This window comes from Streptomyces sp. NPDC001515 (assembly GCF_053597115.1).
In genome coordinates, this window is the sequence record NZ_JBSFHN010000017.1 from 1 (window position 1) to 56,272 (window position 56,272).

At 72.5% G+C, this 56,272-nt stretch carries 54 protein-coding genes (1 of these 54 cut by a window edge); 28 read left to right on the top strand and 26 right to left on the bottom strand.

The features are described from left to right. The first annotated feature begins 122 nt into the window (after positions 1-122). The 8 genes from ACWCXC_RS18995 to ACWCXC_RS19030 all read left to right on the top strand — a co-directional run bounded on the left by ACWCXC_RS18995 (position 123) and on the right by ACWCXC_RS19030 (position 6,923). On the top strand, positions 123-767 hold the full coding sequence (locus ACWCXC_RS18995) for an HAD family hydrolase (protein ID WP_450685662.1): 645 nt from the start codon (positions 123-125) through the stop codon (positions 765-767). Between the two features lie 42 nt (positions 768-809). Continuing rightward, positions 810-2,021: an MFS transporter gene (locus tag ACWCXC_RS19000; RefSeq protein ID WP_450889994.1), complete on the top strand. Its 1,212-nt coding sequence runs from the start codon at positions 810-812 to the stop codon at positions 2,019-2,021. After that, the gene (locus tag ACWCXC_RS19005; RefSeq protein WP_450889996.1) at positions 1,990-3,162 is read left to right on the top strand and encodes an acetoin utilization protein AcuC; all 1,173 of its coding nucleotides are present in this window, start codon (positions 1,990-1,992) and stop codon (positions 3,160-3,162) included. Before ACWCXC_RS19000 ends, ACWCXC_RS19005 begins: the two co-directional genes overlap by 32 nt. Positions 3,163-3,271: 109 nt before the next feature. After that, positions 3,272-4,087 (top strand): phosphatase, encoded by an 816-nt coding sequence (locus tag ACWCXC_RS19010; RefSeq protein WP_450685665.1) that lies wholly within the window; start codon positions 3,272-3,274, stop codon positions 4,085-4,087. A gap of 128 nt (positions 4,088-4,215) precedes the next feature. Next, positions 4,216-4,428: a helix-turn-helix domain-containing protein gene (locus ACWCXC_RS19015; RefSeq protein ID WP_018525026.1), complete on the top strand. Its 213-nt coding sequence runs from the start codon at positions 4,216-4,218 to the stop codon at positions 4,426-4,428. A 111-nt stretch (positions 4,429-4,539) separates the two neighbouring features. Beyond that, complete coding sequence (locus ACWCXC_RS19020; protein WP_003948845.1) at positions 4,540-4,638, top strand: 30S ribosomal protein bS22; 99 nt, start codon at positions 4,540-4,542, stop codon at positions 4,636-4,638. A gap of 147 nt (positions 4,639-4,785) precedes the next feature. Continuing rightward, entirely contained in the window at positions 4,786-5,886 is a 1,101-nt protein-coding gene (locus tag ACWCXC_RS19025) for an NAD-dependent epimerase/dehydratase family protein (protein WP_450889999.1), read from the top strand. A 14-nt stretch (positions 5,887-5,900) separates the two neighbouring features. After that, entirely contained in the window at positions 5,901-6,923 is a 1,023-nt protein-coding gene (locus ACWCXC_RS19030; RefSeq protein WP_450890001.1) for a lysophospholipid acyltransferase family protein, read from the top strand. A gap of 54 nt (positions 6,924-6,977) precedes the next feature. On the opposite strand, the gene ACWCXC_RS19035 is transcribed toward ACWCXC_RS19030, so the two are convergent. From ACWCXC_RS19035 to ACWCXC_RS19045, 3 genes are all read right to left on the bottom strand, one after another. Next, a complete protein-coding gene (locus tag ACWCXC_RS19035; protein ID WP_450685667.1) occupies positions 6,978-8,177 on the bottom strand; it encodes a DUF5667 domain-containing protein in 1,200 nt (399 codons plus the stop codon). A gap of 249 nt (positions 8,178-8,426) precedes the next feature. Beyond that, the gene (locus ACWCXC_RS19040; protein ID WP_450890004.1) at positions 8,427-9,218 is read right to left on the bottom strand and encodes an ECF subfamily RNA polymerase sigma factor, BldN family; all 792 of its coding nucleotides are present in this window, start codon (positions 9,216-9,218) and stop codon (positions 8,427-8,429) included. 343 nt (positions 9,219-9,561) lie between these two features. Then, on the bottom strand, positions 9,562-10,497 hold the full coding sequence (locus tag ACWCXC_RS19045) for an HAD family hydrolase (RefSeq protein WP_450685669.1): 936 nt from the start codon (positions 10,495-10,497) through the stop codon (positions 9,562-9,564). Positions 10,498-10,645: 148 nt separating this feature from the next. Here ACWCXC_RS19045 and ACWCXC_RS19050 point away from each other — a divergent pair, with 148 nt between their 5' ends. From ACWCXC_RS19050 to hemB, 6 genes are all read left to right on the top strand, one after another. Further along, positions 10,646-10,921, top strand: coding sequence for a glutaredoxin family protein (locus ACWCXC_RS19050; RefSeq protein ID WP_385112693.1), 276 nt, complete (start codon positions 10,646-10,648; stop codon positions 10,919-10,921). Between the two features lie 272 nt (positions 10,922-11,193). Continuing rightward, the gene (locus ACWCXC_RS19055) at positions 11,194-11,961 is read left to right on the top strand and encodes a redox-sensing transcriptional repressor Rex (RefSeq protein WP_450685670.1); all 768 of its coding nucleotides are present in this window, start codon (positions 11,194-11,196) and stop codon (positions 11,959-11,961) included. Then, on the top strand, positions 11,958-13,466 hold the full coding sequence (locus tag ACWCXC_RS19060) for a glutamyl-tRNA reductase (RefSeq protein ID WP_450890007.1): 1,509 nt from the start codon (positions 11,958-11,960) through the stop codon (positions 13,464-13,466). The genes ACWCXC_RS19055 and ACWCXC_RS19060 overlap by 4 nt, the downstream gene beginning before the upstream one ends. Next, positions 13,463-14,449, top strand: a complete 987-nt coding sequence (gene hemC / locus ACWCXC_RS19065) for a hydroxymethylbilane synthase (protein WP_450685672.1) — start codon at positions 13,463-13,465, stop codon at positions 14,447-14,449. Before ACWCXC_RS19060 ends, hemC begins: the two co-directional genes overlap by 4 nt. Beyond that, on the top strand, positions 14,446-16,113 hold the full coding sequence (locus ACWCXC_RS19070; protein WP_450685673.1) for a uroporphyrinogen-III synthase: 1,668 nt from the start codon (positions 14,446-14,448) through the stop codon (positions 16,111-16,113). Before hemC ends, ACWCXC_RS19070 begins: the two co-directional genes overlap by 4 nt. 128 nt (positions 16,114-16,241) lie before the next feature. Then, on the top strand, positions 16,242-17,237 hold the full coding sequence (gene hemB, locus ACWCXC_RS19075) for a porphobilinogen synthase (RefSeq protein WP_450685674.1): 996 nt from the start codon (positions 16,242-16,244) through the stop codon (positions 17,235-17,237). A 158-nt stretch (positions 17,238-17,395) separates the two neighbouring features. Here the strand turns inward: hemB and ACWCXC_RS19080 are convergent, their stop codons facing one another. After that, on the bottom strand, positions 17,396-18,226 hold the full coding sequence (locus tag ACWCXC_RS19080) for a HEAT repeat domain-containing protein (RefSeq protein WP_450890009.1): 831 nt from the start codon (positions 18,224-18,226) through the stop codon (positions 17,396-17,398). 81 nt (positions 18,227-18,307) lie between these two features. Here ACWCXC_RS19080 and ACWCXC_RS19085 point away from each other — a divergent pair, with 81 nt between their 5' ends. After that, positions 18,308-18,712, top strand: a complete 405-nt coding sequence (locus ACWCXC_RS19085) for a DUF3224 domain-containing protein (RefSeq protein ID WP_450890010.1) — start codon at positions 18,308-18,310, stop codon at positions 18,710-18,712. Between the two features lie 38 nt (positions 18,713-18,750). Here ACWCXC_RS19085 and ACWCXC_RS19090 read toward each other — a convergent pair whose 3' ends face one another. Beyond that, positions 18,751-19,467 carry a DUF4232 domain-containing protein gene (locus ACWCXC_RS19090; RefSeq protein ID WP_450682526.1) on the bottom strand — a complete coding sequence of 239 codons (717 nt, stop codon included), beginning with the start codon at positions 19,465-19,467 and terminating at the stop codon, positions 18,751-18,753. Positions 19,468-19,556: 89 nt separating this feature from the next. Further along, on the bottom strand, positions 19,557-20,312 hold the full coding sequence (locus tag ACWCXC_RS19095) for a DUF4232 domain-containing protein (RefSeq protein ID WP_450890011.1): 756 nt from the start codon (positions 20,310-20,312) through the stop codon (positions 19,557-19,559). A 417-nt stretch (positions 20,313-20,729) separates the two neighbouring features. On the opposite strand from ACWCXC_RS19095, the gene ACWCXC_RS19100 reads away from it, so the two are divergent. Next, positions 20,730-22,211, top strand: coding sequence for a helix-turn-helix domain-containing protein (locus tag ACWCXC_RS19100; RefSeq protein WP_450890012.1), 1,482 nt, complete (start codon positions 20,730-20,732; stop codon positions 22,209-22,211). Positions 22,212-22,263: 52 nt separating this feature from the next. Here the strand turns inward: ACWCXC_RS19100 and ACWCXC_RS19105 are convergent, their stop codons facing one another. Together ACWCXC_RS19105 and ACWCXC_RS19110 are read right to left on the bottom strand one after the other, a co-directional pair. Further along, positions 22,264-22,812 carry an alkyl sulfatase C-terminal domain-containing protein gene (locus ACWCXC_RS19105; RefSeq protein ID WP_450890013.1) on the bottom strand — a complete coding sequence of 183 codons (549 nt, stop codon included), beginning with the start codon at positions 22,810-22,812 and terminating at the stop codon, positions 22,264-22,266. Then, positions 22,809-23,036, bottom strand: coding sequence for a hypothetical protein (locus ACWCXC_RS19110; RefSeq protein WP_450890014.1), 228 nt, complete (start codon positions 23,034-23,036; stop codon positions 22,809-22,811). The genes ACWCXC_RS19105 and ACWCXC_RS19110 overlap by 4 nt, the downstream gene beginning before the upstream one ends. Before the next feature lie 445 nt (positions 23,037-23,481). Between ACWCXC_RS19110 and ACWCXC_RS19115 the strand changes: the two genes are divergently transcribed. Next, entirely contained in the window at positions 23,482-24,465 is a 984-nt protein-coding gene (locus ACWCXC_RS19115; RefSeq protein ID WP_450890015.1) for a MarR family transcriptional regulator, read from the top strand. Between the two features lie 12 nt (positions 24,466-24,477). Here the strand turns inward: ACWCXC_RS19115 and ACWCXC_RS19120 are convergent, their stop codons facing one another. After that, positions 24,478-24,909: an ester cyclase gene (locus ACWCXC_RS19120; RefSeq protein ID WP_450682532.1), complete on the bottom strand. Its 432-nt coding sequence runs from the start codon at positions 24,907-24,909 to the stop codon at positions 24,478-24,480. 326 nt (positions 24,910-25,235) lie between these two features. Here ACWCXC_RS19120 and ACWCXC_RS19125 point away from each other — a divergent pair, with 326 nt between their 5' ends. Beyond that, the gene (locus ACWCXC_RS19125; protein WP_450890016.1) at positions 25,236-26,081 is read left to right on the top strand and encodes a class I SAM-dependent methyltransferase; all 846 of its coding nucleotides are present in this window, start codon (positions 25,236-25,238) and stop codon (positions 26,079-26,081) included. On the opposite strand, the gene ACWCXC_RS19130 is transcribed toward ACWCXC_RS19125, so the two are convergent. From ACWCXC_RS19130 to argS, 14 genes are all read right to left on the bottom strand, one after another. Next, positions 25,976-26,518, bottom strand: coding sequence for a flavoprotein (locus tag ACWCXC_RS19130; RefSeq protein WP_450890017.1), 543 nt, complete (start codon positions 26,516-26,518; stop codon positions 25,976-25,978). The two genes, ACWCXC_RS19125 and ACWCXC_RS19130, sit on opposite strands and share 106 nt — an antisense overlap. Positions 26,519-26,766: 248 nt before the next feature. Then, complete coding sequence (locus tag ACWCXC_RS19135; protein WP_450890018.1) at positions 26,767-27,321, bottom strand: DUF6368 family protein; 555 nt, start codon at positions 27,319-27,321, stop codon at positions 26,767-26,769. Positions 27,322-27,393: 72 nt separating this feature from the next. Beyond that, positions 27,394-29,280: an ABC transporter ATP-binding protein gene (locus ACWCXC_RS19140; protein ID WP_450890019.1), complete on the bottom strand. Its 1,887-nt coding sequence runs from the start codon at positions 29,278-29,280 to the stop codon at positions 27,394-27,396. A 184-nt stretch (positions 29,281-29,464) separates the two neighbouring features. Then, positions 29,465-29,872, bottom strand: a complete 408-nt coding sequence (locus ACWCXC_RS19145; RefSeq protein ID WP_450890098.1) for a lasso peptide biosynthesis B2 protein — start codon at positions 29,870-29,872, stop codon at positions 29,465-29,467. A 5-nt stretch (positions 29,873-29,877) separates the two neighbouring features. Continuing rightward, positions 29,878-30,174 (bottom strand): PqqD family peptide modification chaperone, encoded by a 297-nt coding sequence (locus tag ACWCXC_RS19150; protein WP_450890020.1) that lies wholly within the window; start codon positions 30,172-30,174, stop codon positions 29,878-29,880. Continuing rightward, a complete protein-coding gene (locus ACWCXC_RS19155) occupies positions 30,168-31,910 on the bottom strand; it encodes an asparagine synthase-related protein (RefSeq protein ID WP_450890021.1) in 1,743 nt (580 codons plus the stop codon). The genes ACWCXC_RS19150 and ACWCXC_RS19155 overlap by 7 nt, the downstream gene beginning before the upstream one ends. An 83-nt stretch (positions 31,911-31,993) precedes the next feature. Then, a complete protein-coding gene (locus ACWCXC_RS19160; RefSeq protein WP_450890022.1) occupies positions 31,994-32,164 on the bottom strand; it encodes a hypothetical protein in 171 nt (56 codons plus the stop codon). Positions 32,165-32,302: 138 nt separating this feature from the next. Continuing rightward, positions 32,303-33,493: a M20 family metallopeptidase gene (locus tag ACWCXC_RS19165; protein ID WP_450890023.1), complete on the bottom strand. Its 1,191-nt coding sequence runs from the start codon at positions 33,491-33,493 to the stop codon at positions 32,303-32,305. Positions 33,494-33,508: 15 nt separating this feature from the next. Beyond that, positions 33,509-34,282 (bottom strand): XRE family transcriptional regulator, encoded by a 774-nt coding sequence (locus ACWCXC_RS19170; RefSeq protein ID WP_450890024.1) that lies wholly within the window; start codon positions 34,280-34,282, stop codon positions 33,509-33,511. Between the two features lie 242 nt (positions 34,283-34,524). Beyond that, positions 34,525-34,995 (bottom strand): DinB family protein, encoded by a 471-nt coding sequence (locus ACWCXC_RS19175; protein ID WP_450682535.1) that lies wholly within the window; start codon positions 34,993-34,995, stop codon positions 34,525-34,527. 399 nt (positions 34,996-35,394) lie between these two features. Further along, positions 35,395-36,657, bottom strand: a complete 1,263-nt coding sequence (locus ACWCXC_RS19180) for a choice-of-anchor A family protein (protein WP_450682536.1) — start codon at positions 36,655-36,657, stop codon at positions 35,395-35,397. A 142-nt stretch (positions 36,658-36,799) separates the two neighbouring features. Then, on the bottom strand, positions 36,800-37,600 hold the full coding sequence (locus tag ACWCXC_RS19185) for a DUF4253 domain-containing protein (RefSeq protein ID WP_450890025.1): 801 nt from the start codon (positions 37,598-37,600) through the stop codon (positions 36,800-36,802). 110 nt (positions 37,601-37,710) lie between these two features. Beyond that, on the bottom strand, positions 37,711-39,393 hold the full coding sequence (locus ACWCXC_RS19190; protein WP_450890026.1) for a hypothetical protein: 1,683 nt from the start codon (positions 39,391-39,393) through the stop codon (positions 37,711-37,713). Positions 39,394-39,572: 179 nt separating this feature from the next. Next, positions 39,573-41,357 carry an arginine--tRNA ligase gene (gene argS, locus ACWCXC_RS19195; RefSeq protein WP_450682539.1) on the bottom strand — a complete coding sequence of 595 codons (1,785 nt, stop codon included), beginning with the start codon at positions 41,355-41,357 and terminating at the stop codon, positions 39,573-39,575. Between the two features lie 162 nt (positions 41,358-41,519). On the opposite strand from argS, the gene lysS reads away from it, so the two are divergent. After that, entirely contained in the window at positions 41,520-43,283 is a 1,764-nt protein-coding gene (gene lysS, locus ACWCXC_RS19200; protein ID WP_450890027.1) for a lysine--tRNA ligase, read from the top strand. Positions 43,284-43,548: 265 nt separating this feature from the next. Here lysS and ACWCXC_RS19205 read toward each other — a convergent pair whose 3' ends face one another. Next, on the bottom strand, positions 43,549-44,487 hold the full coding sequence (locus ACWCXC_RS19205; protein WP_450682541.1) for an ACP S-malonyltransferase: 939 nt from the start codon (positions 44,485-44,487) through the stop codon (positions 43,549-43,551). Between the two features lie 289 nt (positions 44,488-44,776). Then, the gene (locus ACWCXC_RS19210; protein ID WP_450890028.1) at positions 44,777-45,607 is read right to left on the bottom strand and encodes a UbiA family prenyltransferase; all 831 of its coding nucleotides are present in this window, start codon (positions 45,605-45,607) and stop codon (positions 44,777-44,779) included. A gap of 467 nt (positions 45,608-46,074) precedes the next feature. On the opposite strand from ACWCXC_RS19210, the gene ACWCXC_RS19215 reads away from it, so the two are divergent. The 3 genes from ACWCXC_RS19215 to ACWCXC_RS19225 all read left to right on the top strand — a co-directional run bounded on the left by ACWCXC_RS19215 (position 46,075) and on the right by ACWCXC_RS19225 (position 48,646). Beyond that, positions 46,075-46,776 carry a hypothetical protein gene (locus ACWCXC_RS19215; RefSeq protein WP_450682543.1) on the top strand — a complete coding sequence of 234 codons (702 nt, stop codon included), beginning with the start codon at positions 46,075-46,077 and terminating at the stop codon, positions 46,774-46,776. Between the two features lie 90 nt (positions 46,777-46,866). Next, positions 46,867-47,988, top strand: a complete 1,122-nt coding sequence (locus tag ACWCXC_RS19220) for a sensor histidine kinase (protein WP_450682544.1) — start codon at positions 46,867-46,869, stop codon at positions 47,986-47,988. Next, the gene (locus tag ACWCXC_RS19225) at positions 47,963-48,646 is read left to right on the top strand and encodes a response regulator (protein WP_383650692.1); all 684 of its coding nucleotides are present in this window, start codon (positions 47,963-47,965) and stop codon (positions 48,644-48,646) included. The genes ACWCXC_RS19220 and ACWCXC_RS19225 overlap by 26 nt, the downstream gene beginning before the upstream one ends. A gap of 132 nt (positions 48,647-48,778) precedes the next feature. On the opposite strand, the gene pdxR is transcribed toward ACWCXC_RS19225, so the two are convergent. After that, on the bottom strand, positions 48,779-50,179 hold the full coding sequence (pdxR, locus tag ACWCXC_RS19230) for a MocR-like pyridoxine biosynthesis transcription factor PdxR (protein ID WP_450682545.1): 1,401 nt from the start codon (positions 50,177-50,179) through the stop codon (positions 48,779-48,781). Positions 50,180-50,286: 107 nt separating this feature from the next. On the opposite strand from pdxR, the gene ACWCXC_RS19235 reads away from it, so the two are divergent. The 6 genes in view from ACWCXC_RS19235 to ACWCXC_RS19260 are tightly spaced (each overlapping or abutting the next) and all read left to right on the top strand, a layout consistent with a single transcriptional unit that may run on beyond the window. Continuing rightward, positions 50,287-51,627 (top strand): nucleotide sugar dehydrogenase, encoded by a 1,341-nt coding sequence (locus ACWCXC_RS19235; RefSeq protein ID WP_450890029.1) that lies wholly within the window; start codon positions 50,287-50,289, stop codon positions 51,625-51,627. Beyond that, the gene (gene trpD, locus ACWCXC_RS19240) at positions 51,627-52,676 is read left to right on the top strand and encodes an anthranilate phosphoribosyltransferase (protein ID WP_450682547.1); all 1,050 of its coding nucleotides are present in this window, start codon (positions 51,627-51,629) and stop codon (positions 52,674-52,676) included. The genes ACWCXC_RS19235 and trpD overlap by 1 nt, the downstream gene beginning before the upstream one ends. Beyond that, positions 52,673-53,470 (top strand): indole-3-glycerol phosphate synthase TrpC, encoded by a 798-nt coding sequence (locus tag ACWCXC_RS19245; RefSeq protein ID WP_450890030.1) that lies wholly within the window; start codon positions 52,673-52,675, stop codon positions 53,468-53,470. The genes trpD and ACWCXC_RS19245 overlap by 4 nt, the downstream gene beginning before the upstream one ends. Continuing rightward, on the top strand, positions 53,467-54,654 hold the full coding sequence (gene trpB, locus ACWCXC_RS19250; RefSeq protein ID WP_450890031.1) for a tryptophan synthase subunit beta: 1,188 nt from the start codon (positions 53,467-53,469) through the stop codon (positions 54,652-54,654). Before ACWCXC_RS19245 ends, trpB begins: the two co-directional genes overlap by 4 nt. Continuing rightward, complete coding sequence (gene trpA, locus ACWCXC_RS19255; protein ID WP_450682550.1) at positions 54,651-55,448, top strand: tryptophan synthase subunit alpha; 798 nt, start codon at positions 54,651-54,653, stop codon at positions 55,446-55,448. The genes trpB and trpA overlap by 4 nt, the downstream gene beginning before the upstream one ends. Then, positions 55,445-56,272 carry the 5' portion of a DegT/DnrJ/EryC1/StrS family aminotransferase gene (locus tag ACWCXC_RS19260; protein WP_450682551.1) on the top strand. Its footprint extends 333 nt past the window's final position, so 828 of the gene's 1,161 nt are visible here — the first part of the coding sequence; its start codon is at positions 55,445-55,447; its stop codon lies beyond the right edge, outside the window. The genes trpA and ACWCXC_RS19260 overlap by 4 nt, the downstream gene beginning before the upstream one ends.

Genomic DNA, 56,272 nt, shown 5'->3' on the forward strand with positions numbered 1-56,272 from the left:
CCGATGGTACTGCAGGGGGGACCCTGTGGGAGAGTAGGACGCCGCCGAACAATCATTGTGAATGAGCCCCGTGCCCTTGTGGCACGGGGCTCATTTGCGTTTTGAGCGCTTAAGGTCGTGCCATGCGCTACGACTTGGTCATCTTCGACAACGACGGTGTGCTCGTGGACAGCGAGCCGATCTCCAACACCATCCTCGCCGCCTACCTCACGGAGCTGGGGCACCCGACCACGTACCAGCAGTCCCTCCGCGACTACATGGGGGCTGCCATGCACCGGGTGCACGACCTCGTGGCGGAACGCGGTGGTGAGAAACTGCCGCCCGACTTCGACGACGCCTTCCACGCCCGGGTCTTCGCGGCGTTCCGGGAGGAGCTGGAGCCCGTTCCCGGGGTCGACGAGCTGCTGGGGAAGCTCGTCGCCGACGGGGTCCGGTACTGCGTCGCGTCCTCCGGAAGCCACGAGCGCATCCGCGTCGGACACCGCAAGACGGGACTCGACCAGTGGTTCGAGGACGACTGGATCTTCAGCTCCGAGGACGTCGGCCGGGGGAAGCCCGCGCCCGACCTGTTCCTGTACGCCGCCGAGCGGATGGGGGTGAGCCCCGAGCGCTGTGTCGTCATCGAGGACAGCCCGCTCGGGGTGGAGGCCGCCAAGGCCGCGGGCATGGACGTGTACGGGTTCACCTCGATGATGCCGGCGGACCGGCTGGCCGGGGTGAACGGGCATTTCTCCGACATGGGACAGCTCCGGGAATTGCTCGCCTGACGCGTCTACCCACGGGTAGAAACTGGCCCTACGCTCGCGCCCATGACAGATGCACGTATGCGGCACGGCAGAGCCTCCCTCGCGTGGAGCTTCTTCGTGCAGGGCGTCACCTTCGCGCTCCTCGTGACGCGGATACCCGCCATCCAGGACCGCTACGGGATATCCGACGGGCTGCTGCCCGTCTTCCTGGCCGCCGTCCCGATCCTGGCCGGGGTGGGCAGTGTGGTCACCGAGAAGGTGGTCGCACGGGTGGAGCCCCGGATCGTCCTGCGGTGGGCGCAGCCCGTCGTCCTGCTCGCCCTGCTCGGCGTCGGGGCCGGGAACCGGGTGTGGGAGGCCGCGCTGGCGCTCGGGGTGTTCGGGCTGTCCGTCGGTGCCCTGGACGCCTCGATGAACATGATGGGCGTCAGCCTCCAGCGGGCGTACGGCCGTTCCATCATGCTGGGCTTCCACGCCGCGTACAGCCTCGGCGGGATCGTCGGGGCCTCCCTGGCGTGGGCCGGCGCCCACTGGGATCTGTCGCTGCTGGTCTCGTACCTCCCCGTGGTCGTCCTGCTGCTGCCCGCCGCGTTCGTCGGGAGCCGGTGGTACGCGGACGGGAACGAGGGGACGCGGGACGGGGCCGGGGAGGAGCGGGGGACGGCCGGGGCCGCGTCCGTCTCCTTCACGCTGCTGATGCCGCTCTGCCTGGTGATGTGCTTCGCGTACATCGGGGACTCGACGGTCTCCAACTGGAGTGCCAAGTACCTCCAGGACGTGCTGGGCAGCTCGGAGCAGATGTCGACCGTCCCGTACAACGTCTACATGGTGACGACGCTGCTCGGGCGGGCCGTGGGGGACTTCGGGGTGCGGCGGTTCGGGGCCGTGGCCGTGGTGCGGGCCGGGAGCGTGCTGGCGGCCGCCGGGTTCGCGGTGGTGGCCATGGCCGGCGGGGCCTGGGTGGGGATGCTCGGGTTCACCATGCTGGGGCTCGGGCTCTGCGTGATCGTGCCGCAGACCTTCGCCGCCGCCGGGCGGATGTTCCCCGGGGCGAGCGATGTGGCGATCGCGCGGCTGAACATCTTCAACTACGTGGGCTTCCTCGTCGGCTCCCCGCTCGTCGGGGCGCTCGGGGACGCGTGGAGCTACCGGGGGGCGATGCTCGTGCCCATGGTGCTGGTGCTCGCGACGCTCGTGTACGCCAAGTCGTTCGGCGCGGAGCCCGCCCGATACGGTGGCGGGCATGAGCGGCCGCGCACAGTTGATGTGGGATGACGCAGTAACGGGATACGACTTCGGGGACTCGCACCCGATGGACCCGGTCAGGCTCGCCCTGACGATGAGCCTGGTGCGGGCTTTCGGCCTGGACCGGGCGGTGGACGTGGTCGCGGGGAAGCCCGCCGGGGAGTCCACGCTGCGGCTCGTGCACCGCTCCGACTACCTGGAGGCGGTCCGGGCCGCGTCCGCCGATCCCCGCTCGGCCGACCAGGGCTACGGGCTGGGGACCGTGGACGATCCGGCGTTCACGGGCATGCACGAGGTGTCGGCGCTGATCGCCGGGCAATCCGTGGCCGCGGCCGAGGCCGTCTGGCGGGGCGGGACCGCGCACGCCGTGAACTTCACCGGCGGCCTCCACCACGCGATGCCCGGCGGCGCGGCCGGGTTCTGCATCTACAACGACCCCGCGCTCGCCATCGCCCGGCTGCTGGAGCTGGGCGCGGAGCGGGTCGCGTACGTCGACGTCGACGTGCACCACGGGGACGGGGTGCAGGCGGCGTTCTGGGAGGACCCCCGGGTCCTCACGATCTCGCTGCACGAGCATCCGCGGACGCTGTTCCCGCACACCGGCTGGCCGGAGGAGACCGGTGCGGGGGCGGGGGAGGGCGGTGCGGTCAATGTGGCGCTGCCGGCCGGTACGGGGGACGGCGGGTGGCTGCGGGCCTTCCACGCGGTGGTGCCGGAGCTGCTGGCGGACTTCCGGCCGCAGGTCCTGGTGACCCAGCACGGGGCGGACACGCACTTCGAGGACCCGCTGGCGCATCTGGCGGTCACGCTCGACGCGCAGCGGGCCGTGATGGACGCCTGCCACGACTTCGCGCACGCCTACGCGGAGAACGGGCGGTGGGTGGCCCTCGGCGGCGGGGGGTACGCGGTGGTGGACGTGGTGCCGCGTTCCTGGACACATCTGGTGGGGATCGCCGCGCATGCCCCGGTGGATCCGGAGACGGTGATTCCGTCGTCCTGGCGGGACGAGGTGTACGCGCGGACGCGGCAGCTCGGGCCGGCCCGGATGACGGACGGGCGGGTGCCGGTGTGGAAGCCCTGGGAGGAGGGGTACGACCCGGCGGACCGGCTGGACCAGGCGGTGCTGGCGGCCCGGCGCGCGGCGTATCCGCTGCGGGGGCTGCTGACCTGACGCCCCGTGGCCTCGGGGCCGGGGGCGCGCGGGGGCGTGATTACGCCAACTGTGGGGCGCACTACGGGTTTTGGTCCCCGGTCCGCGCGGTTGGGGCAGCATCGGCAGGGTGTTGAGCACCGGAGCGCTGCGTGCGCATCTGCTGGCGGCCCGGCTGGCCGGGCCCGTGGCCACCTCGCGGGAGACGAGTCTGCGGAGCTATCGGCTGTTCGCGGCCGGGGACCCCAGGGTCACGCTCGGGCTGAGGCCCGGCGGCGAGTGGGGCGAGCGGGAGCTGTTACGGCTGATGGCCGAGCGGTGCGGGGTGTCGGACGATCCGTCGTACGTCTCGGGTCCCGATGTGATCGATCCGGAGCGGACCGTGGCCGGTCTGGAGGCGTTCGCGGGGCGGTTGGGGCGGGCCGCGGCCCGGCGTTCGCCGGTGCTGTTCGGGACCGGGCACCCGCACCGGCTGCTCGGTTTCTACGCAGCGCTGGCAGACGCGTTGTCGGCGGCGGGGTGTCCCGTCCTCACCCCGGCGCAGGGGCGATGTATCGACATAACGACCCGGTTCGGCGTACGCACGTACAACCTCGACTACGTACGGGGAGTCGCGCTGGTGCGCGAACCCGGCGCGCGGGTGCCCGGTGGTGGCACCGGCGCACACACCCATTCACCGCTGCCCCTCAGGGTGGCGCTGGCCGCCGCGGCGGACGCCGGAGGGCCGCTGCCGGAGCTGGTGGTGGGGGACCACGGATGGGTCTGCGGAGCAGGTCAGCTCGGTATCGAGGCGATCGGGCTGGCCGATACGGACGATCCCGCGCTGTTCGTCGGGGAGGCCGAGGGGCGGGTGGCGGTGGCCGTTCCGCTCGACGACGCGGTGCGCTCGGCGTACTACCTGCCGCTGACGCGCTATGTACTCAATCGGGCGTGTCTGTCACAGTAGGCGGCCGATCGTCTCTCCTCTTCCCCACTCGCATCACCCGCCCCTAATCTGGGGAGTGAGCGCACAACGACGAAGAGTCACCGGAGGGGAAGCCGGTGCGCGTCCGGTGCGGAAGGTACAGGTGGGTCATGGCTGCTGACAGCGAGAGGCCTCTGAACGAGGTCAAGTTTCTGACCGTGGCGGAAGTCGCCTCGGTCATGCGAGTGTCGAAGATGACCGTGTACCGCTTGGTGCACAGCGGTCATCTGCCGGCGATCCGGGTGGGCAGGTCCTTCCGGGTGCCGGAGCAAGCGGTTCACGAGTATCTCCGCGAGTCCTTCGTGGGGGTAGCGTCCGCCTGACGTTTCCCCTCGGATTACGTCCCTCACGCGGTGGCGGGTAGGCTAGGCCGACGTAGGTCGTGTGGGCCCAGACGCCCCGCACCAGTGAAGAAGAAGTGAGCGAGGGTAGTCGTGGGCTCTGTTATCAAGAAGCGGCGCAAGCGGATGGCCAAGAAGAAGCACCGCAAGCTGCTCAAGCGCACGCGCGTTCAGCGTCGCAACAAGAAGTAAGCGAACGCCGTTCGTGTCCACCGCAGCCCTTCCGCCGATCCGGCGGGAGGGCTGCGGTGCTGTGTGCGGGGGGTGTCCACCCGCTACGGTGACGTCCTGGGGGGCCTGGACTCCTCCCGCACGGGAGACCGACGGAAGGCGCTGATCGTGGGGAAGGTCGTGCTCGTCACGGGAGCGGCCCGGCAGCTGGGGGGCCGCTTCGTGCGGCGCGTCCAGCGGGATCCGGGTGTCGACCGGGTGATCGCGGTGGACGCGGTCGAGCCCGGCCACCGGCTGGACGACGCCGTCTTCGTCCGCGCGGACATCCGCCGCCCGGCGATCGGCCGGGTGCTGGCCGAGCACGGCGTGGACACGGTCGTCCATCTGGACGTCAGCGGCACGGCGCTCGGGGCGCAGGGGCGTACCGCGGTCAAGGAGACCAACGTCATCGGCACGATGCAGCTGCTCGGCGTCTGCCAGAAGTCGCCGTCGGTGCGGCGGCTGGTGGTCAAGTCCACGACCAGCGTCTACGGTTCGGCGCCCCGCGATCCCGCGGTCTTCCACGAGACGACCCCGCCCAAATCCCTGCCGGGCGGCGGATTCGCGAAGGACGCGGTGGAGGTCGAGGGGTACGTACGGGGCTTCGCGCGCCGCCGGCCGGACGTGGCCGTGTGCGTGCTGCGGTTCGCGAACATCCTGGGACCCGACCCCGATTCGCCGCTGGCCGACTATCTGTCGCTGCCGGTGCTGCCGACGGTGTTCGGGTACGACCCCCGGCTCCAGTTCGTCCACGAGGACGATGTGATCGACGTCCTGGGGATCGCGGCCGGCGAGGCGCGGCGCGGGACGCTGAACAGCGGGACGTTCAACATCGCGGGGGACGGGGTGCTGCTGCTCTCGCAGTGCGCGCGGCGGCTGGGGCGGCCCACGCTGCCGGTGCCGCTGCCAGCGGTCACCTGGGTCGGCCAGGCGCTGCGTACGGCCGGCATGACGGACTTCTCGGCGGAGCAGATCCGGCTGCTGACGCATGGCAGGGTGGTCTCCACGGTGCAGATGCGCGAGACGCTGGGCTTCCGGCCGAGGTTCTCCACGGCGGAGACCTTCGCCGCGTTCGTGGCGGGCCGGGGTCCGGGGCTGCTGCCGCCCGAGAGGGTGGGCCGGGCCGTGGACCGGCTCGCCGTGTTGGCCGAGGGGTCCCGGGGTGCCGGCGGGGCCGCGCGGATCGCCGGGCCGGACGGCACCACGGACCCGACCCCCGGCGCGAGGTAGAGGAGCGCACGACGATGGCGGATGCCAAGGTCATTCCGTTCGACGACGACCGTTCGCGGTCCGGAGGCGTGCCACGGGCCGGACGCAGGAGGGCCCAGGGACACGGCACGGGCTCGGTGAGCGCCCTGCCGGGGCAGCAGGCGGGGGCGAGGCCGTCCCCGGAGCCCGGGAGGGCCGCGGAGGCTCCCGGCGGTGACGGCGGCTGGGAGCGGCGGATCGCGAGCGGACTGGCGTTCCTGCGGCGGCGGGTCACCGGTGAGTACGAGGTCGACGAGTTCGGTTACGACGAGGAGCTGACCGACCAGGTCCTGATGTCGATGCTGCGGCCGGTGTACGAGAAGTACTTCCGGGTCGAGGTGAAGGGCATCGAGAACATCCCGTCGGAGGGCGGGGCGCTGCTCGTCTCCAACCACTCCGGGACGCTGCCGCTCGACGGGCTGATGCTCCAGGTCGCGGTGCACGACAACCATCCGGCGGGGCGCCATCTGCGGCTGCTCGCCGCGGATCTGGTCTTCATGCTGCCGGTGGTCAACGAGCTGGCCCGCAAGGCCGGTCACACGCTGGCCTGTGCGGAGGACGCGGAGCGGCTGCTGCGGCAGGGCGAGGTCGTCGGGGTGATGCCGGAGGGCTTCAAGGGCATCGGGAAGCCGTTCGGCGAGCGGTACAAGCTCCAGCGCTTCGGGCGCGGCGGGTTCGTGTCGACGGCGCTGCGTGCGGGGGTGCCGATCGTGCCCTGCTCGATCGTGGGTGCCGAGGAGATCTACCCGATGATCGGGAACGCGAAGACGCTGGCCCGGCTGCTCGGCTTCCCGTACTTCCCGATCACGCCGACGTTCCCGTGGCTGGGGCCGCTGGGGGCGGTGCCGCTGCCGACGAAGTGGACGATCCAGTTCGGCGAGCCGATCGCCACGGACGGCTATCCGCTGGAGGCGGCGGAGGATCCGATGCTGATGTTCAACCTGACGGATCAGGTGCGGGAGCAGATCCAGCACACGCTGTACAGGCTGCTGGTGCAGCGGCGGTCGGTGTTCTTCTAGCGAAGGTCCTTCGCGGGGAGAACACCGACCGCCAGCACCGGCCGCCGGGCCGGGTCAGTCCCTGTCGTCCTGGGCGTCGATCCCGAGGCCGCCGATGAGCCCCGGGAGGAGCGGAGGCAGGGTGATGTCCGGGGTGGGCGGGGTGCTCGGGGTGGTGCCGGACGGGGCGGTGCCGCTGTCGGACGGGGGGTTGAGCAGACCGTCGGTGCCGCCGGCGATCAGTCCCTCCGCCGGGGTGCTGCCGGTGTCCGAGGGGCGGGGCGAGGCGCTGGTGGCGCCCGTGCCGGACCGGTGGCCGTCCTCGGGTGCGGCGGACGGCGGGGTGTCCGTCCGGGAGGAGGGGGCCGCGCCGGTGCCGTCGGTGCCGGAGTCGCGTGCCGTCCCGCTGCGCTCGGGTGCGCGGGGGAGCAGCGACTGGAGCGGGCCGACCTCTTCGTCTATGGCCGCGAAGACCGAACTCACCTCGTTGCCGACGTCGGTCAGCTGGACCGGGAGGCGGTCGCGGAGGCTGCTCCAGGTGGCGCGGTGGGAGCGGGAGAAGGAGTCCAGGGTCTGGATGGGGCCGATCTTGCCGTCCCGCTCGTAGGCGGAGTGGAGCAGGCGGTGGCCCTCGGTGGCGTCGTGCGTCATGCGGTTGAGGGTGCGCCGGATCTCGCCGAGCTGCTCGTGGTCGAGGTGGCCGGAGCGGGCGCGCTCCATGAGGCGGCGGGCCTCGCCGAGGCGGGTGGACGCCTGGTCGAGGTAGACCTCGCCTCGGTCCGTGTCGCCGTTGGCCAGGCCGAGGTGGATGTCCTCCATGCCGCGCTTCAGGCCGTAGAGGGAGTCACCGGGGAGGGCGTCGGAGCTGGCAGCGGCCACTCCGCCGAAGGCGCCCGCCGCCACACCCACGGTGAGGCCGCCGGCGGCCAGTCCCTTGGTCCAGCGCGATCTCGGGCGCAGCTTGCGGAGCGGGGAGGCCCGGTGGGCGCCCCTGCCCCGTTGTTCGGGCACGGTAGGGTCCGCGGACGCACCGCCCCCGGCGAACATGGTCTCCATGGCGGCGACGAGCTGGGCTCGCTGCACCACTTTGACGTCGGGGTCCAACTGCGGCTTGGGCAGCTCACCGAGGCCGTTCGCCAGGGCCAACAGCTCTTCCGGAGCGGCCTGTTCGGCCGGGTCCTCGGACTGTACGGCCGCCGCACCGTGGAGCGACTGCTCCTCCAGGGCCTGGGCGAAGGCGTTCGCCCGCCGGTGTGCCGAGACGTTTGCGATCACTGGCGGCACCTCCTCTCGTCATGACGGTCGACTCCCCTGCTGGTCCGGAAGGTTGCACACCTTGAGCGCTTCCACACGAACGAGTGAGCGTCGGCGGACAGGGCGTGACGACAGGGGGCCTGCAACCCGCACAACGAGCGGCGCGGCACTTGGGTTACGCACGAAGGATGATCGGACCAGTGCGTGAAGGGGCTGTTTCGGGGAGTGACGATGGCCGGGGTGTCCGGGGCGGCGGGGGCGGTCAAGGGGTCAGCGGGCATCGTCCGGAAGAAGCCGGGCCAGGGTGCGCACGGCGCGGTACTGGAGGGTCTTGATCGCGCCCTCGTTCTTCCCCATCACGCGCGCGGTCTCGGCGACCGAGAGCCCTTGGAGGAAGCGCAGGGTCACGCACTCCTGCTGCTGGGGGTTGAGGCGGCGCACGGCCTGGAGCAGGGCGGCGTTGGAGAGGGATTCGAGGACGGAGTCCTCGGGGCTGCGCTCGACCTCGTTGGCGTCGAGCATCTCGCCGGTGGTGACCTCCAGCCGGAAGCGGCTGGACTTGAAGTGGTCGGCGACCAGGTTGCGCGCGATGGTGACGAGCCAGGCGCCGAAGTCGCGGCCCTGCCAGGTGAAGGTGGAGATGCGCCGCAGGGCGCGCAGGAACGTCTCGCTGGTGAGGTCCTCCGCCGTCGCCTTGCCGCCGACCCGGTAGTAGATGTAGCGGTACACGGTGTCGCTGTACTGGTCGTAGAGGCGGCCGAAAGCGTCGGCCTCGCCGGCCTGGGCGCGCTCGACGAGATCCATCATGCGCGCGCTGTCGCTGTCGGCGGTGGGCCGGCGGACGGTGGCGGACGTCGACGCGGCCGTGGCCGTCGTGCCGCGGTTGCCGCGTCTTCCGACCGCCGCACCGCGCTCGGCCATGGCATAGCAAGGGCCGACAGGTGCAGGGGTGGCGAAGGCGGGGACGGCGTACGCGGTGGGGACGAAGCCGCGCAGACGGTCGGCGACCGATGCGCGCAGCGTAGCCAGGCCCGAGGCGTCAACCCCGACGTGTGGGTACACGGGACTCCCAGAGGCAGAGCTTCCATCACGTTCAGTGCGGAACCGTCACTTGTCGTAGTGAGGGAAAGGTTCCGGAATGCGTCTGAGGAGAATAACGCTTCGTACAGGCAGTGCTACACCCAGTTGCTCAAATCACCGATTACGTCGCTTCTGTAGCGACTATTCGACGCATCAAGTAGCACATCGTGATCGGTTGTTGATCGAATTACTTACGGATCTGCCTGCGGTCACGACGGGTTGTGCCCGGGTCGGGACAGGCCGACTGGCCGGGGCCGTATCGGGGTACGGACTCCCGGATCGGTGTCCCGCCCCGGGCGCGGCCCGGGGCGCGGGGGGAGAGGGATCAGCGACGGCGGCGGTGCAGGGCGACGGCGGCGGCGGTGCCGCCGGCCAGGGCGCCGACGCCGGCCGCGGCGGGGATGCCGACCTTGGCGGCCTTGCGGCCGGTCCGGTAGTCGCGCAGCCGCCACTCCCGGGCGCGCGCGTGCTTGCGGAGCTTGGCGTCGGGGTTGATCGCGTACGGGTGTCCGACCAGGGAGAGCATCGGGATGTCGTTGTGCGAATCGCTGTACGCGGCGCAGCGGGCGAGGTCCAGGCCCTCGGCGGCGGCCAGCGCGCGCACCGCCTCGGCCTTGGCCGGTCCGTGCAGCGGTTCGCCGACCAGGCGGCCGGTGTAGACGCCGTCGACCGATTCGGCGACGGTTCCCAGGGCCCCGGTCAGGCCGAGCCGGCGGGCGATGATCGTGGCGGTCTCCACCGGGGCGGCGGTGACCAGCCAGACCTTCTGGCCGGCGTCGAGGTGGGCCTGGGCGAGGGCGCGGGTGCCGGGCCAGATGCGGTCGGCCATGTACTCGTCGTAGATCTCCTCGCCGATGGACATCAGCTCCGAGACCCGGTGGCCCTTGACGATGGACAGGGCGCTCTCGCGGGCGTCCTGCATGTGCTCGGGATCCTCGACGCCGGCCAGCCGGAACCACGCCTGCTGCCAGGCGAACCGGGTCAGCTCGCGGCGCTCGAAGAACTTCCGCTTGTAGAGCCCCCGGCCGAAGTGGAAGAGCGCGGCGCCCTGCATGACGGTGTTGTCGAGGTCGAAGAAGGCCGCCGCCCGGTCGTCGCCGACGACGGGGAAGTCGGGCTCCTCGGCCGGGGTTTCGGCGGTGGGTTCCCCGGTGTCCGTGAGCGAGGACTGCCGTGCTGCCTCTGCTGCTGCCTCGCCCGCCAGCACGCTCCGTGCTGTCGCGGAGCGCCGGCGGGGGGTGAGCCATCCAAGAGCGGCCATGCCGGTGAGCATAGCCATTCGTCCCGCCCGATCCCGACCTGCCGGGATGCGGCGGCGTGAACTCTCGACGGCGGAGACGTTAAACGGGCGATTGCGCAGGGACCGGCCGAAACCGGGGACGGCCCGGCGACGGCGCAGAATGAGGGGTATGAGTCCGCTGCTGCGCCGTACGAAGAAGAAGCCCGCCGAGCGGGTGGTGACCCTGGTCGGGAAGCCCGGGTGCCATCTGTGCGACGACGCCCGCGAGGTGGTGCGGGCGGTCTGCGAGGAGACCGGGGCGTCCTGGGAGGAGAAGGACATCACGGGGGACGAGGAGCTGTACCGGGCGTACTGGGAGCAGATCCCCGTGGTGCTGGTTGATAACGAACAGCACACGTTCTGGCGCGTGGACCCGGCGAGACTGCGCAGCGCGCTGCTTTCCTGAGTCAAACGCGGTTACCATCGTGGGCGTTTTGAGTGGTCTCGGGGGCGTGGCTGTGAGGAGTGTGTTCCGCTTTGCCCCCTTCGGGCCTGCAACGGGCTGATGCGATCCATGGTTCCTGGATCGCGCGACGTGCGTGCGTGACCCCGGTCACTTTGACCGGACAAAACGGACACAATCTTTGTGCACGCGTTCACAAAGACATAGCCTGCATTCGACGGGGCGGTCTTGGGACATACGGCCGCCTGCAGCCCCGCTCATCCCGCAGGAGCACCGTGGCAACTGGCCGAAATCACCGACCGGCGACCCGTAGCCGAGGAATTCCCGAGGCCACCGTCGCCCGACTTCCGCTGTATCTCCGCGCGCTGACCGCGCTCTCCGAGCGTTCGGTCCCCACGGTCTCCTCCGAGGAGCTCGCCGCGGCGGCCGGGGTCAACTCCGCGAAGCTGCGCAAGGACTTCAGCTATCTCGGTTCGTACGGCACGCGCGGCGTCGGCTACGACGTCGAGTACCTCGTCTACCAGATCTCCCGTGAGCTCGGCCTCACCCAGGACTGGCCGGTCGCCATCGTCGGCATCGGCAACCTCGGCGCGGCCCTCGCCAACTACGGCGGTTTCGCCTCGCGCGGCTTCCGGGTCGCCGCCCTGATCGACGCCGACCCGGCGCTCACCGGCACGCCGGTCGCCGGTATCCCCGTCCAGCACGCGGACGAGCTCGACCGCATCATCAGCGAGAACGGCGTGTCGATCGGGGTGATCACCACCCCGCCCGGCGCCGCCCAGCAGGTCTGCGACCGGCTCGTCGCCGCGGGCGTGACCTCCATCCTCAACTTCGCCCCGACGGTGCTCTCCGTGCCCGAGGGCGTCGACGTGCGCAAGGTCGACCTCTCCATCGAGCTGCAGATCCTCGCCTTCCACGAGCAGCGCAAGTCCGGTGAGGAGGCCGTCGACGGCGGTCTGGACCCGGCCGCGCCGCCCGTGCGCGCCACCACCGCCGGCCGGAAGGGACCCGACGGGGACATGCCCGCCGTGATGCCGGCATGAGCCTCCTCGTCGTGGGACTGAGCCACCGCAGCGCCCCCGTCTCCGTACTGGAGCGGGCCTCGCTGACCGACGACAGCCGGGCCAAGCTGCTCCAGGACACGCTCGCCGCGGAGCCCGCGGCCGAGGCGGCCGTCCTCGCCACCTGCAACCGCATCGAGCTCTACGCCGACGTGGACAAGTTCCACGCGGGCGTCGCCGAGCTGTCCACCCTCCTCGCCCAGCACAGCGGCGTGGGGCTGGACGAGCTGACCCCGTATCTCTATGTGCACTACGAGGACCGGGCCGTCCACCACCTGTTCTCGGTGGCCTGCGGACTGGACTCGATGGTCGTGGGCGAGGGCCAGATCCTCGGCCAGATCAAGGACGCGCTGGCGCTGGGGCAGGAGCTCCACACCGCCGGGCGGCTGCTGAACGACCTGTTCCAGCAGGCCCTGCGGGTCGGCAAGCGCGCCCACAGCGAGACCGGGATCGACCGGGCCGGACAGTCCCTGGTCACCTTCGGTCTGGAACAGCTCGCCGAGGGGCGCGACCCCGCCGCCTGGGCGCGGGGCAAGCGCGCCCTGGTCATCGGCGCCGGCTCGATGTCCTCGCTGGCCGCCGCGACCCTGGCCCGCACCGGTGTCGCCGAGGTCGTCGTCGCCAACCGCACCCGGGCCCGCGCCGACCGGCTGGTCGAGATCCTGGGCCAGGCCGACGGCACCGGAGTCACGGCCCGCGCGGTCGCGATGACCGAGGTCCCCGGTGAACTGACACGTGCCGACATCGTGGTCTCCTGCACCGGCGCCACCGGTCTGGTGCTCACCGCCGAGGCCGTCGCCGGTGCGCTCGGGGTCGACGTCGTCCCCGAGCGGGAGGCGCCCGCCGCCCCCGTCCCGGCCCCGGCGGCGCCCGCCGCCGCGGACGAGCAGCACGCCGCCTGGGTGGAGAACGGCTCCGCCACCGCGACCGCGCAGGCCCGCGCCGTGCGCCGGGTGACCGTGCCCGCCCAGTCCGCCGGGCCGGTGCGCCTGGCCCTGCTGGACCTCGCGATGCCGCGCGACATCGACGGCGGCGCCGCCCGCCTCGACGGTGTGCGCCTCGTCGACATCGAGTCGCTCGCCGAGGCGTCCGCCGACGCCCCGATGGCCGCCGATGTGGACCAGGTGCGCACCATCGTGGCCGAGGAGGTCGCCGCGTTCGGCGCCGCCCAGCGCGCCGCCCACATCACCCCGACCGTCGTCGCGCTGCGCACGATGGCCGCCGGTGTGGTCGCGGGCGAGATCGCCCGGCTGGACGGCCGCCTCCCCGACCTGGACGAGAAGCAGCGCGCGGAGATCGCGCAGACCGTGCGCCGCGTCGTCGACAAGCTCCTGCACGCGCCCACCGTGCGGGTCAAGCAGCTCGCCAGCGAGCCCGGCGGCGCCGGGTACGCGGACGCGCTGCGCGAACTCTTCGACCTCGACCCGCAGACGGTCGCCGCCGTCTCCCGGGCAGACCTGAACGACCCGAATCGAGGGCGGTCATGACCGACAACTCACCCCTGGGCGCGGGGGGCACCCGGCCGCTGAGGCTGGGGACCCGGCGCAGCAAGCTCGCCATGGCGCAGTCCGGCATGGTGGCCGACGCGGTCCGCGAGGTGACCGGCCGCGCCGTGGAACTCGTCGAGATCACCACGTACGGGGACACCTCCCGCGAGCACCTCGCGCAGATCGGCGGGACCGGCGTGTTCGTCGCCGCGCTGCGCGACGCGCTGCTGCGCGGCGAGGTGGACTTCGCCGTCCACTCGCTCAAGGACCTGCCGACCGCGCCGACCGAGGGCCTGGTGCTGGCCGCGGTGCCGGTGCGCGAGGACCCGCGCGACGCGCTGGTGGCCCGGGACGGGCTGACCTTCGAGCAGCTGCCGGCCGGGGCCCGGATCGGCACCGGCTCGCCGCGCCGCATGGCGCAGCTCAACGCGTACGCCCGCAGCCACGGCATGGAGATCGAGACCGTGCCGGTGCGGGGGAACGTCGATACGCGTATCGGATTCGTACGAAGCGGGGAGCTGGACGCGGTGGTACTCGCCGCGGCCGGGCTCAGCCGTCTCGGACGGAGCGGTGAGGTGACCGACTTCCTGTCGGTCGACACCGTTCTGCCCGCTCCCGGCCAGGGAGCACTGGCGATCGAGTGCGCTGCCGCCGGCGCCGACCTCGCCGCCGCGCTCGCGGAGCTCGACGACCCGTACACCCGGGCCGCCGTGACCGCCGAGCGTGCCCTGCTCGCCGCCCTGGAGGCCGGCTGCTCCGCACCCGTGGGTGCGCTGGCCGACCTCCTGGCCGACGGTCAGGCTGTCAACGAACTGCGCCTGCGCGGGGTCGTCGGTTGTACCGACGGTTCCTCGCTGGTGCAGCTGTCCACCACCGGTCCCGTCCCCACGTCGCACGACGACGCGGCGGCCCTCGGTCGCGAACTCGCGGCCGAGATGCTCGCCAAGGGTGCGGCCGGTCTTATGGGGGAGCGAGCACAGTGAGCCCCACCGGCCCCGCCGCATCCGATTTCCCGGTCCTGTCCGCAGGGCACGTCACCTTCCTCGGCGCCGGTCCCGGCGATCCGGGACTGCTGACACTGCGCGCCGTCGAGGCGCTGGCGAGCGCGGACGTCCTTGTCGCCGAGCCGGACGTCCTCGGGGTCGTTCGCTGCCATGCGAGGGCAGGGGTGAGCACCCCTGAGCTGGCGGTTGTTGACGCGCAGTCAACAGCCGCCGGGGTTCCCGTTCTCAGGGACGCCGCCAATCTTGTCATGGAGGCCGCGAAGGGCGGCAGGCGGGTCGTGCGTGCCGTCGCGGGCGATCCCGGCCTGGACGGGAACGCGGGCTCCGAGATGCTGGCCTGCGCCGCCGCCGGCATCCCCTTCGAGGTGGTGCCGGGCGTCGCCAACGCCGTGGGCGTGCCGGCGTACGCCGGGGTGCCGCTGCGGGACGCGCAGGGCACGGACGTCCGCTTCGTGGACGCCCGGACCGCCACGGACCGCTGCTGGGCCGAGGTCGGGGCGAGCGACGCGACGTGCGTCATCTCGACCTCGCTCGACGCCGTGGCCGCGGCCGCGGGCGAGCTGGTCTCGGCGGGCCGCAAGCCCGACACCCCGCTGACCGTGACCGCCGCCGGGACGACGACGCGCCAGCGCACCTGGACGGCGACGCTCGGCACGGTCGCCCAGGTCTTCAAGCAGGGCAAGGTGCTGCCGTCGCCGGACGGGCACCAGCCCGTCATAGCCGTGGTCGGGGAGCGCAGCTCCGCGGCCCAGCGCGACCAGCTGGCATGGTTCGAGTCGAAGCCGATGTTCGGCTGGAAGGTGCTCGTGCCGCGGACGAAGGAGCAGGCCGCGTCGCTCTCCGACCAGCTGCGTTCCTACGGCGCCGTGCCGCACGAGGTCCCGACGATCGCGGTCGAGCCGCCGCGTACGCCCCAGCAGATGGAGCGCGCGGTCAAGGGCCTGGTCACCGGCCGCTACGAGTGGATCGCCTTCACCAGCGTCAACGCCGTGAAGGCCGTCCGGGAGAAGTTCGAGGAGTACGGGCTCGACGCCCGTGCCTTCGCCGGGATCAAGGTCGCCGCGGTCGGTGAGCAGACCGCGAAGGCCCTGGTCGACTTCGGTGTGAAGCCGGACCTGGTGCCCTCGGGCGAGCAGTCCGCCGCGGGTCTGCTGGAGGACTGGCCGCCGTACGACCCCGTCTTCGACCCGATCGACCGGGTTTTCCTGCCCCGGGCCGACATCGCCACCGAGACCCTGGTGGCCGGGCTCATCGAGCTGGGCTGGGAGGTCGACGACGTGACCGCGTACCGCACGGTCCGCGCCTCGCCGCCGCCGGCCGAGACCCGGGAGGCGATCAAGGGCGGCGGTTTCGACGCGGTGCTCTTCACCTCGTCCTCCACGGTGCGCAACCTGGTCGGCATCGCGGGCAAGCCGCACAACGTGACCGTCATCGCGTGCATCGGCCCGGCCACGGCGAAGACCGCCGAGGAGCACGGGCTGCGCGTGGACGTCCTCTCCCCGGAGCCGTCGGTGCACAAGCTGGCCGAGGCCCTGGCGGAGTTCGGCGCGCGGCGCCGGGACGCGGCCAAGGAGGCCGGGGACCCGGTGACCCGGCCGAGCGAGCGCCGTCCGGGCGCGCGCAGGCGTCGTACGACGACCTGACCGGATCCGAGCGGGTACGGGGCCCGGCCGCCTCCATGTGAGGCGGCCGGGCCCCGGCGCGTTTCCCGGTGCTTTTCCCGGCACGGGTGTCGGTAAGAGCGTGATGTGTACGGGTCTAGTCTCGAAGGATGACTGTGTACGGAAACTTCCCCGGCTCGCGGCCCCGTCGGCTGCGGACGACCCCCGTGATGCGGCGGATGGTCGCCGAGACACGGCTCGACCCGGCGAACCTGATCCTGCCCGCGTTCGTGCGCGAGGGCATCGACGCCCCGGTGCCGATCTCGGCCATGCCCGGGGTCCAGCAGCACACCCTGGACACCCTGCGGAAGGCCGCGGTCGACGCGGTCGCGGCCGGTGTCTCGGGGATCATGCTGTTCGGTGTACCGCTGGACGAGAAGAAGGACGGCCGGGGCACGGCGGGCACCGACCCGGACGGCATCCTCCAGGAGGGGCTGCGCGCGGTCCGCGAGGAGGTCGGGGACGAGCTGGTCGTCATGTCCGACCTGTGCCTGGACGAGTACACCGACCACGGCCACTGCGGGGTGCTCACCGACGACGGCCGCATCGACAACGACGCGACGCTGGAGCGGTACGCCGAGATGGCCCAGGTCCAGGCCGACGCGGGCGCCCATGTGGTCGGCCCCAGCGGCATGATGGACGGCCAGGTCGGCGTGATCCGCGACGCCCTCGACCAGACCGGGCACGAGGACGTGTCGATCCTCGCGTACACCGTGAAGTACTCCTCCGCCTTCTACGGCCCGTTCCGCGAGGCCGTCGGCTCCTCGCTGCGGGGCGACCGCAAGACGTACCAGCAGGACCCGGCCAACGCCCGTGAGTCGATGCGCGAACTGGCGCTGGACCTGGCCGAGGGCGCCGACATGGTCATGGTCAAGCCCGCCGGCCCGTACCTCGACATCCTCGCCAAGGTCGCCGACTCCGTGGACGTGCCGGTCGCGGCGTACCAGATCAGCGGCGAGTACGCGATGGTCGAGGCCGCCGCCGAGAAGGGCTGGATCGACCGCGAGGCGGCGATCCTGGAGAGCCTGACCGGCATCCGCCGCGCGGGCGCCCAGATGATCCTGACGTACTGGGCGACGGAGGCGGCGCGGTTGCTGCGCGCTTAGGGCCCTTCGTTCGGATCATGCTGGGCTCGCGGGGTGTGGCACGCGTGTCTGCGGCGTTGTCGTCGGTTGCCAACGCTCCGCGTTGACGCCCTCCTCCGCCTTGCAGCCCCACGCACCACACCCCGCTCCCTGATCCAGCCTGATCCGAACGAAAGGCCCTAGGACCTGTCGGCCGGTTCCTCATCGGGCGGGGCGTCGGCCCGCCGCCCGGTGAAGTCGACCTCCTCGCGCACCTCCGGGTCCGGGTCGGCGGCCAGGCTTCGCAGGAGGTCGTCGACGCCGGGGGTCGCCCAGCGGGCGACGGCCCGGACGAGCGCGGCGCGGACGGCGGGGTCGGGGTGGCCGGCCAGCGGGGCGAGGCGGTCGAGGGGGCCCCGGCGGCGGAAGCCGAACCAGTACAGCGCCTCGCGCAGGGCGTTCGCGTCCCGGGCCGCGTCGAGCCGTTCCAGGAGGACGGGGACGGCCGGGGCCGGGCCGTCCAGCGGGTGGGGGCGGCGCCGGCGCAGCCGGGCCGAGCCGTACTCGCCGCGCACGCGGCAGCCGGTGCAGGTGCACGGGCGGGTGCCGTGGGCGTCGGGGAAGTAACGCCAGCCGGTCACCTGGCGGACGGCGCGGACGCGGTGGATCTCGCCGCGCGGGACGGGCCGGGGGAGGAAGACCTCCCAGCCGCGCGGGTCCTCCAGGGCGGCGATCCGGCGGACGGCCTCGCTCGCGATGACGCCGGTGGGTGCTCCGCCGCGCCGGCGGCCGTAGTGCCCGACGGTGACGGGCTCGGCGTCGGGCAGGCGCAGATGGACGGCGACGAGGCCGCGCGGGCCGTGGTGGCGGGCGAGTTCGCGCAGCCACTGATGGGTCAGGGTGTACGAGGGCAGGACCGGGAAGCAGTACACGCCCCGGCCGCCGTCGGGGCCGTGCGCGGCGGCCCGGATGCCGGTGCGGCGGATGCGGTCCGCGTACGCGGCAGGGGTCAGATGCACGAACATGGCCATGACCGCGAGGGTAGGAGACCGGCCCCGGGCGGGCCGAGCGGTTTTCGGGTGGGTGTCAGTGGCGGTCCCTACGATCGGGACATGCGAATCTCCGGAACGTTCACCGTGACCTCGTTCGCCCCGACCGAGCTGAAGCCCGAGCCCGCGATCGACACGGCCCTTCCGGTGGGGGTCGCCACCATCGTGAAGGCATTCGAGGGCGGGGTCGTGGGACGGTCGACCACCCTGTTCACCTCCGCGTTCGACCAGGAGTCCGGCGTCGGCTCGTACGTCGCGATGGAGTCCTTCGAGGGCGCGCTCGACGGCCGGGAGGGCACCTTCAACTTCGTGCACTCGGCCGCGACGACCGGCTCGGACCGGCGGGACGAGTTCTTCTCGGTCGTGCCGTCGAGCGGGACCGCCGCCCTCGCCGGGATCAGCGGGGGCGGCGGTATCGCCGTCGACGAGGACGGCACGCATCGGATCTGGTTCGACGTCGAGTTCTAGGCCGCGCCTCCCGGACGCTGCCCGGAACCGGGGGCTTTTCAGAGCAGGGCGTTGTCCATCTCGGTCTGCCAGTAGGTGACGAAGCCGTTGTCGTCCCAGTACGTCGTGCCGGGGAGCGTCAGTTCGGTGGCGTGGGACTCGGACTGGTTGTTCCGGTCGGCGAGGAAGACGCCCAGGTGCTCGCTCTTGTACGGCTTCCGGCCGTTGGGCTCGCCGGTCAGACCGATGCCGGCGTACGCGGACTGGCCCGGCTCCAGCGTCACCACGGCCTGCGGCTTGCTGTCCTGGAGGACCGGGAACACCGCCTGCGCGTCGTCGAAGCGGAGCATGGGGGCGTAGTACGCGTAGCAGGGGCGGGAGCCCGTGTTGGTGAGGGTGAGCAGCAGGTGGTTGATGGGGCGGCTCACCTTGGTCACGGTGATCTTGGTGGTGGAGGCGACGCAGGTGACCGGGCTGGTGCTGCCGCCGCCGTTGCCGCCGCCCGTGCCGCCCGCCGGGGCCTTCGTTCCGGCCGGAGCCTTCGGCTTGGCGTCGCCGGCCGGTTCGGTGTCCGTGTCGGCGGTGGAGTCCTTGGCCGGGGTCGCCTCGGCCGAGGGCTTCGCCGTGCCGTCGGCGTCGGCCGAGGCCGCGGGGGAGGCCGCCGCGCCGGGCTGACCGGCGGCGGCTCCGTCGTCCCCGTTGCACGCCGTCAGCGAGAGCGCGGCGAGCAGGGCGGTGGCGGCCAGGACGGTGGTGCGGATGCGGTTGCTGCGCATGATGGTGCTCCCCGTGGAGTGTGTGGTGGTGCTGGTGGAGTGTGTGGTGGTGCCGGTGGTCGATGGGGGTGCTGCGTGCGTGGTGGTGCTCAGTACTGGAGCGCGTCGTCCATGCCGGTCTGCCAGTACGTGACCGTCAGGGTGCTGTCCACGTACACGCTCCTGGCGAGCGGCACGCTCACCGGAGAGCCGGTGCCGTCGAAGCCGCCGTCGCGGTTCTGGAAGCCGACCGTCAGGTCCTGGGTCTTGTATCCGTTCGAGCCGCTGCCGTCGGCGGACGACGTCATCACACCGGTGTAGGCGGACTCGCCCGGGTCGAGGGTCACCACGGCCTGGGGCTTGCTGCCCTGCGCGGTCTTCGGGACGGACTGGGCCTCCCCGAACCGCAGGGCGGGGTAGTAGTACGCGTTGCACGCCTTGGAGCCGGTGTTCGTCAGTGTGAGCAGCATGTGGTTGACCGGCCGCTTGACCTCGGTGATGGCCAGCTTGGTGTTCGCCCCGGTGCAGGCTGTCGTGGTCGCGCCGCCGCCGCTGTCGCCGCCGGCCGGCTTGGCGGTGGACGTGCCGCCGCCCGAGCCGGAACCGGAGTGCGAACCCGAGCGGGAATCCGAGCCGGTGGAGTCGTTCTTGTCCTGGCCGGCGGGCGACGCGGTCGCGTCTTTGCCGCCGGAGGAGCCGGAGCCGTCGGCCGGGGTCCCGGCGGACGAGCCGGGGGTGGCGGACGCGAGGGCGTCGTACGGTTCCGGGGCGTCGCTCTGGCAGGCCGTCAGCGAGAGGGAGGCGAGAAGTGCGACGGCGCCGAGGGCGGTGGTGCGGGCGGCGCGGAGGAAGGCGGTGGTACGCATGAGGTGATATCCGTTCGTCGAGTTGCGCGAAGTTGTGGGGCGCCGCTTTGGCACACCGGAAGCCGGCGTATGTACTGGACAATGACGTGTGGTCAGAGGGTCCACAGCAGAGCGATGACGGTCGTGACAGATGCGATCAGGACTGCTGTGGCCACTGAGTCGGTGAGGCTGAGTCGAGGACGAGTACGCACGGCGGCTCCCGGGGACGGGCAGGTCGGTGGGTGTACGAGGCGCGCTGCTTGCCCTTGCCGGGGTGCTTGCTGCGGCGTGTTCCACCATCGTGTCCGACCTCTGGACCAGGGGACAACGGTTGCCTGCCGGTACGGGACGCTGGAACGGAAACATGCCCTCTGACCTGCGACGACAGCACCTGCCTGGAACGCCGTTCCGGGAGGGCGGGAGAGAGGAACGGTCGGGGTGGGCACCGAGATCCAGGAGTTCGCGGCATCGCTCAGGGGGCTGAAGGAGCGCTCCGGGCTGAGCTATGGAGCGCTCGCCCGGAAGCTGCACATGAGCACGTCCACGATCCACCGCTACTGCAACGGGGAGGCGGTGCCGCACGACTACGCCCCCGTCGAACGCTTCGCGCGGGTGTGCCGTGCGGGGGCGGACGAGCTGGTGGTGCTGCACCGGCAGTGGATCCTGGCCGACGAGGCGAGGCGCCGAGGGAAGCCGGAGGGCGGGGCCCTGGTCGCGGCCTCCGGCGAGGCGCCGGCCTCCGGTCCCGGGAAGGCGCCCGATCCGGAGGCCGGGCCGCTCGTGCCGGAGCCGGAGGCCGGGCCGCTCGTGCCGGAGCCCGGGCCGCCCGGTCCGGAGCCGGAGCCTGAGCCGGAGGCGGAGCCCGAGCCGGAGCCCGTACGCGATTCCGCACCGGAGTCCCCCGCACCTGAACCGGCTCTCGGGGCCCTGGCGGCGAACGAGATCACGCGCGAGGCCGCCGAGCCCGCCGCCTCTCGGTGGGGGCGGGCCTCCGGGCGGACCCGGGTGCTGCTCGCGGTGGCGGCGGTGGTCGCGCTCACCGTGCCCACGGCGGTGGTGGTGGGGCAGTGGCGGAACGCGGGGTCCGATACGGCGGCGGAGCGTCCGAGTGGCGCGGCCTCGGGGGACGGCAAGGCGGCGGACGCCGTGTCCGAGAGCCCGGAGAGCCCGTCCGCCTCGGTCAGCGCCTCGAAGCGGCCGAGTCCGTCGGCGACCACCGGCTCCGCGTCACCGCCGGCGACGCCTTCCGGGTCCTCCCCGGCGGGCGGCGGGGCCGGAGCGGGGAAGCCGAGGAGCGAGCCGGGCCGGCCGCCGACCGCGGCGATCACCTCGTACAACTGGGACGGGCCGTGCGGGCAGTTCTATCTCGTCGACCAGGACGCCGGCAGCGTTCCGCCGCCGCCGGACAACCCGAAGACCTCACGGGGCTGGGCGAAGGTGCTCGACGGGGTCGACGGCGGCACGATGATGCTGGAAGTCACCGTGCAGGGCACCTCGGAGCAGGCCGTCGTCCTCAACGCGCTGCGCGTGCGGGTGCTGAGCCAGCGGGCGCCCCTCCAGCGCTCCGCGTTCTCGATGGGCGAGGGCTGCGGCAGCAACATCGAGCCCCAGTCGTTCAAGGTGGACCTGGACGACAGCCGTCCCACGCTCGTCCCGGTCGCGGGGATGCAGGCGGACGGGCCCATTCCGCCGAAGAACTTCCCGTTCCGGGTCTCCTCCAGCGATGTGGAGGTCTTCGACATCGAGGCGCACGTGGAGGGGCACGACGTCAGCTGGGTCCTGGAGCTGGACTGGAGCAGCGGGGGCCGCACCGGCACGCTGGTGGTCGACGACGGCGGGAAGCCGTTCCGTACCAGCAGCATCGCCGGGCGGCCCACCTACTCCTACCGCTGGGACACCTCGGTGTGGGAGAAGCGCTGAGCCGTCCCGCAGGGTGCTGAGCCGTCCTGCGCGGTGAGGGCGCCGAGCCGGCCTACGGAGTGACGATCGCGAACGCCGGGTCCGTGCGGTCCAGGGCGTCCAGCAGGCGGTGCAGGACCATGAGGTCGCCCTCGTGCTCGATCGGCTCGGTGGTCGTGCCCCCCAGGAGGTCCGCCAGCCGGTCCTTGGTCAGGGTCAGGCGGAGGTCGCCGTTGGCTTTCCTCCTTTGCCGGTCGGGGACGACGGCGTGGGTGAGGACGCCGTTGTTCAGCGAGAGCCGGTAGGTCCGGCCCAGGTCGGTGAAGTGCCAGAGCGAGGTGAAGGACTCGTCCCACGCCTTGGGGCCGTTGACCCGGATGGCGAGGGAGTCGAAGACCTGGCCCACGGACAGGGCCCCGGCCATGCTGCCGGAGCTGATCGGGGTCGTCGTGACGCCCTCGCGCAACTCCTGCGGTACGGGGACCCCGGCGACATGGGCGTACGCCCGCGCGCCGTACGCGGTCAGCCCGACGGCGAGCACCGCCAGCGCCGCAACCGCCGCGACGACCTTGACCGCAGGACGACGACGCGCGACCAGAGGTGCCGGAGCATCCGCGCTCACGCCCCTTCACCGCGCTGGAACGCCAGCCGTACGCACAACGCCCCGAGCACCACCGCGGTCAGCGCCACCGCCGCGATCCACCAGCCGGCCATCGTCAGCCCGCCGACGACGAGGACTCCGGTACCGGTCTGGGCGAGTTGGTTGCTGTACATCGGGGCGGGGGCGGGGGCGGGCGCACGGGTCTGGCTGGCGCGCGGCTGACTGGTCCGGGCGCGGGGCGCCACGCGCGGGGCTCGAAGCTCGGGTCTCGGTACTCGGGCTTCGGGGGTCGAGACGCGGAAGCGGACCGGTACGCACGGGGAGGTTCGTTTCACCCGTTCGAGGGATCGGATGGCGGGGTGCGGCCCGAGGCTCGGGTCTGGGGACCCGGGCGTCGAGCGTCGAGCGCCGGGATTCGAGCGCCTTCTTTAACTGATGGGTGGTTAAGGGGGGTTGGGAGTACCTCCCGGCCTCCCGCCCCGTAACGACGAGCAAGTATGACTAATGGTGACGGCTTGCGACGGAGCGTGTCGACTGTCTACGGTGCGAGCACATAAGACGACCCCGACGCGGCGTAGCAACACCGGCCGGGGTCTGACCCGAGATCGCACCACGTAGAAAGCCGATCCCATGGCTGCACACGACATTAGCCCGACCCTTTCCGCGCCCGCAGGACCGGCCTCGCATCCGATGGCGAATCCCGGCTACGGCAAGCGCGACGCCCCCGGCCAACTCCCTCGCTCCGCCGCCGATTTCGCGCTGCTGCCCGCGCGCGAGCGATGCGTCGCCGGGTTCATCGAGCGTCTGCCCGAGGGTGCGTCGATGAGCGTGAAGAGCCTCGCGAAGCAGATTCCCCTGTACGGGCAGCAGGCGATCGCGTCCGCCCAGACGGCCCTCTCGGTGGCGGGACACCTGCGCCGCTTCCGGTGCCCGGTGAGCACGGGAGGCGGCGAGGTGCGGTGGGTGTTCCGTACGTACTGGTCGCGGACGGCCCGCGACAACGAGTGGTGGGCGAAGCTGGCGGCCGGTGGTGTGTCCGAGACGACTGCGTCGGTGCCTGTGCCTGTGCCTGTGCCTGTACCTGTACCTGCGTCAGTTCCTGTGCCCGTACTCGCCACGCCCGCGTCCGGACCGGTGACTGCCGCACCCGCTGTTCCGGCTCAGCGCACGGCCGCCACGACGAGTGTCCCGGTGGTCGCGCAGGTGCCGGTGGCGTCCGTGGAGCCGTCGCCCGCCTACCGCGCCCTGGCCCTTCTCGGTGAGCGCGATGCGCGGCTCGCGCTCTCGGAGGACGACTGCGCCGTCCTGGAACCGCTCGCCGCCCAGTGGCTGATGCGTGGCGTCGGCACCGACTACCTCGTGCGCGTCCTGACCGCCGGGCTGCCCGAAGCGGTCGCCTCACCCCGTGGCTTCACCCGCGACCGGCTCGTGAAGAAGCTGCCGCCGGTACGCCGGACGGCCCCCGCCCCGGCCGCGCCGGTCCCGGCGATGGAGTGCACCGCGTGCCGTGTCCCGGGCCCCGCCGAAGCACTCCCCGACGGTCTCTGCCGCTCCTGCCGCACCCCCGTTCCTCCGGAGCCCGCCGCTCCGGAGGAGTGCGAGGTCCGCACCCGAGTGGACGGACTTAGGGGCCTGCTGCGCGAGTCGCGGCCACCCCGGCCCGCACGGCGCTGACGGGAGTGCGGCTCACTCCCCGGACGTGGCCGCCCGCAGGAGCTGGGCCGTGATCCCCTGCCGGTCGATCTGGATCCAGTACTCGGCGATCAGCCCGTGCTCCACGCGGTAGACCGCACTGGTCATCGCCGTGACCGGCTCCCCCGTCGGCGCGAACGCGTCCACCTGCCCCACGTGCCGCCCCTTCTGCGTCCAGCGCGCGTACACCCGGTCGCCGTCGGCGATCAGCTCGTCCACGGTCAGCGTGAACTCCCCGTACGCGTCGAGCATCTCCCGTACGTGCTCCGCGTACTGCTCCGGCGTGCGCTCCACGACCGCCGGTGCCTCCGACACCACCTGGTGCGCCCGGACGCGCGGCGCCATGAAGTCACCGGCCCGCTCGGGGTGCCGGCCGGAGCGCACGTCGAGGAGGAACTGACGGACGAGGTCCTTGGGGTTGCTCATGCGCAAAGTGTGACATTGGGGTGTCTGTGCAGGCGGTAGGGGGTTCCCGGGGTACTGGGTTCAGGGGGGGGCTGCGGCCTTGAGGCCCTGGGGCGTCGGCGCTGCGGAAACGCGTTGAAGAAGTCCGCCGCGCGTGGCCGGGGACGGGCCTTTCCCGGCCACGCAGGCGTGCGTGGGCGGTGGCGGGGCCGGGGCCCGGAGTGGGTGGGCCGACGGTCCGTTCCGAGGCTGGCAGCAGCCCGTCCAAGACGTCGCGAAATACCATCTGACCTGGTCTTTTACTCTCCCCGCTCCTACGCTCGTACAGGGTCGAAAGGGGGGGCCGGGTGGACCGGACCGTACGCACCGTCGAGGACGTTCTCGCGCTCTTGGACGGACTGTTCACATCTGAACCGGAGGCCGGACGCACGGCGACCGGTGACGGCCAGGACTTCTGGGACGGCTTCTACACCGACCGGTCGAGGCCGGTCCCGTTCTTCGTGGCGAAGCCCGACGAAAACCTGGCCGCCGCCCTCGACCGGGGCCTGATCGCCCCCGGCCGGGCCCTGGATCTGGGCTGCGGGGCGGGCCGCAACGCGCTCTTCCTCGCCTCGCGCGGCTTCGAGGTGGACGCGGTCGACCTCTCCCCGGTGGCCCTCGCGTGGGGCGAGGACCGGGCCCGGGAGTCGGGCGTCGACGTCCGCTTCCTCTGCGGTGACGCGTTCGCCCTGCCCGCGACCGAGTTGAGCGGCCCGTACGACCTGGTCGTCGACTCGGGGTGCTTCCACCACCTGCCGCCGCATCGCCGGGTCAGCTACCTGGACCTCCTCGACCGCGTCCTGGCCCCCGGCGGCCATCTCGCCCTCACCAGCTTCGCCGCCGGAGAGGGAGGCATGGGTGCGGAACTCACCGACGCGGACCTCTACCGTGGTCGCGATCTGCGGGGCGGACTCGCGTACACCCCCGAATCGCTGCGCTGGATCTTCTCCGACCTGGTGGAGGTCGAACTGCGCCGCATGCGCGAGGAGCCGCCCGAATCCGCGCTCTTCGGCGTGACGTTCCTGTGGACCGCGTTGTTCCGCCGCGATCACCTTCCCGGAGGCCAGGCGGTGCCGCCCTCCAGCAGTTCCAGCGCTTCCTCCCACCGGAAGCGCCCCGTCCCACCGCCCGCCTTGGGCGCGTGCGACTCGTAGGACCCGATCCGTACGCCCATCTCCCGGAGCCGGTCCAGGCTCCGTCCGTACGCCGGGTGCGCGGCCAACGCCGTGTTGACGTACGGGAGAACAGCGGTCGGGATGCCCATCCCGTACGCCTCGCACAGGATGCCGAGGGCCAAGGTGTCGGCGATCCCGGCCGCCCATTTGTTGATCGTGTTGAAGGTGGCGGGTGCGGCGGCGATGACGTCGGCCGGCGGGAGCGGACGCGCGTCGCCCGGACTGCGCCAGGCCGAGCGGACCGGGTAGCCGGTCAGGGCCTCGATCGCTTCCGTGTCGAGGAAACCGAGCCCCTGGGGCGTGGCCACGACCCCGACACCCCACCCCTTCTCCTGCGCGGCGGTGATCAGCCTGTGGGCGTCGCCCGCGATGCCCGCGGCGCAGACCACGACGTACAGAAAGGGCGGTGTCGTCATCCTGGGGCTCCTAATCCGTGGCTCAGGCAGTGGAGTTCGGGCAGAGTACGCCGGGCGGGATCTTCGCGTCGGCCGGCCTCGTTGTGGAACCGGAGTTCTGGCCGGTCAACGGCGCTGCCGACCTGCCTCGCGGACACGTTCACGCCCTTCGAGCGGTGTGCGGCGTCTTCGGAGCCGCCTCGTTCACCGACAGCGGCCCGCTGGTTCGGGAGTGCTCGCACGAAACTCCGGGCCTTGCCTTCGCTGTTCTACTTGAGCAGCCGGAAGCCGGGCTGGGCGGCCCAGGCCCGCAGGAAGCCCGCCGTTCCGAGGACCACCGGAAACTCTTCGGTGGTGAGGCCCAGTACCCCGGGAAGTCCGGCGATCACCGCCTCCTGTCCGTTCGCCAGTTCGGCCTTGACCACGCCTCCGAGCACCTCGACGACGGCGGCCGTGAGCAGGGCCGTGGCCACGTGGTCGATCCCGGCGTTGCAGTCGGCGCTGACATTCACGGCCTGGACGGGCCTGAAGCCGAGGAGTGCTTCCACCTCGGACTCGTCGGCGTGTTCGGCCTCGAAGAGGCTCTCGTCGCCTGCCCCGGCGCCCATCAGGTAGACCAGAAAGGGCCGGTGACCGTCGCCCTCCCGCACATCCGGCCCGGACGGCTCGATGCCCAGGCGCTCCACCGGCACATTGACGTCGAAGTCCCCCTCGCGCCGCTGCTCGAAGCGGGTGGAGAGCCCGCGCATCAACGCGGTGAACTCACGCAGGGCAGCCGGGGATACGGGCTCCGCCAGATCGATCACGAGCGTCGGACCAGCCATGCCGGGAGCGTAGCTCTTCCCGCCTCATGCGCTGGGCGTTCGGGCTCGCGCCCGCCGGTGGCCGGCTGCGGATCAGTCCCGGTCCTCCTGGAGCTTGAGCATCTCGAAGAAGCCTCCGGCCTTGGCGATCAGTTCGTCGTACGTGCCCGTCTCGGAGATGCGGCCGCGGTCGAGGACGATGATCCGGTCGGCGAGGCGGGTGTTGGCCAGCCGGTGCGTGATGAACACGGTGGCGCGACCCGCGGCGAGTGCCTTGAGGCGGGTGTAGATCCGGTGTTCGGCGCGGGCATCGAGTGCGGCGGTCGGCTCGTCCAACACGAGGACGGGGGCGTCGCGGTGGAAGGCGCGGGCGACCGCGACGCGCTGCCACTGCCCGCCCGAGAGGTCGTGTCCGCCCCACCAGGAGCGCGCCAGCGACGTGTCCAGCCCGTGGGGCAGGGCGGCGATGACACTGTCCGCGCCGGCGGCCTCGGCGGCGGCGTGGACGGCGGTGTCGCCCTCGGGGGACGGCTGGCCGAGGGTGATGTTCTCGCGAGCGGCCAGCGGCCAGCGGGTGTAGTCCTGCGGGACGAGCGCGACCTGGGCGAGGACTCCGGCCGGGTCGGCGTCCGCCAGGTCGAGCCCGTCCCACCGCACCGAACCTGTGGTGGGGAGGAACAAGCCGGTCAGGATGCGGGCGAGGGTGCTCTTGCCGGCTCCGTTCTCGCCGACCAGAGCGATGACCTCGCCGCGCTTGAGGCCCAGGTCGATGCCGTCGAGCGCGGGCGCGCCAGCCCCGGGGTACGTGAAGGAGACGCCCTCGGCGGTAATGACCTGCGGCCCGTCCTCGGCGACCGAGGCGTTGCCGCGCCGCGTCGTCCACGGTTCGGCCACGGCGAGGAAGCGAACCCAGTCGTCCAGGGAGAGCGAGGTGCGGAACAACCGTGCCCCGGCCCGCACGGTCGTGTCGAGTGCGGCCCCCGAGGTCCGCACCGCGAGGGTGGCGGTTCCCGCGACCGGGAGCTCCATGCGGCCGCTCGCCACCAGGAGCACGAGCGCGCCCCAGGTGGCAGCCGTGCCGACAGCCGTGAGCGCGTCGCCGATGCCCTGGACCACGAGGGCCTGGCGGGTGGCCTTGAGCTGCTCGGCCTCCAAACGGCCGGAGACGATTCGGTACTGGCGGATCAGGAAGTGGGCCATGGTGCCCGCGCGGACCTCGTCGGCGGTGTTCCGTTCGGTGCTGTAGGAGCGGAAGACGCTGCGCAGCCGGGAGTCGGCGAGGTTGCGGTGGTGCGTTGCGTGCTCGATCTGTGCCCCCCGTACAGCGCCCCACGCGCACGGTACGGCGGAGAGGACCAACAGGGGCAGGACGACCGGGTGCAGGACGGTGACAACGGTGGCCGCGGCGGCCATCTGAGCTGCGGCGGAGGTCAGCAGCTGGGCGTCGAGAATGAGATCGCCGGTCTTCTCCGCTCCGTCGGAGGCGGCGGCGTGAGCGTCCTCGAAGGCCGGGTCCTCGTACGCGACCAGTTCGGCGGCGGTCGCGGCGGTGATGACCTGGAGGTCGGCTTCGCGTACGGTCTTCGGCGCGAGCCGGGCCGCGGACGCGCGGGCTACGGCATCGAGCAGGTAACGCCCGGAGGCGGCCAGGGCGAGGACCACCACGGCGGTCGGCTTCTCTCGCAGAGAGGCGGCGACGTCGCCGGCGGTGAACACGGCGGACAGCACGCGAGTGGTGGCCGCGAGCGCGGTCGCGGTGAGAACGGCGGCTCCGAGCTGGCAGGCGAGCAGGGCCAGGACAGCGCGGTGGTCGGTGCGCCAGCCGAGCCGGGCCGCCTCGGCGAGCGTGCGGGGCAGCCGGCGCGCCATCGCCCCCGTGGACAGGTTGACGCTTGCCTCGAAGTGCCGGTCGGAGGCCAGGCGCATCACGGGCGGCCGGCCCGCAGCGGAAACGGGCGGCAAGGCAGGGGAAGAACTCACGCCCCCATGAGGGACGAGGACGTGGAGGCCGGGCAACGGGATAGTTCCGGCACCCCGCCCGTAGGCCCAGGTCACTCCGCCCCGCCGTCAGCTTCACCGCTTCACATTCACCCATTCGAGTGCGGCCGTGGTCCGGAGCGAGGAAGCACCAGCCGACCCCGGACCACGGCAGCCCTTTGCGGCTCTACGGCACGGCGAGGACGACTGTCCACGGCCGGTCGACGGCGTCGCCGATGTCCCGGCCCACCGCGCCCCCTGGGACGTCGGCCCAGGCGTGCGCGGCATCGGGGAGGAAGCGTGCCCCGAACACCCACCGGGCCCGGCGGCCGGTGAGCGCGGTCGCGATGACGGTGGCGAGACTGATCTCCATGCAGGCGACACGGCCCGGCCACCAGGAGGGGATCACCGCCAGTACCGCTGTGTAGCGGGCTTCGAGCTGAGCGAGACGCGCGTACGGCAGGCCGCGCAGCAGCCGCACGGCGGCGATCTGCGGGCGCAGCGGAAACCGGCTCATCGCCAAGGACAGGGCGAGCGCAACGACCGCGACCGCGCGGTCCCGTCGCGGCGCGGTGGGCCGCGCGGTGGGGACCATGACCGTCACCGCCGCCACCTCCTTTTCTTTCGCCGGCCCGGTCGGGCGGTGTCGACGAGCACGCCGGCGGCCAGGAGTTCGTCGACGATCGCGTCGATCTGCACGCTGACCGTCTGCGGGTCCTGGCCGGTGGGGGCGGTGATCTCGTCGGCGAGTCCGGCCGTGCCGCCGCGTACGGTGATGGCGTGCCAGACCTTCGCCGCGTCCGGGTCGAGCATCAGCCAGGCCCCACGCCGGACGTCGAGCACCGCCGTGCCGTACGGGCCCGTGGCGTGATGGACGTGAGGGGCGGGGCTCAGCACTCCGTCACCGCCCTGCCGGCCGTGCTGCCGGTGAGCCACCAGCACGTCACGATCAGCTGGTGCAGGTCGGCGATCACCGGGGCGCTCTGGCCCCGGGCCGCCCGTGCGAGCGCCACGCGGACGGCGCCGGGGTCGACCAGCCCGCCGGCCACGAGCGGACTTGCCGCGATGAGGTCGTCCAGCAGCTCCTGGTGGCGGGCGAGCCCGGCGATGCGCTGGGCCGTGAACGAGCCCTTCGAGTAGCGGGAGGCCAGCCAGTCCGGAAGCCGAGGCAGCGCGGCCCGCAGAAGCGGCTTGTACGTCACCAGCCCGCGCCGGGCGAAGGCCGGGACGGCGAACGCGGCCCGGACGACCTCATTGTCCAGGTACGGGTACACCGGCCGGATGCCGAGCGTCTCGGCGTAAGGGGTCCAGCCGCGTGCGGAGGCGCCGACCGACCGCAGGGCGGCCCACTGGTCGAACTCGTCGGCGAGCTCCGGCTGCTGGTCTCCGGCGGCCTGCCGCAGAAGTGCGGCGACCTGGTGCCGCCCGTGCGCGGTGAGCCAGGAAGCGGCCGCGCCGAGGCGGCACCACGACCAGCCACCCGGAGCATGCTCCCGGACGACGGGCCCGCGCTCCAGGACCTCGGCGGCACGCTCCAGAGACCCGCTGCGCCCCAGGCCGGCGGTCTGCTTGAGGGCCTTCCAATAGGGGCCCGGCGCGGTGCTGCGCAACCGGGCGAACGCGACGGCCTGGCGGTGGGCCTCACGGCGTCGGCCGTCCTGGAGGAGGCGGACCCAGCAGGAGCTGGACGCGTCGAGCACGATGTCGCCGCCATGCCCGGTCAGGTGCAGCGGCAGTCCTCGCACGGGGCGCAGGTAGGCGGTGTCCATGGCGTACGTCGCGGCCTCCAGCACCGGCTCCGTCCCGGTCGGCTGCCCCGCGGGGAAACCGAAAGGCAGCTGCCCGTCGCTGCCGTTGGCGACCGTATGCCGGGCGGCGGTGTGCTCGGCGACGCGAACAGCGAAGGACATGTCCTCGCGACTGGTGTAGCCGTCGGTGTACGTGACCGCGTGCACGGTTCCGACGCCGGCAGCGAGTACGACAGCCGCGGATGAGTCCAGGCCGCCGGACAGATCCGCACCCACCGCCCCGCTGACGGTGCGCACCCGGTGCTGGACGGCGTCGGTGAGGACGCGGCCGAACCGCTCGGCTCCCTCGCGGAGCCCGTCCACCGGCTCGATGCGGCGGATGTCGACGAGCTGCGGCGCCCCGGACGCGAGCAGCAGACCGAACCCGCCGGGCACCTGACGGATCTGCTTGTACGGGCTGCGGTGCGGCCAGTGATGCTCGCCCGCCGTGAGCCTGGCCGCCAGCAGCGGCACGTCCGGCACGAGCGGCCGCCGCAGCAGGCCCGGATCGCTGGCCCAGACGGTTCCTTCCTCGTGAGGCGTGTAGTAGACCGCCCGGATCCCGGCGAGGTCTCCGCACACGAAGTGCCGCCGTCCGTCGCTCGCGGCCACCCAATACGAGCCCGGCCAGCGGGTCAGCTCCGCCCAGCGGCCCGCCCGCACGGCAGGAAGGACACCGCGCAGATCCCGTTCGGTGACCGGGCAGTCGCCCACGACCGTGAGTGCCACCGGTCCGTCGGTCTCCGTGCGGACCCGCGCGGCCGGAGCCCGGCGCACGCCGCCGAGCCCGTCGATCTCGATTCCGCCGCCGGAGGCGGTGCCGCCGGCCATCCACTCCCGTTCCATCTGCCTGTCTCCCCTTCAAGACGCGACCGAGGGCCGGCCGTCGTGCGGCCGGCCCTCGGGGTGCTCGGTGGTGTCCGGGCTGGTCAGCCCTCGAAGTAGTTGGCCTTGTCCGAGTCGTTGAACGCCTGGCGGCCCAGGGTGAGGGCCGCCACCGGGTGGGTGCTGACATGCGGTGCGAAGCTGCCGGCGCGCGAAGCCGTGGCGATGGTGTTCCCGTCCGCGGGTGTGGTGGTGATGATGGTCTGTTCGGTCATGGCCGGCTCCCCTTGTCGCGGTGTCTCCGTCGATCGGTGCTGTCTCCATGACACCGCGATCGAGGAGCTGTTCCCAGAGACGGAGTTGGGCGGTTGCTGGGAGTGGATCTGGGAGGAAGGTGGGACGCGGCTGGGACGTCAGTCACCGAGGAGGTGGAGCACGGCCCGCCGGTAGACGGCGTACACCGAGGGGAGTTGGGCGATGTGCGCGCGTTCGTCGATGCCGTGCAGCCCTTCGTACGGCACTCCGAAGCCGGCGGTGGCCGCGATGCCTTCTCCGGCGAGCAGATTGCCGATGTTCGACGGGCCCGCAGTCTTCGCCCGTACGGCGAGTCCCTCCTCGGCGGCGGCGCCGAGGAGGGCGGCGGCAGGCTGCTCGTCCTCGCCGAGGCGGAACGGCGGCCACACCGCGACCGGGACGATCTCGGTGGGCGCCGGAGTGGGAAGCTCCGCGTCGAGCTCGGCGACGGCCCTGCGGAGGAGAATCTCGGCGTCGTGCGCGTTGAAGGCCGTGGTGGTGCGGATGTCCACGTTGATGTCGACCCGGTCCGGCGTGACGGAGAAGCCCTGCCCGCCGTGGAAGGCAGTGACCGACAGCTTCGGCGGCAGCGGGAAGCCCGCCCCGTCACCAGCACCGGCCAGTTCGGCGGTGTCCAAAAGCCGTACGAGGTGGGCGGCGCGGGAGACCGCGCCGACCACGGTCCTGTTGGAGCCGGAGTGCCCGGAGGGAGCGTGGACCGTGATGGTGGCCCTCCACAGCCCCCTGCCACCGACCACGACCTCGTCCATGCCGGGGTAGCCGATCATCACCCCCGCCGGACGGGCCGTGTGCGGGTCGGCGAGGTAGGCGCGGGCGCCGCCGAAGCCGCCGGTGTGCTCATCGACGTCCAGGAGCACGGCGAGCCCGCCCGCGAACTGGTGTGCGCGGGGAGCGAGGTCGGCGGCGATGTGGCAGAACATCGCGGCGGCGAGCTTGGAGTCGGCCGCCCCGCGGCCGCGTAGCCAGCCGTCCACGACGTTGCCGCACGTCGGCGGGAAGGTCCAGGCGGTCTCGTCGCCGTACGGTGCGGTGTCCACGCACGCGTCCAACGTCCACCACGGCCCGGGATGCCCGCCGGGGATCTCCACCAGCAGCCCTACCAAGGCGCCCGTCGCGTCGTGCAGACGTCGGTGGGGCAGCGCGCGGGCGGCGAGCCAGTCCTCCAACACCGCGAGGACGGGCCCGTAGTCGTCGAACCCCGCCCGGCTCGGACGGCGGATCAGCTCGCTCGCCAGCTCGACCACGGACGCCGTTCGAATCCGAGCCGTCTGCGACAAGTCCTCGGTCACGCTTCTCCCTCGACCCTAGGTGCGCCGTACCGGCAGCGCGCGGACGGCTTCGGTCGTCTCCACCGGCCGTGCCGAGGCGCATGCCTCCCGCCCATGGTGGACCAGTCCCACCGCGGCCTCGCGGCCGAGCAGCACGCCGCAGTCGAACCCCTCCGCCCCGTGGAACGACGGCAGCGGGACCACCGCGGCTGTCTCGGAGGCGACGAAGAACCTCTCCAGCGCCCCTGCGGGCTCCACCATCCCGATGTGGAGTGTCTTGATTCCGTTGCGGCGCCCGGACGGATCGCGCAGTTCCAGCAGTCGCAGCAGGTGATCGGCGAGGGCCCGGTGTCGCGGGGGGCCGTACAGCACGCGGTAGTGGACCAGGTCCGGATGCTGGGCCACGGCCGTCTCGATCGCCGCAAGATACGCCTTCTCCCGCGAGCGGGAGCCAGTGACGACCAACTGCTCGCGTGCTCCGGCAACGACGTCGACCATGGCCCCGACCAGGTCGGTCCAGCGGGTCAGCACCTGGACCACCACGGCGGTGCCGGAGGTCTCCAGCACGCTGGTGGCCGCGCCGTCCTGGTGGGCGAACAGCACCTCCGGCCGCTCGCGATACACCTGGCACAGGCCCGCGCGGTTGCGTTTGCCTGTGCGGCGCCGGCCCGACTCCCACCCGCTCATCAGGCTTGCGTCCGTCGCACCGCCCGTGACCGCGTTCAAGGCGTCCGCCGCCTCCTCCAGCGTCATGTTCAGTGCGAGCCGGGCCCGCTTGAGCGCCGAGTCCGTGCCCCTGACCGCGGCCACGTCCACCGCCTCCTCCCCGTCCACCGGCAGTGCTGGGAGTCTTCCCCGCCCGCGCGCCGTTCAGCACGGGCTGCCGAGCGCATGGGGGCCGACGTCCGCACGGACGTGCCGCCTGGTGAGAAGCCGTCTTGAGGTCCGACACTTCCGTCGGTGCCGCGAGGTCGAGTCCCCTGTCCGCATGTGGCTGCCCGCCCGGTCCCGCGCCGACCGGATTCTCGTCACCGCACGCCCGGGGCGTACACCTACGTCAGCACCAGCCACCGGCGCCCGTCCAGCAGTTCGCGGGCGGCGTCCAAGTGGCCCGCGTGGCAAGCGGTTTCGGCGAGGACGTGGAGGAGGACGTCGCGGAGGGTGTGGAGGTGGGGGTCGCCGAAGAGGTCCTGGGGCCACCAGGCGAGGGGGATTTCGGGGGCGGACGCGGTGGCGATGGCGTCGGCGCGGGCGGTTTCCGTGCGGTAGCGGGCGAGGACGTCGGCGGCGGGGGTGGTGGCGGGGACCTGCCAGGCGTCATCGATCTCCGCGAGGGAGGCGATGACCTCCTTGTCGCCCGTCACGACGGCCTGGAACCAGAAGCGTTCGACGTCGAGCGCGAGGTGCTGGACGAGGCCGAGGCAGCTCCAGCCCGAGGGGAGGACCGGGCGGCGCAGGTCCTCGTCGGAGAGCCCGTCGAGTATGCCGAGGATGTGGCGGCGCTGGCCGTTCAAGGTCGTCAACAGGGCTTGAATTTCGGGGGAGTCGGGGGAGTCGGGGGAGACGGGGGAGACGGGGGAGTCGGGGGAGTCGGGGGAGACGGGGGCAGGGGCGGGTGAGGTCACTGAGCGCTCCGGGGGCGGTGGGGCCGGATGGGTTTCCTGGCCGACGTCCCTCATGCTCGGTGGGCGGCGGTGCTCTGTCCAGGGGTGATGTTCGTGGTCCGAGCGGGCGGCCTGCGGGGCGGCCGGTGCCGCCCGGACGGCCATGAGCCCATGCGTCCGCGCGTTTGCGCGTGCGCGGGGCCGGGCCGGTGCGGGGTGCCCTCGCCGTGCCGGCCGTACGGGCCCTACGCGGGCGGCCCCCGGAATCCGCTCGGTGGAGGGGAATCCGGGGGCCGTTGGACGCGTGCGGGGCCGGTGTCAGGCGCGCTTGCGGCGGCGGGTCATGACGACCAGGCCCGCACCGACGGCGACGACCGCGGCGCCGCCGAGGGCGATCGGGAGCATGTTGCTGCTCCCGGTGGTGGCGAGGTCACCCTCGGCGGGCCGGGAGGGGGAGGCGGACGGTGCCGGGGCACCGGGGGACGCCGAACCGGACGGGGTGCCCGACGGAGCGGCCGACGGGGTGGCGCTTCCGGAGGGCGGTGCCGAGGGCGACGGGGAGGCGGTCGTGGGGGGCGTCGTCGTGGGCGTGCCGGGCGACGGGGGCGTGGTGCCGGGGACCTCGGGGAGGCAGCCGGTGAACGGGAAGTGGTGCGTTTCCGCGCCGCCCGATCCGTGCAGCGAGGCCACCCACACCGAGCCGTTCACCGGGGCGCCCGTGCCCAGTTCCAGGTGCGCGCGGGGGGCGAGGACGCTGCCCGGCCAGGCCGCATGGCTGCTCTTGACGATCTTGGTGGCGTCCGGGAAGTTCCACAGCAGCCGGGCGCGGACCGCCCCGTCGTTCGCGCTCTGCAGCTTGTCGTCCAGGACGAAGTCCTGGCCGCCCGAGAGGAAGAAGCCCGTCGTGCCGGCGCTCGCCATGTCGTAGCCCGTACCCGTGACGTTGACGATCGTCGTCGCCCCGGCCGGGACCTTGACGAAGACCTCCTTCGCCTTCTCCAACTGCGAGGCCGGGACGGAGAAGACGTTGCGGCCGGTGTCCGTTCCGGTCAGCGTCAGCCTGCTCCCGTCGAGCCGCACGTCGGTGCCGGCGGTGGCCTGCTCGCCGGCCAGGGCCTCGGAGTAGGCGCGCAGCTTGGCGAACTCGCCGTCGAAGTCGATGAGATCGGCCTTCTTGGCGAAGGTCCCGTTGTGCAGCTCGACGGCCCGGTCCTTCACCGATCCGCCGACGACGGCGTTGCCCTTCATCACGACGGTCGCCGAACCGCCGTTGAGCAGATCGCCCCGCACGACGAGCGACGCCCGGCCGGGCAGCGCGTCGACCTGGGCGGACGTCAGTTCGTTGCCGACGCTGAACCCGCCCCGGAAGTCGGCGTTGCCGCCCACCGCCACGGCGCCTTCCGCGTCGGGGGAGTGGACGTCGTCCCCGAGGACGAACTCGCCGTACTGTCCGGCGATGCCGAAGGCGTTGGTGGCGCAGTCCCCGGAGGCGGGGGCGGCCTGAGCGGCCGGAGTGACGGTGAGCCCGAGGACGAGGGCACCGCCGAGCGCCGCGAGGGCGGCGGAGGTCGGTATGCGCATAGTGCGTGGTTCTCCTGCGGAGCAGTTATGAAGGTTCCGTGACGACTCCGGTCATGATTCTCACACTCGGGGAAATTGGTCAAGACCAATGCGGGGTTGGTTGTCTGTCACCGGGGCCGTACGGGGCTCGGTCCCACCCGCCTCAGTCCCACCAGAAGGACCACACCTCCTGGTGGAGCACGGCCTTCTCCGCGTATACCTCCAGCGTGCTGAGCGTCGACTGCTGGATGTTGTCCGGGCAGAACGCGAAGTGCTCCATCGCCAGGGCGCCGGCCTCGGCGGGCGTCGTCGGCGGGCGGCCCACGGAGACGATCATCGTGTCGAAGCCGAGGGCGACGACGCGCGCGTCGAAGCGGTCCTCCCAGGAGCGCAGCACCGCGCAGAGCCGTGCCACGTCGTTCTCGTGGTTCGTCGGGCCCGTCCAGCCGATCGCCGCCGGTATGTCCGCGCTGCGGCGCGCGGGCACCAGTCCCGCCCGCAGACCGGCCATCGGCCCGCCGATCTCCGTCATCTGGTCGGCGATCGCCGCCGCCAGCTCCTCCGGGGTGTGCCGCCCGGCCACGGCCGGCTCCGGTGCCAGACCCGGCCAGGCGATCACGGAGGAGTCGCCCGGCGGCAGTTCGTCGCCCGCGTACTCCTCCCAGAACCCGCGCAGCACGTCCTCCGCGTCGTGGTCCCCCGCGTACGACATCCGGGCCGGGGCCAGGTCCCAGTGCTGCGGCAGCTCGTTCCGCATCCCGCCGTCGATCAGCACCGGCAGCAGCCCCACCGGCCGCCCGAGGTCACGCAGCGCCGCCCACGTCCCGGGCACCGCCGCCTCCTCCCCGTACCAGAGCAGGGGTTCGTGCCACGGGCCGTCCATCGTGGAGTCCACGAAGCTCCCCGGCGGAAGCGGCAGCCCTGCGTCGGCGGGGGTACGGAGCGGGTTCGGAAGCGTCGCCATACCGGAACAGTAGGCGGCGGTACTGACAACGGGGGCCGCTTCAGACCCCGCGTCGATCCGCGTCCCCGCGCCGACTTCGCGGCCGCCGGGGCGTGTCGGGAGGAAGGGCGTCAGGCCCTGGTGCTCCCCGACGTGTCCTCGCGGAGCACCGCGTCGCGGGTCGTGCGGGCGATCGCGGCGGCGGTTTCGCGGGTGAGGGAGGGCTTGTTGAGGACGACCGTGCCGTAGCTGCCCCGGTCCAGCCAGGTGCACGCGGAGTGGGCGCCGTCGTCCTCCGCGTCGGTGGAGTAGGCGACGCAGCGCAGGTGGCCGCCGTGGGGGCCCGGGGGTGCGTTCCACACGTCGTCGATCGTGGAGTCCGATTCGGAGAGGTCGTGTTCGTAGACGCGGACCGCGTCCGGGTCGGCCCCGTGGTAGTCGCCCGTCATCCCGATGACGAGCGCGACGGGCTCGCCGGTCAGCATGTCCTTCGGGGTGCCGTAGGCGTACATGAAGTCGCCGGGGCCGAAGCCGTCCGACTCGGTCGTGACCGCGTCCGGACCGGTGCCGTCCCCGGACGGTACGGCGGTCAGGAGCGGGGCGCCCAGCAGGGTGGGCGGGGGCGTGGCCACGTAGTGCGGGTAGTCCGTGTTCTGCGGGGCCGACCGGAGCAGCGGGGAGACGGCCGCGCAGAGGACCATCGTGCCGGCGGCCAGGCGGGCGGACGACTCGCGGGAGCTGTACGCGGGCGGCGGCGGCAGGGGGCTGTCGGGCAGGACGGTGTCCGGCGGAGGGGCGGGGGTCCGGGCCGTGGCCAGGGTCCGGGCCCGGTGCTCCAGCCGGGCGAGCAGCATCGTCGGGGCGCTGAGCAGCAGGACGGCGACGCCCGTCCAGGCCGGCCAGTGGAACGCGGCCCGGGTGACGAGGAACGCCGCGACCAGCACCGTCACGGTGAACAGCGCCGCCATCGGGGCCCGTGCGGGAAACCGGAGCAGCCGGTGGCCCGGCCGGTCGAGCGCGAGGAGGGTGTCCGCGCGGATCGCGAGGCGCAGATCGTACGGGGAGGCGGCGGCCTGCTCCCAGGCCAGGCGGGCCGCCGCGGTGAGGTCGGGGGCGTCGGCCAGCGCGGCGCGCACGTCGTGGCGCTGGATGTGGGCGAGGGCACCCGGGGACAGCGTGCCGCCCTGCGGGATCGGCATGATCTCCCCGCGCGCGTGCTGTCCCACGCGGAGCGCCTGGGGCGAGTCCGGGGCGAGAGCGATGATCCGGTCGGCCAGGGCGGGGCCCCGGGCGCTGCGGCCGGGGCGGTCCAGCGGGTCCGAGCGCAGGCACAGCTCCGCGTACGCCGCGAGCAGGCCGAGGTCGTCGGGGAAGTGCTCCAGGCCCCGGCGGTAGACGCGTTCGGCCTCGTCGTCGTGGTCGTCCTCGTCCTCGGCCACGTGTGCCCGGCCGAGCAGTTCGTACAGCACGGCGTCCGGTCCGTGCTCCTCCAGCGCCGCCTCGGCCCGCAGCCGGGCCTCGGCGAGGCGCCCGCCGTCGAGCGCCGCCCGGACCATGTGCGCCGCCGCCCCCGGTGACGTGTCCTCTCCGGTCGGGTGGTGCTCGTCGTCGGAGGCCGGCGGGGCCGTGTGCGCCGTCGCCCCCGGTGACGTGTCGTCTCCGGTCGGGTGGTGCTCGTCGTCGGAGGCCGGTGGGGTCGTGTGCGCCGTCGCCCTCGATGACGTGTCGTCTTCGGCCTGGTGTCCGCCGTCGAGCGCCGCCCGGACCGTTTCCGGCGCCGTTCGGGACGACGTGTCGTCCCCGTACTCCCGCATGAGATCCCCACCCCTGATGCCGCCGCCGGCCACGCTGACGCGTGTCAGCCGCGTCACTATCGCCCCGGCGCGGGGCCGTGGTCAACGGGGTCCGGCGGCGGGCCGCCGTACGCACCACCGCCCCGCACCGGAAGCCGGTGCGGGGCGGTGAGGGCGCGCGGGTGCCGGACCCGGAGGCGTCAGAGGCGCTCGGGCGTCCGGATGCCCAGGAGGGCCATGCCCTTGTGCAGGGTGCGGGCCGTCAGCTCCACGAGGAAGAGGCGGTTCTCCACGACCTCGGGCGGGTTCTCGTCGCTGAGGACCTGGCACTGGTCGTAGAACGTGGTGAGGTGCGAGGCGAGCTGGTAGAGGTACGCGGCGAGCTTGTGGGGCTCGTAGGCGGCGGCGACCTCGGAGAGGACCTCGCCGAACTGGTCCAGGTGGAGGCCGAGGGCGCGCTCGGCGGGGGCCAGGGGCAGCTCCGGGTGGGCGGCGGGCTTGGCGTCGCCGGCCTTGCGGAGGATGGAGCGGATCCGGGCATAGGCGTACTGGAGGTAGACGGAGGTGTCGCCGTTGAGCGAGACCATCTGGTCCAGGTCGAACTTGTAGTCGCGGACGGCGGAGGTCGACAGGTCGGCGTACTTCACGGCGCCGATGCCGACGTACCGGCCGTTCTCGACGATCTCCTGCTCGGTCAGGCCGACCTTCTCGGCCTTCGAGCGGACCACGGCCGTCGCCCGGTCGACCGCTTCGTCCAGGAGGTCCTCCAGCCGGACCGTGACGCCCTCACGGGTCTTGAAGGGCTTGCCGTCCTTGCCGAGGACCGTGCCGAAGGCCAGCTGGTGGGCCTTGGTGTCCTCGTTCAGCCAGCCGGCCCGGCGGGCGGTCTCGAAGACCATCTTGAAGTGCAGGGACTGCCGGACGTCCACCACGTAGAGCAGGCTGTCGGCCTTCAGGTTCTGCACCCGGTCGCGGATCGCGGAGAGGTCGGTCGCCGCGTAGCCGTAGCCGCCGTTGGACTTCTTGACGATGAGGGGGACCTTGTTGCCGTCCGGGCCCTTCACGTCGTCGAAGAAGACGCAGAGCGCACCCTCGGAGCGGACGGCGACGCCCGTCTCCTCCAGGATGCGGCAGGTCTCCTCCAGCATGTCGTTGTAGCCGGACTCGCCGACGATGTCGGGGTCGCTGATCTCCATGTCCAGCTTGTCGAAGACGGAGTAGAAGTAGATCTTCGACTCGTCGACGAACCGCTGCCACATCGCCAGCGTCTCCGGGTCGCCCGCCTGGAGGGCCACCACCCGGTCCCGGGCCCGCGCCTTGAACTCCTCGTCGGAGTCGAAGAGGGCCCGCGAGGCCTTGTAGAGCCGGTTCAGCGAGGACATCGCGGCCTCGCCGGCCGCCTCGCCCGCCGCGTCCCCGTGGTCCAGCTCGTCGGGGTGCTCGATCAGGTACTGGATGAGCATGCCGAACTGGGTGCCCCAGTCCCCGATGTGGTGGCGCCGCACGACGCTCTCGCCGGTGAACTCCAGGATCCGCACCATGGCGTCGCCGATCACGGCGGACCGCAGATGGCCGACGTGCATCTCCTTCGCCACGTTCGGCTGGGCGTAGTCGACGACCGTGGTGCCCGCCGAGGCGTTCACCGGCACGCCGAGCCGGTCGGTGTCGGCGGCGCGCGCGGCCAGGGTCCGCGTGATCGCCCGGTCGGTCAGCGTGACGTTCAGGAAGCCGGGGCCGGAGACCTCGATGTCCTGGATCAGCTCCGAGGCCGGCAGCGCGGCGGTGACCCGGTCGGCCAGCTCCCGGGGGTTGCCCTTCAGCTTCTTGGCGAGGGCCAGGATGCCGTTGGCCTGGAAGTCGGCCCGGTCGCTTCGGCGCAGCAGCGGGTCCGCGGTGCCGGCCTCCGGCAGGGCTGCCGTCAGGGCGTCCGCCAGCTGCTGCTGGAGCGTGGAAGCGAGGGAATTGACCGAGCCGTGCTCAGGCATGGGACGGGCTGCCGTTTCCGTAGGGGTACAAGGGATGGATCCCAGTATCCCACGGGGCGCCGAGCCGATCGCAAAGCCGTTTTCGTGCTGCGGCCGGTACCTGGGAGAATGGGGGTGCCCCCGCACGAGGGCGTCCCTGTGAGTCCTAGCCGAGAGAAGGACGTGCCGACCGTGGCTCAGAGTCAGAGCAGCACCGAGACCGACTGGGTCTCCCGCTTCGCGGACGAGGTCATCGCCGAATCGGAGCGTCGTGCGCCTGGCAAACCGGTCGTCGTCGCCTCCGGCCTCTCCCCGTCGGGCCCGATCCACCTGGGCAACCTGCGCGAGGTCATGACCCCGCACCTGGTCGCCGACGAGATCCGCCGCCGGGGGTACACCGTCCGGCACCTGATCTCGTGGGACGACTACGACCGCTACCGCAAGGTGCCGAACGGCGTCGCCGGGGTCGACGCGTCCTGGGCCGAGCACATCGGCAAGCCGCTGACCTCGGTGCCCGCCCCGGCCGGTTCCGCGTATCCGAACTGGGCCGAGCACTTCAAGGCCGCGATGACCGCGTCCCTGGACGAGCTGGGCGTCGAGTACGACGGGATCAGCCAGACCGAGCAGTACCTCGCCGGCGCGTACCGCGAGCAGATCCTGCACGCGATGCGGCACCGCGCCGACATCGACGCCGTCCTCGACCGCTACCGGACCAAGAAGGACCCGGCCGCCGCGGGCAAGGGCGGCAAGAAGCCCCAGCAGCAGAAGAAGGTCGACGAGGCCGAGCTGGAGGCCGAGGCCGGTTCCGGCGCGGCGAGCGAGGACGACGGCAGCGGCGGCTCGGCGGGCTACTTCCCGTACAAGCCGTACTGCGGCAACTGCGAGAAGGACTTCACGCAGGTCACCTCGTACGACGACGAGACCACCGAGCTGAACTACACCTGCGCGTCCTGCGGCTTCGCGGAGACCGTGCGGCTCAAGGAGTTCAACCGGGGCAAGCTGGTCTGGAAGGTCGACTGGCCGATGCGCTGGGCCTACGAAGGCGTGATCTTCGAGCCCAGCGGGGTGGACCATTCCTCGCCCGGTTCCTCGTTCGTCGTGGGCGGGCAGATCGTCCGCGAGGTCTTCGACGGCGTACAGCCGATCGGCCCGATGTACGCCTTCGTCGGCATCTCCGGCATGGCGAAGATGTCCTCCTCCAAGGGCGGGGTGCCGACCCCGGCCGACGCGCTGAAGATCATGGAGGCGCCGCTGCTGCGCTGGCTGTACGCGCGCCGCAAGCCCAACCAGTCCTTCAAGATCGCCTTCGACCAGGAGATCCAGCGGCTCTACGACGAGTGGGACTCGCTGGGCCGCAAGGTCGCCGACGGCACCGTGCTCCCGGCCGACGCCGCGGCGTACGCGCGCGCGATCGGGACCGCCGCCGGTCCGCTGCCCAGCACGCCGCGCCCGCTGCCGTACCGCACCCTGGCCTCGGTCGCCGACATCACGGCGGGCGCCGAGGACCAGACGCTGCGCATCCTCAGCGAGCTGGACCCCACGAGCCCGCTGACCTCGCTGGACGAGGCCCGGCCCCGGCTCGACCGCGCCGAGAACTGGATCACCACCCAGGTCCCGGCCGAGGCCCGCACCATCGTCCGCGACGAGCCGGACAAGGAACTGCTCGGCTCGCTGGACGAGCGGGGGCGCGAGTCCCTGCGGCTGCTCCTGGAGGGGCTGGACACGCACTGGTCGCTCGACGGGCTGACCACGCTCGTCTACGGCGTGCCGAAGGTCATGGAGGGGCTGGACCCCGAGGCCAAGCCGACGCCGGAGCTGAAGGTCGCCCAGCGGTCCTTCTTCGCGCTGCTCTACCGGCTGCTCGTCAGCCGCGACACCGGGCCCCGGCTGCCCACGCTGCTCCTGGCCGTGGGGGCGGACCGGGTGCGCAGGCTGCTCGGCGCGTGACGGCTGGTGCGTGATGGTCGGTGCGTGATGGCCGGAGCGTGACGGCTGGCGCGTGATGTCCGGCGCCTCACGTCCGGCGCGTGACGACCGGCGCGCGGCGTCCGGCTCGCGACGCCGGGCCCGCATCAAGGCGAAGGGCCGCCTTCCGCTTCGGCGGAGGGCGGCCCTTCGTTCGCTCGGCCGCCCGGGGGAGGGATGCGGCCGTGCGCGGGTGGTGGTTCATGGGTCCGGGGCCCGGGTTCGGGCGCCGGAGGCGGGGGGCTCCTCAGGCCGCCGGGGTCAGGACCGCCTGGGGGTCGGAGAAGGTGTCCCGGGGGACGCGCGGGACCGTGGACTTGGCCAGGCCGGTCAGGGTCCGGCCCGGACCGATCTCCATCAGGCGGTCGCAGGCCAGCTCCCGGGTGAGCGTGTGCAGGGTGTCCGACCAGCGGACCGGGGCGGTGAGCTGGAGGCGCAGCAGCTCCGCCCAGTGCGGGCCGCCCCGGTGGGCGCGGGCGTCCACGTTGGAGACGACCGCCGAGTGGCCCGGCATGAAGCGGGCCGTGGCCAGGGCCCGCGCGAACGGTTCCACGGCCGGGGCCATCAGCGGGGTGTGGAAGGCGCCGCCGACGGTCAGGGCCACCACCTTCGCCGCCCCCGCCCGCTCGGCGGCCCGTGAGCAGCGCTCCACGTCGGCGGCGCGGCCCGCGATCACCGTCTGCTGCGGGGAGTTGAGGTTGGCCACCCAGACCTGGCCGCCGTCCGCGTGGATGCCGTCGACCACGTCCTGGGCGCGGTCGGTGTCCAGGCCGAGCACGGCGGCCATGGCGCCCTCGGCGCGTTCACAGGCCCGCTGCATCGCGGCGCCGCGCGCCAGGATGAGGCGGGCCGCGTCCTGCGGGTCGAGGATTCCGGCGGCGACCAGGGCGGCGTACTCGCCCAGGCTGTGTCCGGCGCAGGCGCCGGGGAAGGTGGCCAGCGGGTGCTGGCGGCGCAGTTCGGTGAGGGCCACCAGGGCCAGGGTGAAGGTGGTCAGCTGGGCGTTGTCGGTGCGGCGCAGGGTCGCCGTGTCGGCGTCCAGCAGCAGGGACTCCACGTCCCGGCCCGCCGCTTCGGAGATCTCCGCCACCACGGACCAGCCGGCGGTGCGGCGCCAGGGCAGGCCCATGCCGGGTCGCTGGGCTCCCTGGCCGGGGAACATGAGCGCCAGTCGGGTACTCGCCATCGCTTTCCGTCTCCTTTCTGCGGCCGGGGGCGATGCGCTGGTGCGCGGAGTGGAATACGGTCCCGTACGGCGGTGAGAATTCCCCGCCCGGGGCGCGTGCGCTTTTTCCATTCCCGGATCTCGCCGCCCGGACCACCTTTTCGCGATCCGTTCTTTCTCCGGTGATGAAACCACTTCGACCACCCTGTGGTGTCGGTGTACTGCACTTGAGTGGTGCGTGAATGCGCCTTTGGGGAGGGGGTGATGTCTCTTCGGTGTTTCCTCACGGCCCGGCTCGCCGGGCCCTCGGTCAGGCGAACGCCTGGCCGAGCAGCGCCAGGTGGGCGCAGTGCTGGGTGACCATGAAGAAGCGGTACGGGCGGCGGCGCCGGTGGCGGCTGTCGGTGGTGCGGCCCCGGAGCGTCACGGTGGCGAGGGCGGCGGCGCCGGCCAGGACCACGCAGGCGGTGGGCAGTTGGCCGGGCGCCCAGCGCAGGGCGCCGGCCGTGAAGACGGCGGCGACGGTGCAGGCGCCGGCCGCGACGAGGTAGCGGGTCCGGCGTTCGCCGAGGGTGACGGCCCACGTCCGGCGGCCGGCCGCGGTGTCGCCCTCGATGTCGGAGAAGTCCTTGGCCACGGCGCCGACCAGGGCCATCCACAGGGACATGGCGGCGGCGGTGAGGAACAGCGCGGGGGAGTGCGGCGAGAGGCCGAGGGTGAGCGGGCCGGCGGCGTAGGTCAGCAGGCCGGAGGCGAGGACCACGCCCATCGCGGCGGGCGTCCGGTTCTTCCAGGCGAAGCGCGGCGCGGAGTAGGCGTGGCCGAGCAGGAGCATGGCCGCGCACAGGATCAGGGGGCCCGTTCCGGCGCACGCGGCGGAGGCCAGGGAGCCGACGGCGGCGATGCGGGCGACGAGCAGCGCGGTGGCGCGGGGCAGCCGGCCGCTGGCGATGGGCCGCGCGGAGCCGTTGACCTGGTCCTCGTGGTAATCCATGCAGCCGTTGAAGAGATACGTGTAGAAGATGGCGCCGAACCAGGCGAGGGAGCCGAAGACGGCCTGGACGACCGAGCGGGGGCCGATTTCGGGATCCGAGGCGAGTGCCAGGGCGATTCCCGCGAAATAACGGAGCTGGAAGGCCATCAGAACAGCGGGCCGGGATTCCTCGACGCAGAGTCGAAGAATGCTGGGATTCCGGTGCTTCGTGCCACTGGGTGCAGTCACAGGCAGTGGCCGTATCGTCGCCGTAGGCATGACCAGGAGCCTAGGCACCGGTAGAGGTGCCTGACTGTTCCGCAAATGAGCCATGCGTACTCCTAAAGAGGCACGGAAGAGGCACGGAATACCGGCGGGTCGGATTCCGAATTGCTCCGTCCGTTTTCCGCCCCGCGCCGAGGGGATCTCCGTCCGTCCTCGACCGGCCCTTGAGCGGCCGTGGACCGCCGGCCGGTGGTGCGCTGGTACGCCGGACCGCCGCCGAAGTGGACCGCCCGCCCGCCCCCTCCTGGCGCTTCGCTGGTGAGCAGGCGGGCGCCGGTCCTCTCCGGCACCCCGCTTCCCGTCATGGGCCGTTGGCAGCCCTGGTCCGTTTCCGACCCCGGGAAGCCGCTATGCATACGCTTGTTTCTTTACCCCCGCGCGCCCTTTTTCCGGCGCCCAGGGAGCTTCACGTCTGGTCCGTCGCGCTCGACCGTGTTCCCTCCGAGGGAGGGGACGCGGTCCTCGATCCCCGCGAGCGCGCCCGTGCGGCGCGCATCGCCCGGCCCCTCGCCCGGGGGCGCTACCGGGGGGCGCACCTCGCCCTGCGCGCGGTGCTCGCCGGCTATCTCGGCGTGCCGCCCGCGGTGCCCCGGTTCGTCCGCCGCTGCCCCGAGCCGGAGGAGTGCGGCGACTGCGGACAGGGGCGGCCCGTGCTCGTGGACGGGCCCTGGCCGGAGATCGGTTTCAGCCTGTCGCATTCCGGCGCCGCCGCGCTCGTCGGGGTGGCCGGAGGGCCCGGTGCGGTGGGCGTGGATGTCGAACGCGTCCGCGCCGTGTTCGACTGGTCCCGGATACCGGCCGTCGGCCCAGAGAACCGGATTGCTGGATTCCGCACGTGGACGGCGATCGAGGCCGTGGGGAAAGCCGCGGGAACGGGGCTGCGTATCCCCGTGCGCGTCGGTGATCCCGGACCGGAAGGAGTACGGCGCGCGCACCGCTCCGGTGATCCCCGGGATTGGTACGTCCACGAGGTGAACTGCCCCGACGGCTATGTGGGATCGGTCGCCACGGATGTCGCGGGCGCCGTGGTCAGCGTCTTTTCATGGCCCTAGCGCGGCGTGTCTCAGAACGTGGGACGGTAGGCATCGTGTTGACATGCCGTAACCGTACGATGATGATCCGAGGGTCGGTTTCTGGTGAGGGTGGGGGCTCTTCTGATGCATTCGGGTTTTATTCAATCCGATACAGTCGAACAACTGCTGGCCAGTACACCGGAATTACTGTCCGACTACCGGGGCCGGCTGGAAGCAATCAAAAGTCCTCTGGTAGCGAATGAGACCACCTGGCGCACCTGCGCGCTCCAGGCGGAGCGGATCATCCGGGACTGCGCGGAGAGCCTGCGCACCCACCGCTCCGACGTACGCGACCTGCTGATCCAGCAGGTCGAGGGCCTGGGGGTGGAGCGGGCGACGCAGGGCATCGACGCGGTCCACTCCATCCGCGCCGGGACGATCCTCTTCGACATCGTCTTCGACGCGCTGGGCCGGGTGATGGTGCACGCGCCCGGCGCCTTCGACGGCTTCCAGGCGGGGGTGCGCACCCTCCAGCGGGGGATCGGGCTGCGCCTGGAGGCCGGCGCGATCGGGCACGACACGTATCTGCTCAACACCGTGCGCGAGGTCAACGCGGCCGGACAGCGCCAGCTCGCCCGCGAGATCCACGACCACCTCGGCAACCACGTCAGCCTGGCCCTGCGCCGCATCGAACTGCACGAGCTGACCTGGCAGTCCCGCCCCGACGAGGTATCCGCCCGCATCGGCGCCGTCAAGGAGACGCTGACCGAGGCGCTGGGCATCATCCGCGATCTGGTCACCCAGCTGCGCCGCGCCGACCGCGAGGGCACGCTGGAGTCCGCCTTCACCGCGTTCCTGGAATCCATGGAGATCACCCCCTCCAAGGTGCGCGTCCAGGTCAACGGCAGTGAGGAATGGGCCCCGCAGGAGGTGCTGGACGAGGTGTTCCTCGTGGTGCGGGAGTGCCTGCGCAACTCCTTCGCGCACGCCGAGGCCGAACACGTCCTGGCCGCCGTGGACATCGCCCCGTACCAGGTGCAGGCGCTCATCGAGGACGACGGACGCGGCTTCGACCCCTCGGCGGTGGCCACGGCGGGCCGGGCCAACGGCATCGCCTCCGCCACCGAACGCGTCGAACTCCTGGGCGGAACGATCCTGTTCACCAGCTCACCCGGGGCCGGCGGCACGCGGGTCACGGTCACGATCCCCCTGATGGACCTCTCCGGTGATTCCGCTGAACGCACGGCCTGACCTCATCCGCATCCTCGCGGCCGACGACCACACCCTGCTGCGCACCGCCCTGGCGGAGCTGCTGAACGCGGAGGACGACCTCCAGGTGGTGGCCCAGGCCAGCAGCGGGCGGGGCCTGGCCGAGCTGGTGGAGCGCCATCAGCCGCATGTGCTGCTGCTCGACGTGGAGATGCCCGACCACCACCCCAGGGCGGCCGTGCGCGGGCTGCTGGAACGTTTTCCCGGGCTGCGGATCATCATCCTCACCATGTATGACGACCAGCCGCTGGTGCACGAGCTGCTGCAACTGGGCGCCCGGGGCTATCTGCACAAGAGCGTCTCGCGCGCGGCGCTGCTGAGCGCGGTGCGCAACGCGGCCCGCGAGGACGACCAGATCACCATCCTGGTCCCGCGCGCCGGCTACACGGCCGGCGGCGACCAGCCGCACGACCAGGACGCCGGACCGGTCTCGCCCCGCGAACGCGAGGTGCTGACCTGTGTGGCCGAGGCGATGAGCAACCGTCAGATCGCGGCCCGGCTCGGCATCACCGAGGGCACCGTCAAGCGCCATCTGCGCAACATCTTCGACAAGCTCGACGCCGTCTCGCGCATCGACGCCGTCAACAAGGCCCTCGCCCAGAAGCTGATCGCCGCCCCGCGCGGGCGTTCCATGCGCTGAGGCCCCGGGCCCCTCCCAGGGACTCCCCGGGCCCCGTACGGCCTTCTGAAGCCCCCGCGCCGCCCCAGGGCCCGGTACGGCCGCCTCAGGGGCCGTACGCCCCCCGAAGGCCCGTACGGCCGCCTCAGGGGCTCAGCGGCGGCGGGCCTCCCCGTACGCCGCGCCGATGGCCGCCAGGGCCTCCGAGATGCCCGTCAGGGGCAGTGAGCCGTAGCCCAGGAGCAGCCCCGGCTCCCCGGGCGGGCCGCCGAAGCGGAACTGCTGGCCGCTGCGGACCAGCACCGAGCGGCTCAGCGCGCCGTGCACCACGGCCGTCTCGTCCGTGCCCCGCGGCAGGACGGCGTAGCTGTGCAGCCCCGCCGCGCAGCCGATCAGCCGGGCCTCCGGGAGGTGTTCGCGCACGGCCAGGGCCAGCGCCTCGCGGCGCGAGCGGTAGCGGGAGCGGACCCGGCGCAGATGGCGGTCGAGCAGCCCGCTGCGCATCAGCTCGGCGAAGGCCAGCTGCGTCAGGGTGTCCGAGCCCTGGTCCTGGCGCGAGCGGACCCGCTCCATCAGGGGGTAGAGCTTCGGCGGGATCGCCAGCCAGCCCAGCCGCAGCCCCGGTACCAGGACCTTGCTCGTGGTGCCCGCGTAGACCACCCGCTCCGGATCGCCCTCCTGGAGCGCGGTGGGCCGCACCCCCCGGTCGAACCAGAACTCCCCGTCGTAGTCGTCCTCGATGATCCAGGCGTCCCGCTCCCGCGCCCAGGCCAGCAGCTCGGCGCGGCGCCGGGCCGACATCATCACCCCGGTCGGGAACTGGTGCGCCGGGGTGACCAGGACCGCGCGGGCGCCGGTGCGCTCCAGCGCCTCGACGATCAGCCCCTCCTCGTCGACCGGGACCGGCAGCGGGGTCAGCCCGGTGTCGAGGATGAAGCGGCGCTGGCCGCTGTGGCCGGGCTCCTCGATGGCCAGCTCGTGGATGCCGAGGCGCTGGAGCGCGTCGGAGAGCAGCGCGAGCCCCTGGGCGAACCCGGCGGTCACCATGACCTGCGCGGGCTCGGTGTGCACGGAACGGACCCGGCCCAGATAGCCGGACAGCTCGTTGCGCAGCTCCGCGATGCCGGCCACCGGCGGATAGTCCATGCCCTCGCGGCCGACGTTCTGGAGCACCTTCGTATAGGAGTTGAGCCACTCCTGGCGCGGGAAGTTGGACAGGTTGGCGATGCCGACCCGCAGATCCCAGCGGGCGCTGGTGGCCGGCCGGGAGTCCAGCAGGGAGGTGTCGCCCGCGCTCTCGGGCAGTTTGCGGGCCACGTGCGTCCCCGAGCCGCGCACCGCGTCGAGATACCCCTCGGCGATCAGCTGCTCGTACGCCTCGACCACCACACTGCGCGAAAGGCCCAGGTCCAGGGCGAGTTGGCGGCTCGAAGGCAGCCGCGCGCCGGGGTGCAGGACGCGGTCCTCGATACGGGTCTTGATGGCGTTCTGGAGCTGCGCGGTGAGGGGAACGGAGGAGTCCCGGTCCACTTCCACCGACAGATGCCAGGCCATCTGGTCTGCTCCGTATCCCCCGCAGTGGTCTGGGTGGTCACCCTCGGCCACTGGCCTACTTGATCACGCCAACGGCCTTTATTTATAGCACTCAGAGGGAGAACCCCATGGTTGAGATGACTGGCGTACTCGCTCCCGTGATTCATGGGCGGGACGGCGCGAGCGTCTTCGACGAGAAGATCGAGCGCCGCACCCTGCGGGTGGGCGTCGTCGGCCTCGGCTACACCGGCCTGCCGCTCGGGCTCGGCTTCGCGATGGCCGGCCTGCCGGTCCGCGGGCTCGACACCGACGCCGGCCGGGTCGCCCGGGTGGCCCGCTCCAGCTCCTATCTGCCGGATGTGAGCGACACCGAACTCGCCTCGGTGGCCGAGCGGTTGAGCGCCACCACCGAGCCCGGCGAGCTGGCCGGCTCGGACGTCCTGATCATCTGCGTGCCGACCCCGGTCACCGGCGACCAGCAGGCCAATCTCGATTACGTCGAGTCCGCGATGGACTCGGTGGCGCCGCTGCTGCGCCGGGGGATGCTGCTGATCCTCCAGTCCACCGTCCCGCCGGGCACCACGGCCGCCGCCGCCGCGGCCCTCGCCGAGGCCACCGGCCTGGAGCCCGGCACCGACTTCCATGTGGCGATGGCCCCCGAGCGGGTCGACCCGGCCAACACCAACGGCTGGAACCTCACCAACACCCCCAAGGTGGTGGGCGGTCTCACCGAGGAGTGCACCCGCCGGGCCGCCGCCCTGTTCGGCCTCGTCTGCGAGACGGTCGTGCCGGTCTCGCGGCTGGAGGTCGCCGAACTCTCCAAGGTCTTCGAGAACACCTTCCGCCTCGTCAACATCAGCCTCACCCTCGAACTCTCCGACCTCTGCCGGGCGTTGGACATACCGGTCCGCGAGGTCATCGACGCCGCCTCCACCAAGCCCTACGGCTTCCTGGCGCACTACCCCGGCCCCGGCGTCGGCGGCGAGTGCATCCCGGTCGACCCGCTCTTCCTGCGCGAGGCCGCGGACCGGGCCGGCACCGACATGTCGCTGGTGGCCGCCGCCTTCGACCGGGTCGAGCGCCGCCCCGGCCAGGTCGTCGAGCGCCTCGCCGAGCTGACCGCCGAGCGCGGCACGAAGCTGCGCGGCGCCAAGGTGATGGTCGTCGGCGTCAGCTACAAGTCCGGCGTCGCCGATCTGCGCAACGCCCCCGCCCTGGACGTCATCCGCGGTCTGCGCGCCGCCGGGGCCGTCGTCTCCTACCACGACCCGCTGGTCCCGGACCTCGTCGTGGACGGCGAGCCGGTCGCCTCGGCCGACTGGGCCGTGGTGGAGCTGGCGCAACTGGACGCCGCCGTGATGGTCACCCCCGTGCCGGGGCTGGAGCAGGACCTGCTCTGGGGCATCCCGCCGGTCGTGCTCGACACCCACAACAAGCTGACGGCGGCCAGCAATGTGGCGGTGCTGTGATGGCGACCGCCCTGCTCACCGGCCGTGCGCTCCCGGGCGTGACCCGGGACGCGGTCGCCGGCCGCACGGTCTCGGCCGCCTCGGCCAGGGACGCGGTGGCGGAGCTGCTGGACGAGACGACGGACGAGGTGGACGCGGCGGCCTTCCTGACCGCGGTCGCGGTGGGCGGGGCCACGCCGGTCCTGGTGGCCGCCGCTGTGGAGGCGGTCCTCGCGGTGGCCCGGCCGGTGGCCTGGACGGGCCCGGCGGTCGATGTGGTCGGCACCGGTGGTGACGGCAGCGGTTCGGTCAACATCTCCACCCTGGCCGGTCTGGTCGCGGCCTCGGCCGGGGCGACCGTCGCCAAGGCCGGCAACCGGGCGGCGACCTCGCCGTGCGGAAGCGCCGATCTGCTGGAGGCGCTGGGGATCGAGCTGGACGCCGGGGAGCGCATCCCGGAGCTGCTGGCCGCGCACCGGTTCGCGTTCCTCTTCGCCCCCGCGCTCCACCCGGCGCTGCGCCGGCTGGCCCCGGTCCGCCGCAGGCTCGGTTTCAAGACCCTGTTCAACCTCTCCGGACCGCTGGCCAACCCGGTCCCGCTGACCGGCCGGCTCATCGGCACCGCGACCCGCCGGGACCAGGAGGTCCTGGCCGAGGCCGCCGCGCTGCTCGGCCACCGCCGCACCTGGGTCGTCCAGGGCTTCGACGGCATGGACGAGCTGACCACGGCGGGCCCGGCCCGGGTGCTGCGGGTGGACGGGGACACGCTCACCGAGTCCACCGTCGACCCGGCGCGGCTGCCGCTGCGGCCCGCCGGACGCGAGGCGCTGGCGGGCGGCGGCCCGGCCCGCAACGCGGAGCTGGCCCGCAGGGTGCTGGACGGCACGGCCCCGGCCCCGCTGCTGGACACCGTGGTGCTGAACGCCGCCGCCGTCCTCCATCTGGCCGGTGCCGCCGACGATCTGGACGGCGGGATCGTCCTCGCCCGCGACGCCGTACGGCGGGGAGCCCCGGCCGAACTGGCCGCCCGGCTCGCCCGTACCCCGATCACGCAGGAGTCCTCCTCATGAGCAGCCATCTCGACGACATCGTCGCCGCCAAACGCGCCGCCTGGAGCGGACCCCGGGCCGCCGAGGCCGCCGCACGCGGCCGGCGCACCCCGGCCACGCCGGGCCGGTTCGCCGCCGCGATCGGCGGGACCCGGGTCTCGGTCATCGCGGAGATCAAGCCCAAGTCCCCTTCCAAGGGCCCGCTGCTGGACCCGGCGCTCGCCGTGCCCACCGCGCGCGGCTACGTCGAGGGCGGCGCCTCGGCGATCTCCGTCCTCGGGGACACGCCCTACTTCGGCGGTTCGCCGGAGCTGGTCCGCACGGTCGCGGAGCACCCCGGCGTCACCGTCCCGGTCCTCTTCAAGGACTTCCTGGTCGACATCCGCCAGGTGCGGCTCGCCCACGACAGCGGGGCCGACGCGGTGCTGGTCATCGCCCGTGCGGTGGACGACGCGCTGCTGACCGATCTGGTGCAGACCGCGCACTGCATGGGGCTGGACGCGCTGGTGGAGACCTTCACCCAGGACGAGGTGGACCGGGCGCTGAACGCCGGTGCCCGCATCGTCGGCATCAACAACCGGGACCTCCAGACCTTCGCGGTCGACCTGGAGAACTCGGCCCGGCTGCGCCGCGACATCCCGCGCGGCGTCCTGACCGTCAGCGAGAGCGGCCTGTCCGGCCGCTCCGACATCGAACGCATCGCCGCGCACGGCTTCGACGCCGCGCTCATCGGCGAATCCCTGCTCAGCAGCCCCGACCCCACCGCACAGCTGCGGACGTACACCGGGGTCCCGATTCTGGAGGTGGCCTCGTGAACGGCCGATTCGGCGAGTACGGCGGACAGTTCGTCGCGGAGACCCTGGTGGGCCCGCTCCAGGAGCTGGAGGAGGAATACCACAAGGCCCTGCTGGACCCGGAGTTCACCCGGGAGCTGGACCGGCTGCTGAAGATGTTCGTCGGCCGGCCCACCCCGATCACCGAGCTGCACCGGCTGGGCGCCACGGAGAACGGCGTCAAGCTCTGGCTCAAGCGGGAGGACCTGACCCACACCGGCGCCCACAAGATCAACAACTCGATCGGGCAGGCCCTCCTCGCCCGGCGGCTGGGCAAGAAGCAGATCATCGCCGAGACCGGGGCCGGACAGCACGGGGTGGCCGTGGCCGCCGCCTGCGCCCACCTCGGCCTGGAGGCCACCGTCTACATGGGCCGGGTGGACGCCGAGCGCCAGGCCCCCAACGTCCAGCGCATGGAGCTGCTGGGCGCCCGGGTCGAACTGGTCGACCTGGGCACCGCCACCCTCAAGGACGCCATCAACGCGGCGATCCGCGAATGGATCGCCCGCCCCGACACCACCCACTACCTGCTCGGCTCCGTCGTCGGACCGCACCCCTTCCCCACCATCGTCCGCGACTTCCAGTCGGTCATCGGCCGCGAGGCCCGCGCCCAGTTCCTGGAGGAGAACGACCGGCTGCCCGACGCGGTCGTGGCCTGCGTGGGCGGCGGCTCCAACGCCGCCGGGATGTTCAGCGCCTTCCTCGACGACCCGGTCCGGCTCGTCGGCGTCCAGGCCGCGGGCGAGGGCAAGGGCGGCCAGGGCGGCCACGCGGCCCCGCTGATCTACGGCGACCCGGGCGTCCTCCAGGGCACCCGCACCTACCTCCTCCAGGACGACGACGGACAGATCCAGCTCACCCACTCCATCGCCCCCGGCCTCGACTACGCGGGCGTCGGCCCCGAGCACTCCCACTACAAGGACACCGGGAAGGTCGACTACATCACCGCCTCCGACGACGAGGCGCTGGACGCCTTCGCCGCCCTCAGCGCCCAGGAGGGCATCGTCCCCGCCCTGGAGTCCGCCCACGCCGTGGCCGGCGCCCTCAAGGTGGCCCGCGAGAGCGCCCCCGGCAGCACGATCCTCGTCAACCTCTCCGGCCGCGGCGACAAGGACCTCACCTCCGCCATGGCCGCCCTCAAGCAGCGTGAGGAGACCGCGCGATGAAGCGCCTCGAACAGACCTTCACCGACAACCGGACCAAGGACGAGACCACCCTCGTCGCCTACCTCACCTCCGGCTACCCGCACCTCGGCGAGACCGTCGGACTGATCTCCGCCGCCGTCGAGGCCGGCGCCGACGTGATCGAGCTGGGCGTCCCCTTCTCCGACCCGCTGGGCGACGGCCCCGTCATCCAGGCCACCGGCCAGGCCGCCCTGGACACCGGCACCACCACCGCCGCCACCCTCGACGTCGTCGCCGAGGCCCGCGCCGCCGGCATCGAGGCGCCGATCGTGCTCATGGGCTACTGCAACCCGTTCCTGCGCTACGGCCTCACCCAGCTCTACGACGACGCCCGGTCCGCCGGGGCCGACGGCTTCGTCGTCCCCGACCTCCCGGTCAGCGAGGGCGCCGCCTGGCTCAAGCACGCCGAGGCCACCGAACTGGGCCAGACCTTCTTCACCGCGCCCGGCAGCTCCCAGGAGCGCGTCGCCGCCTCCGCCGCCGCCTCCCGGGGCTTCCTGTACGTCCTCGCCGCCAACGGCGTCACCGGCGTCCGCAAGGACCTGGACCCGGGCATCGACGCCTATCTGGAGCGGGTCCGCGCGGCCGGCGACACCCCGATGGCCGTCGGCTTCGGGATCTCCCGCCCCGAGCACGTCGCCGCCCTGCACGGCAAGACCGACGGCGTGATCGTCGGCAGCGCCCTGCTCCAGGCCATCGGCGCCGCCCGCGACGCGGCGGGCCGCCGCCGGGCCGTCACCGGGATGATCTCCGCGCTGAAGGCGGCCACCCGATGAGCGCCGACACCGCCGTCCCCTTCTTCAGCGGAGCCGCCTCCGCCCGCCGGGACCGCACCCGGCTGGCGGAGGTGGTCCGCCGGGTCGCCGCCTCCGGCCGGTTCACCTCCGGCCCGGTCACCGCCGAACTGGAGGCCGCGATCGCCGCCCGCACCGGCGCCCGGCACGCGGTGGCCGTCGCCAACGGCACCGACGCCCTGGTCATCCTGCTCAGGGCGGCGGGCATCGGCCCCGGCGACGAGGTCATCGTCCCCGCGTACACCTTCTTCGCCACTGCCTCCTCCGTCCTGCACGTCGGCGCCCAGCCGGTGCTGGTGGACGTGCTGCCCGGCAGCTACGCCATGGACCCGGAGCGGGCCGAGGCCGCGATCACCGAGCGGACCAGGGCGATCATGCCGGTCCACCTCTTCTCCCAGATGGCCGACATGGAGCGGCTGAAGGACCTGGCCGACCGGCACGGGCTGATCCTCCTGGAGGACAGCGCCGAGGGCATCGACATGCGGGCCGGCGGGGTGCACGCCGGTCTGTGGGGCAGCGGCGGGGTGCTCTCCTTCTTCCCCACCAAGACCCTCGGCTCGCTCGGTGACGCGGGGATGCTGCTCACCGACGACGACGAGATCGCCGCGAGCGCCCGCCGGCTGCGGCTGCACGGACAGGGCACGGACGGGGCGTACGCCACCGACGGCGCCTACGTCTACCAGGAGCTGGGCTACAACAGCCGCTGCGACGAACTGCACGCCGCGTTCCTGCTGCACCGCATGGAGCGGCTGACCGAGGAGATCGAGCGCCGGGCCGAACTCGCCGCCCGCTACGACCGGTCGCTC

Bases quoted from the DNA above. Each gene is read 5' to 3' on its own strand.
- ACWCXC_RS18995 (WP_450685662.1), top strand. From the start codon at position 123: ATGCGCTACGACTTGGTCATCTTCGACAACGACGGTGTGCTCGTGGAC.
- ACWCXC_RS19000 (WP_450889994.1), top strand. From the start codon at position 810: ATGACAGATGCACGTATGCGGCACGGCAGAGCCTCCCTCGCGTGGAGC.
- ACWCXC_RS19005 (WP_450889996.1), top strand. From the start codon at position 1,990: ATGAGCGGCCGCGCACAGTTGATGTGGGATGACGCAGTAACGGGATAC.
- ACWCXC_RS19015 (WP_018525026.1), top strand. From the start codon at position 4,216: ATGGCTGCTGACAGCGAGAGGCCTCTGAACGAGGTCAAGTTTCTGACC.
- ACWCXC_RS19030 (WP_450890001.1), top strand. From the start codon at position 5,901: ATGGCGGATGCCAAGGTCATTCCGTTCGACGACGACCGTTCGCGGTCC.
- ACWCXC_RS19045 (WP_450685669.1), bottom strand. From the start codon at position 10,497: ATGGCCGCTCTTGGATGGCTCACCCCCCGCCGGCGCTCCGCGACAGCA.
- ACWCXC_RS19050 (WP_385112693.1), top strand. From the start codon at position 10,646: ATGAGTCCGCTGCTGCGCCGTACGAAGAAGAAGCCCGCCGAGCGGGTG.
- ACWCXC_RS19060 (WP_450890007.1), top strand. From the start codon at position 11,958: ATGAGCCTCCTCGTCGTGGGACTGAGCCACCGCAGCGCCCCCGTCTCC.
- hemC (WP_450685672.1), top strand. From the start codon at position 13,463: ATGACCGACAACTCACCCCTGGGCGCGGGGGGCACCCGGCCGCTGAGG.
- hemB (WP_450685674.1), top strand. From the start codon at position 16,242: ATGACTGTGTACGGAAACTTCCCCGGCTCGCGGCCCCGTCGGCTGCGG.
- ACWCXC_RS19080 (WP_450890009.1), bottom strand. From the start codon at position 18,226: ATGGCCATGTTCGTGCATCTGACCCCTGCCGCGTACGCGGACCGCATC.
- ACWCXC_RS19085 (WP_450890010.1), top strand. From the start codon at position 18,308: ATGCGAATCTCCGGAACGTTCACCGTGACCTCGTTCGCCCCGACCGAG.
- ACWCXC_RS19090 (WP_450682526.1), bottom strand. From the start codon at position 19,467: ATGCGCAGCAACCGCATCCGCACCACCGTCCTGGCCGCCACCGCCCTG.
- ACWCXC_RS19095 (WP_450890011.1), bottom strand. From the start codon at position 20,312: ATGCGTACCACCGCCTTCCTCCGCGCCGCCCGCACCACCGCCCTCGGC.
- ACWCXC_RS19115 (WP_450890015.1), top strand. From the start codon at position 23,482: ATGGCGAATCCCGGCTACGGCAAGCGCGACGCCCCCGGCCAACTCCCT.
- ACWCXC_RS19120 (WP_450682532.1), bottom strand. From the start codon at position 24,909: ATGAGCAACCCCAAGGACCTCGTCCGTCAGTTCCTCCTCGACGTGCGC.
- ACWCXC_RS19130 (WP_450890017.1), bottom strand. From the start codon at position 26,518: ATGACGACACCGCCCTTTCTGTACGTCGTGGTCTGCGCCGCGGGCATC.
- ACWCXC_RS19135 (WP_450890018.1), bottom strand. From the start codon at position 27,321: ATGGCTGGTCCGACGCTCGTGATCGATCTGGCGGAGCCCGTATCCCCG.
- ACWCXC_RS19145 (WP_450890098.1), bottom strand. From the start codon at position 29,872: ATGGTCCCCACCGCGCGGCCCACCGCGCCGCGACGGGACCGCGCGGTC.
- ACWCXC_RS19155 (WP_450890021.1), bottom strand. From the start codon at position 31,910: ATGGAACGGGAGTGGATGGCCGGCGGCACCGCCTCCGGCGGCGGAATC.
- ACWCXC_RS19160 (WP_450890022.1), bottom strand. From the start codon at position 32,164: ATGACCGAACAGACCATCATCACCACCACACCCGCGGACGGGAACACC.
- ACWCXC_RS19180 (WP_450682536.1), bottom strand. From the start codon at position 36,657: ATGCGCATACCGACCTCCGCCGCCCTCGCGGCGCTCGGCGGTGCCCTC.
- ACWCXC_RS19185 (WP_450890025.1), bottom strand. From the start codon at position 37,600: ATGGCGACGCTTCCGAACCCGCTCCGTACCCCCGCCGACGCAGGGCTG.
- ACWCXC_RS19190 (WP_450890026.1), bottom strand. From the start codon at position 39,393: ATGCGGGAGTACGGGGACGACACGTCGTCCCGAACGGCGCCGGAAACG.
- argS (WP_450682539.1), bottom strand. From the start codon at position 41,357: ATGCCTGAGCACGGCTCGGTCAATTCCCTCGCTTCCACGCTCCAGCAG.
- ACWCXC_RS19205 (WP_450682541.1), bottom strand. From the start codon at position 44,487: ATGGCGAGTACCCGACTGGCGCTCATGTTCCCCGGCCAGGGAGCCCAG.
- ACWCXC_RS19210 (WP_450890028.1), bottom strand. From the start codon at position 45,607: ATGGCCTTCCAGCTCCGTTATTTCGCGGGAATCGCCCTGGCACTCGCC.
- ACWCXC_RS19215 (WP_450682543.1), top strand. From the start codon at position 46,075: ATGCATACGCTTGTTTCTTTACCCCCGCGCGCCCTTTTTCCGGCGCCC.
- pdxR (WP_450682545.1), bottom strand. From the start codon at position 50,179: ATGGCCTGGCATCTGTCGGTGGAAGTGGACCGGGACTCCTCCGTTCCC.
- ACWCXC_RS19235 (WP_450890029.1), top strand. From the start codon at position 50,287: ATGGTTGAGATGACTGGCGTACTCGCTCCCGTGATTCATGGGCGGGAC.
- trpD (WP_450682547.1), top strand. From the start codon at position 51,627: ATGGCGACCGCCCTGCTCACCGGCCGTGCGCTCCCGGGCGTGACCCGG.
- ACWCXC_RS19245 (WP_450890030.1), top strand. From the start codon at position 52,673: ATGAGCAGCCATCTCGACGACATCGTCGCCGCCAAACGCGCCGCCTGG.
- trpA (WP_450682550.1), top strand. From the start codon at position 54,651: ATGAAGCGCCTCGAACAGACCTTCACCGACAACCGGACCAAGGACGAG.